Below are 55,701 nucleotides of genomic sequence, written 5' to 3'. Positions count from 1 at the left end.
TGATCTGATGCTGGGCGAATCAGGCCTGTCGAAGCTTGAACGCGAGATGATCGCGGTCGCCGTCTCCTCGATCAACCATTGCTACTACTGCCTGACCGCGCATGGCGCGGCTGTGCGCCAGCTGTCCGGCGATCCGGCCCTCGGCGAGATGATGGTGATGAATTTCCGTGCAGCCGATCTGTCCCCGAAGCAGGCCGCAATGCTCGAATTCGCCGTCAAGCTGACCGAGGCACCGGCAAAGATCGTTGATGCCGACCGGGCCGCGCTGCGAAAGGCAGGCTTTACCGACCGCGACATCTGGGACATAGCCTCGACCGCCGCTTTCTTCAACATGTCGAACCGGGTAGCCGCGGCGATCGACATGCGTCCGAACGACGAATACCACGCCATGGCGCGATAGCGGATCGCAGCTGCTGCTCACCGCGCCATATATTAGCAATCGCGCATTCCCGTTGCTTCTCCGCCAGTTTGGTCCGATGATCGGCGCGCGGCATGACCGCATGCCGGTTCGATGCCGCTCACCAAGGGAGGAGAACATGGCGAAGTTTCTCTATGTCTATCACGGCTCCGGCAAGATGCCGACGAGCGAAGCCGAGCAAAAGGCGATGACCGACGCCTGGACAGGCTGGTTTGGAAAGCTCGGTTCGGCCGTTGTCGACCCAGGCAATCCGGTCGGCATGTCGAAGACCGTCCTGCCCGGCGGCAAGATAGAAAACAACGGCGGCAGCAACCCGACCGGCGGCTATTCGATCATCGAGGCCAGGGATATCAACGATGCCGCCGAGAAGGCCAAGGGCTGCCCGATGCTGGCCATGCCAAACTGCAATGTCGAGATCGCACCGATCATCAATATGATGGGCTGACGCTTCGCCTCAGGACCGCGCCGCGATGGCCGCCGCGGCACCGGCCATCGTCGTGGCGCTGATCCGGTTGGCGATCTTCATGGCGCGCTTGCTTTTCAAAAGCTTGCGCGCCTGCGAGGCGGCGAGCACCCAGGCGAGATCGATGGCGATCAAAACCACCGCCATGGTCGCCGTCAGCTCGACCCAGCCGACGACGCTGACCGAGGCGAGATCGATGATGGTCGGCAGCAGCGCCAGGTAAAACATCATGATCTTGGGGTTGCCGAGCGTCACTGCCATGCCGGCAAAAAACAGCTTGATCGCCGAATCCTCGCGCGGCATCTCGCCTTCCTTCGCCTCGACAGGCGCCGTCCACATCTTCCAGGCGAGGTATGCGAGATAGGCGACACCCACCCATTTCACGACAACAAAGGCGAAGTGAAAAGTCTGCGCCACCACAGCCAGCCCGAACACCGCCAGCGACAGCCAGATGCCCTCGCCGATCCACATGGCAAGCAGGAACGGGAACACGTCGCGAAAGCCTTTCGAGATGACGCGGGCGACGAGCGCGGCGATCGACGGGCCGGGCGAACCGGCGGCGACGAAGAGCGCGGCGGCGAAGATGAGAAGCGAGGTAAGGTGCATAGGCACTGCCTTCCAGCGGTTGAGCGGCGGACGATATCCGATCGACATCACGGCTTGCAATGTCGGTGTCGGCAGATTCCGAACCGGCTCAGCTTGCGGTAGTACCCTTGACTGCCATGCCTCACTTGCAGTCAGCTCGATCTTGGCGAGCAAGCGGGAGGGGAGTTTTCGTGGTTGAGCAAGGTTGGCGTGCGCTCGTTCGACGGTTCTCCATGCTGGCTGTCCTGACAGCCGGCATTGCGCTTGGTGAAGCGCCCCTGGCCGTCGCATCGTCGAGGAAGCCACCGAAGTATGATCACGTCGTTGTCGTGATCATGGAGAACCACACCTTTGAGCAGATTTCTCTGGCGGGACGAGCTGCTCCCTATTTGAACAAGTTGGCAAAAGGCGGCGCCCTGTTCGATCGATCCTATGGGGTCGCTCACCCCAGCCAACCCAATTACTTCGCGCTGTTCAGCGGCTTGACACAAGGCGTCCATGACGATGGCATGCACGGCTTTGCTGCGCCGAACCTGGCCGCTCGTCTTCGGGCTCACGGCAAGACATTTACGGGCTACGTCGAAGCCGGATCGCCGCGAAAACATAATCCCTGGGAATCGTTTGCCGACGCGAAGGGATTTGAGAAGTCTCTTGCCCACCTCCCTCGCGACTACGCGAGGCTACCATCCGTCAGTTTCGTGATTCCCAATCTCGAAAATGACATGCATGATGGCACGATACAGACGGCTGACACTTGGTTGAAAACTCATCTTGGAGGCTACGCCGCCTGGTCGAAGAAAAACAACAGCCTTTTGATAGTAACTTTCGATGAAGACGACTACCATACGGAGAACCATATATTTACTGTATTCTACGGATCTGGAATCGAATCAGGACGTTACTCCGAAAGGATCGATCACTATTCGGTCCTGCGAACCATTGAAGACATAGAGAGCATACCCCCCTTGGGCACCAGCGTCGTCAGAAGGGTGATCGCAAGTGGCTGGAGCCGACGGTAATTTCGCGCTGGACATGTCACATGCACCGATAGCCGGCGTCGTCACCGGTCGCCCCCGCCCGTCGCCTCGACAATTGGTCTCTCCAGACACGTTGGAAGCCGTCATTCGTTTGAAGCCACCGGCACCCTTGCAGTCCTCATTGGCTACGGCTAGAAGACCCGCCGCGAAACAATTTCGAGCTTCACTTTGCCTCAGTAACCGCCGGTCTCGTCAACTCCCCCGACACACTTGCATGGCGCCGCATTCGTGGTGCCTGTTTCATGTTTACGTGTTCTTCTGGGCGGCGGTTCGAGACCGGTTTGGCACTGCTGAACCGCTGTCGCGCGCCTTCCGCCAGCGACACCTGACTTCACAATCTCCGCAGCCTACCGCCACGCCGCCCGCATGGGCATCTCGATATTGCCGACCTGATGAACTTCCCGACGGGAAGGGCTTATCGGCATGTCTTCTACTCTGCGTATCCACTGGGCAATCACGCCTGCAATCGCACCTCAACCCCTGATCAACTGCAATCGCTGCGGCGGCGTGAAGGCCTATCGCTGCAGCGGCAAATTCCGCGTCAACGCCAACGGCAAGCGCATCGACGTCTGGCTGATCTATCGCTGCGTCGACTGCGACAACTCCTGGAATTTCGGCATTCTCGAACGCTGCAACCGCCGCGACATCGAGCCGGCGCTGCTGCAGGCGCTCGAACGCAACGATGTGGGATTGGCGCGGCGCCATGCCTTCGACATCGTCGCCTTGCGTAGCAAGGTGGGGCGTGTCGAGGAGTTTGCCGATGTTGCGGTATGCAAGGCAGTGCTCGGCGGCACCAGGGAAAGCGCGGCGGTTCTGGAACTCCAGCTTGGGCTGGAAATGCCGACATCGCTCCGGCTCGACCGCTTGCTAGCCAGTGAACTCGGCATCTCGCGCTCGCGGCTTCAGGTGCTGGAGGAACGGCGCCTGCTAGTGGTCGATCCGGACGGCGCCAAGGCATTGCGCAAGCCGGCCCGCGCGGGAATGACGGTCCGCGTCGATCTGGCCGGCGAGCCGGACCACGAAGCCATCATCCGCGCGGCCGGCTGGTAAACGAGAGAGGGCGGAGCATCAGGTGCTCCGCCCCTCTCAAACACAATCAGAAGTCAGAAAATTTAAGCCGCGCCGACCACCTTGGCCGACTTCTCGAAACGCTTGCGCTCGTTCGGGTCGAGATAGAGCTTGCGCAGGCGGATGGTCTTCGGCGTCACCTCAACGAGCTCGTCGTCTTGGATCCAGGCCAGCGCGCGCTCCAGCGTCATGCGGATCGGCGGGGTGAGCTTGACCGCCTCGTCCTTGCCGGCGGCGCGGATGTTGGTGAGCTTCTTGCCCTTGAGCACGTTCACTTCGAGGTCGTTGTCGCGGGAATGGATGCCGATGATCATGCCCTGATAGACCTTGACGCCCGGGTCGATGACCATCGGGCCGCGGTCTTCCAGGTTCCACATGGCGTAGGCCACAGCCTCGCCCTGTTCGTTGGAGATCAGCACGCCATTGGTGCGGCCCGGCAGTTCGCCCTTGTAGGGCTCATAGGCATGGAACAGGCGGTTCATCACGGCAGTGCCGCGCGTGTCGGTCAGCAGTTCCGACTGGTAGCCGATCAGGCCGCGTGTCGGCGCGTGGAAGACGATGCGCTGGCGGTTGCCGCCGGAGGGGCGCAACTCGACCATCTCGGCCTTACGCTCCGACATCTTCTGCACGACGATGCCGGCATGCTCCTCGTCGACGTCGATGACGACTTCCTCGACCGGCTCCAGCAATTCGCCGTTCTCGCCCTTCTGCATGACGACGCGCGGACGCGACACGGCGATTTCAAAACCTTCGCGGCGCATCGTCTCGATCAGCACGGCCAGCTGCAATTCGCCGCGGCCGGAGACGAAGAACGAATCCTTGTCGGGCGATTCCTCGATCTTCAGCGCGACATTGCCCTCGGCTTCGCGCAACAGGCGGTCGCGGATGACGCGGCTGGTCACCTTGTCACCTTCGGTGCCGGCGAGCGGACTGTCGTTGACGAGGAAGGACATGGTCACGGTCGGCGGATCGATCGGCTGCGCATGCAGCGCCTCGGTCACCGCCATGTCGCAGAACGTATCGGCGACGGTGCCCTTGGACAGGCCGGCAATGGCGACGATGTCGCCCGCCTGCGCTTCCTCGATCGGCTGGCGCTCGAGGCCACGGAAGGCAAGGATCTTGGAAATGCGGCCGGTTTCGATCTGGGTGCCGTCATGGTGCAGCACCTTGACCGCCTGGTTCGACTTCAGCGTGCCGCTCTCGATGCGGCCGGTGATGATGCGGCCGAGGAAGGGGTTGGCTTCCAGGATGGTGCCGATCATGCGGAACGGACCCGGATGAACGGTGGGCTCCGGCACATGCTTGATGACGAGGTCGAACAGCGGCGCCAGGCCCTGATCCTTCGGGCCTTCCGGGTTCTCGGAGACCCAGCCATCGCGGCCCGAACCGTAGAGAATCGGGAAATCGAGCTGGTCGTCGGTAGCGTCGAGCGCTGCGAACAGGTCGAACACCTCGTTGACCACCTCGACATGGCGCGCGTCCGGGCGGTCTATCTTGTTGATGACGACGATCGGCTTCAGGCCGACCTTGAGCGCCTTGCCGACGACGAACTTGGTCTGCGGCATCGGACCCTCGGCGGCGTCGACCAGCACGATGGCCGAATCCACCATCGACAGGATGCGCTCGACCTCGCCGCCGAAATCGGCGTGGCCGGGCGTGTCGACGATGTTGATGCGCGTGTCCTTCCAGTCGACCGAGGTCGCCTTGGCCAGGATGGTGATGCCGCGTTCCTTTTCGAGGTCGTTGGAATCCATGGCACGTTCGGCGACGCGCTGGTTGTCGCGGAAGGAGCCGGATTGCCGCAGCAATTGGTCGACGAGGGTGGTTTTTCCATGGTCGACGTGCGCGATGATCGCGATATTACGAATTTTCATGTTCTGGTCTCGGAAGCGTTGCAGGCAGCAGGCCAAAGGCGCTGCCTCTTTCGGTTGCGCGGCTCATACAGGGTTTTTCGCAGTTGCGAAAGAGGACGCGCGACACCAAATACTCATCAAATCTTAAGCATCTGCGTGTGAGATGATTTTGTTAACCAAGGCGGGAACCTTTCGGGGTCAGGGCAGTTCGACCATCATGACCGACAAACTCAACCGATTTTGGCCACTCATCGCTTCGGTGGCCTTTGCCTTGCTGCTGGCGGCCAACGCCGCGCAGTCGGCTGCCGCGACGCAGAAGGGTGCGCGCGCCGTTGCCCAGTCCGACACCCAGACCGCCGAACAGGCCTTTGCCGATGCGCCCGATGGCGTTGACCCGATGGTGACGGGACCGGTCAGCACCGCCTTCAAGCAGAGACAAGCCACTGCCAACTGCGACAGCGCCGTGTGGCCAAACATTCCGATGGTCTGCTACCCGGACTAAGGACAAGCGCGCTCCCGTTGAGCGCGCAATAGCCACTACTCCAACCAAGATGCGCGCTTACGCCGACCGCACCGGGTCGAGCGTGACCTTGTAGAGTTCGTTGTCATCGCGGTCCATCAGCCTCACCGTCAGCTGCTCGGTTGCGCCGCTGATATCGACAAGGCCGAAGAACTGGAGCCCGGCGGACGGCGGCAGGTTCTGGCCTTGCTCGGCGGTCGGCGCCTTGATGAATTTCAGCTCAGGCCCAAAAGTCATGTCGAGATCGTTGGGACCGAAGGTGCCGGCATGGATCGGACCGGAGACGAATTCCCAGAACGGATTGAAATCCTGGAACTGCGCCTTGTCGGGGTTGTAGTAATGAGCCGCCGTGTAGTGCACATCTGCGGTCAGCCACACCGTGTTGGTGATGCCGGCGTTCTTGATGTAGCGCAGCACATCGGCGAATTCGAGTTCGCGGCCCTTCGGCGCGCCATTGTCGTTGTTGCTGACAGCCTCGAAGCCGACCTTCTTCGCAGCGTCATCCCAGACGACGAGGCTGAGCGGCATATCGGCGGCGATGATCTTCCAGGTCGCCTTCGAGTTGGCCAGTTCCCGCTTCAGCCACTTGGTCTGCTGTTCACCGATCATACGCGACTTCGGCGTCAGCGTTTCCTCCAGATCCGGGCCATTCGGGCCGCGATAGGAGCGCACATCGAGGAAGAACACGTCGAGCAGCGGACCGTAGCCTATCTTGCGATAGACGCGGCCGGGCTCGGACGGTTCGTAGCGGATCGTCGTCATTTCATGGAAGGCGCGCGCCGCACGGGCCGCCAGCACATGGATGGACTTTTCCGTATAGCGGTTGTCGGCGCTCAGATCCTTCGAGTCAGACCAGTTGTTCAGCACCTCATGGTCGTCCCACTGGTAGAAGGTGGGGCACATGGCGCTCAAGCCGAGCACGTTCTTGTCCATCATGTTGTATTTCCACTGGTCGCGATATTCATCCAGCGTTTCGGCGACCTTGCGCTTGCCGTCGATCAGCACGACGTTCTTCCATTTGCCGCCGCCGGGCAGGTCGACCTCATCCTTCATGGCACCATCGGCATAGATGGTGTCGCCCGAGTGCAGGAAGAAGTCGGGCGTGTGCTTGGCGATGGTCGAGTAGGTCTTCATGCCGGTCTCGTCGATACCCCAGCCCTGACCAGCGGTATCGCCCGACCAGGCGAACTTGACGTCGCGTTTCGAGGCCGGCGCCGTGCGGAAGCGGCCGACGATCGGCTCGGAGACTGCGTTGACGTCGGCGAGATCCGCCGCAATCATCCGGTAAAAAATATCCTGGTCGGAAGCCAGGTCGGTGAGCAGCCGCTTCACCGTGTAATCGCTGGCCGGCGACGTATCGAGAGGCGCCAGGCGGGTCGCATTGGCGAAATTTTCTGTCGACGATACTTCGAACATGACACGTGACGGGCGGTCCGTGCGCGTCCACACCATGCCGCTGGTGGCGTCGACATCGCCGGACTGGACGCCATGGGTGAAGGCCGGACGCTGGCTGGCGCGGGAGTAGTAGGGCAGCGCGAGACCCGAGGCGCCGAGGAGGCCGGCAGCGCTCGCGGAGGTGACAAAGGCGCGGCGGGTCAACGAGAGCTTGTTCATGGCTGTCTCCTGGATGGCTTTGAACGCAGCCATCAAAGTCCAGCCTCAATGTTTCAGGGACATCTCGAAACCATGAAGTTTTGATAACAGCCAACGCCTTCCTTCTCCCCTTGTTTGTGGGAGAAGGAAGGCCGTCGCCCTAAGCCGCCTGTGGCTCCGGATCGAAAGCCGGCCGGCTGGTGTTGATCAGCAATGAGATACAGGCCGCGGCGATGGCTGTCATGCCGGCAATCAGGAACGCCAGTTCGTAATTGCCTTGCAGCTCGCGCATGGTTCCGCCGAAGGCAGCCGCCGTGGCCGCCCCCACCTGATGGCCGGCAACGATCCAACCGAACACGATCGGGCCGCTGCGGTCGCCGAACGCCTCGTTGGCGAGCCGCAGCGTCGGCGGCACGGTGGCGATCCAGTCGAGGCCGTAGAGCACCGCGAAGATAATCAGGCTGGTCGCCGAGAAGCCGGAATACGGCAGGTAGATCAGCGACAGGCCGCGGATGGCGTAATAGACGCCGAGCAGCTTGCGCGGGTCGAAACGGTCGGTGAGCCAGCCCGACAGCGTCGTGCCGATCAGGTCGAAAATGCCCATCATCGACAACAGGCCGGCCGCCTGCACCTCGCCGATGCCCATGTCGCCACAGAAGGCGATCAGATGCGTACCGACCAGCCCGTTGGTGGTGAAGCCGCAGACGAAGAAGGTGGCGAAAAGATACCAGAACACCCGTGTGCCGGCAGCGCGGCGCAGCGTGTTCAGCGTATGCGCGAGGAAATTGCCTTGCGATGCCGGCGATGTCGGCGGCACGTCATCGGCCTCCGCGCCATAACGCACCATGCCGATCGAGGCCGGCCGCTCCGGCACCAGCAGCCAGACCAGCGGTACCATGGCCGCCGTGGCGATCGCGACCGCAACGGCAACCGGCTGCCAGCCGCCCGACTGCGCCAACGCGGCGATCAGCGGCAGGAACACCAGCATGCCCGACGCGCTGGAGGCCGACATCAATCCCATCACCAGGCCACGATTGGTCTTGAACCAGCGATTGACGATGGTGGCGCCAAGCACGCTGGCGACGGCGCCGGAGCCGATGCCGGAGAAGACGCCCCAGGTGATGAAGAGATGCCAGGGCTTGGTCATCAAAAGGCTGAGCGCCGTCGAGCCCGACATGATTACCAGCGAGGCAAGCAGCGTGCGGCGCAGCCCGATCCTTTCCATCAGCGCGGCGGCGAACGGACCGGTCAGACCATAGAGCAGGATGCCGACGCCGGCGGCCAGCGAGATGACGTCGCGCCGCCAGCCGAAGCTGTTTTCGAGCGGCAGCATCATGACCGAGGGTGCCGAGCGAAGCCCGGCCGCGACCAGCAGGCAAAGGAAGATGACACCGACCACGACGAAAGCGTAGCGCTGGCCAAAGGGACGGGATTGAGCTATCATGTTACTGACCGGTACGTTGCAAGATGGAAGCATGTATACGTACCGATCGGTACACGTCAATCGAGTCACATGATGCCAACCGACAAAAATATTGAACTGACCATCAACGATGGTCATGCATCGGCGCCGCCTAAGGCTGCCAAGAAGATCCTCGATGTCGCCTATGACCTGTTCTACCGGCGGGGTATCAGGGCGATCGGCGTCGACGAGGTCGTCAAGCGCGCCGGCGTCACCAAGCCCAGCCTCTACCGCAGCTTTCCCTCCAAGGACGAATTGGCCGCTTCCTATCTCCGGCAATACGACCTTGAATACTGGGAGCGTTTCGACGAGGCAGTGGCCGCCCATCCCGGCGACCCGCGCGCGCAGATCAAGGCTTTCCTGACCCGCATCGGCAAGCGTACGCAAGTGGCCGACTATCGCGGTTGCGGCATGACCAACGCCGCGGTCGAGTATCCCGAACACAGCCATCCGGCACGCGTGGTCAGCGAAGCGAACAAGCAGGAACTGCGCCGCCGGCTGCGCGCCATGGCCGCAGCGATGGGAGCGGAAGACGCCGACACGCTGGGTGACGGGCTGCTGCTGTTGATCGAAGGCGCTTATATCAGCGGCCAGTTGTTCGGCCTCGGCGGTCCGGCGCAGTCGGTCGCCCGCAACGCCGATCTGCTGATCGAAGCGAGCTTGAAGAAATAGCGATTGGCGGTACGCTGCTTCGGCCTGAACCGGAGATGTCCGTCATGCGTGCCATTCTGATCCCGCTTGCCCTCGCCGGTCTCTGCCAGGCGGCACACGCCGGCGACATATCCAGCGTCTACACCGATCTCGACTCGAAAAAGGATTGCGTGACCTACGCGCAGGCCGAAGAAGGCGAGGGCGACTGGGCCGAACTCGCCTGTTCGGGCTATCGCGGCTATCCGGTGCTGATCGCCTATGACGACGCACGTGAATCGCTGTTCTACGGGTTTCCGCCCGGTGGCGACATGACGTCGGCGTGGGAGAGTTTTTCAGGCTTCAATTCGTCCGGAACCAAGGTCGAATGGCGCATTGAAACCACAGGCGACAAGACCGTGCCCTTCGCGGTCATCCACCGCCGCTCGATCAGCAATGGCGAGGACGCTAACAAATCGACCGACGTGCTGCTTGTTGCCAAGGTCGGCCAGATGGATGCGCGAGAAAGCTGCACCGTCGGCCTTGTCTTGGCCACCGGCAACCCGCAGGCCAATGACCAGGCGCGAAAACTCGCCGACGAGAAGGCGCGAACCTTCGCCTGCGGCAAGGACAGGCACACCGTCATCGGCAACGTGCCGGCCTTTGGCCGGGTGGATAACTGACTACTTGCTCGCCTTCGCCCGCGCGATCGCGTCGACGATCATCTTCTTGGCATATTTGGAATCGTGCCAGCCTTCGATCTTGACCCATTTGCCGGGCTCAAGATCCTTGTAGTGCTCGAAGAAGTGCTGCACCTGCTGACGCGTGATTTCAGGCAAATGCGTGTATTCGGTGACGTTCTCGTAGCGCAGCGTCAGCTTGGGCGACGGCACCGCGATGACCTTTTCGTCCTGGCCGGCATTGTCTTCCATCACCAGCACGCCGATCGGCCTGACATTGATGACGCAGCCCGGCACCAATGCGCGCGTGTTGCAGACCAAAACGTCGATCGGATCGCCGTCACCTGACAGCGTGTGCGGCACGAAGCCGTAATTGCCGGGGTAACGCATCGAGGTGTGCAGGAAGCGGTCGACGAACAGCGTGCCGGCCTCCTTGTCCATCTCGTACTTGATCGGCTCGCCGCCGATCGGCACTTCGATGATGACGTTGATGTCCTCAGGCGGATTCTTTCCGATGGCTATGGCTTCGATGCGCATGGTTTTGTCCCTCTCTCGGTTGGGGAGGAGATAGCGGGCGGCGCGGAACGGCGCAATGCGGCGAATCGTATTCACGGACGTCAGGCGAGACGCCATGCCGTCCGACGCGTTCAATCATCGGCACAAGATGTTTCAGCGTCGTGATTTCACTGGGATACGCGCGGCGTATCGGCTTTGGCCCCCGCGATCATCCCCAAGGCTGTCATTCCCAGACGAAGGCGACCTTCTTCAGCGCTTTCTGCTCGAAGATCTCGACACCCTCGGCGACATCGCGGCCGCCGGCGCCGGCATAGAAGGCCAACGCATTCTGATTGTCTTCCAGCGCCCAGACCACCATGCCCTTCAGGCCATGGTCGGCGAGGCGCGCCCTAGCCGCCGAAAACAGCCGCCGGCCGAGACCGATGCCCTGATATTCCGGGCGCAGGTACAGTTCGTAGATCTCGCCTTGCTGTTTGAGCTCCCGGGCGCGGTTCTTGCCGATCGTCGCATAGCCGGCGATGGTGCCGCCGATTTCGACGACCAGCACGGTGGCGGCGCGGCGAATCGCGTTCGCCCACCAGTCGGCGCCGCGGCGGTTGATCATCGATGTCAGCGTGCGATGCGGAATGATGCCGGAATAGGCGCCGCGCCAGGCTTCCAGGTGCACCTCGGCGATGGCGCCAGCATCGCGCGGGTCGGCTTTCCGGATGTCGATCGTCAGCGTATTCATGATTTGTTAACCATAAACCCGCATCGCCCGATTGCAAGAGTCCTGGCGGCTCGCCGACCGCTTTCTCACAGCCGATCCTGACATTGCTGATATCGCGCGAAAGCCTGCCTGAAAAAGCGCTCAGCCGAGGCGGATGGCGTGGCTTTCGAGAACCGAAGCGCAGTGGATTTTTGGGTCCGTGAGCTCGGTTCTACTGCGACGCAGTAGAACGGGGGAAGCGCAGAAAGCTGCGTCAGGCGCCCGGCTGAGTAGCGTTTGCAGGCGGGCTTTTCAGATTTCGACGAGGTGGTCGTCAAGCTCATTGGTATCGCCTGAGGTGACCGGGAAATGCTCGGCCAGAACCGCCCCCACCTGTTCGACCGCCTTGACGAACCCGTCGGCAAGCCGGTCGTCGCCGGCATGCGCCGTGAGGTCACGCACCACACCGTCCCAGACATGCTGGCCGACCTTGGCGTCGATGCCCGCATCGGCGACCACCTCGGCGTAGCGTTCGGCGATCGATACGAAGATCAGCACGCCGGTGCGCGCCGCGGTGCGGTGGACGTTGCGGGCGAGGAACTGCTTGATCGCATTGGCATGCGCCGCCTGATAGCGCAGCCGCCGTGGCACCATATGGATGCGCAGGCCGGGCAACGCCCACAACAGGGCCAGCACGCAGGCCAGCGCCAGCAATTGGGCGATGACGAAATGCGGCAGACGGATGGTGAGCCACCAGGCCTCCAGCCCATAGGCGACGGCGAGACTGACGACCAGCATGCCAAGCGTTGCCATCAAGGCGGCGGGCGCGAAATAGCCGTCGCTGGCATGCGCGACGACGCAGTAGATCTCGCCATCGGTTTTGGCCTCGGCGGCACGGATCGCGTCGGCGATGCGCTCATGATCTTGCGGGCTGATCGGTCGTGTTGCCATTGTCTCACCAGCTTCCTGAAGAACCGCCACCACCGGACGAGCCGCCGCCGCCCGAAAACCCGCCGCCGCTGCTGCTCGACCCGGACGACCAGCCACTGCTGGAGCTTCCCGAAGACCAGCCGCCGCCCGACGAACCTGACGTCCAGCCGCTGGAGCCTGAGGACGATCCGCTTGGCCCGCGGCCGTAACGAAACGTCATGCCCAGCCATCTATACACGCCCGGCGACAGCTTGGTGCCGAACATCGGCGGCAGGAACGCCATCGCGATGCCGCCGAAGAACATCGTCGCCCACAGGATCAGGAACACCGCGACGATCGGGTCGATGGGCGTGCCGCTGGCGGCGGGATTGCGCTTGCCGCGCGCTTCGAGCTCTTCGGGATTGCCCTCAAGCACCATGACCATGTCGTCGACGGCCTTGCTGATGCCGCCCGAGAAATCGCCGGCGCGGAACGCCGGCACCATGTCGTTTTCGATGATCAGCTTGGTGTGCAGGTCGGTCAGTGTGCCTTCCAGCCCATAGCCGACCTCGATGCGCATCTTGTGATCGTTCTTGGCCACCAGCAGCAGAACGCCATTGTTTTCACCCGCCTGGCCGAGTTTCCAGAAACGGAACAGCCGGTTGGCGTAGGGTTCGATCTCCTCGCCATCTAGGCTGGGAATGGTCGCGACGACGATCTGGTCGGAGCCCTTCTTCTCGAAATCGGCGAGTTTCTGCGTCAGTGCCGCTCTGGTCCCGGCATCGATGATGCCGGCATTGTCGACGACGCGGCCGGTCAGGACAGGCAGTTCGGCGGCGAAAACAGCGAAGCAGGACAAAAGCAGCGCCAGCGCGGCCAGGAGAGCATGGATCGCCGGGTTGAAATGGCCGAGCCTCAACAGGGGGATGCTGCGTATCATCATGCCGTCACCAGCTTCCCGAGGAGCCGCCACCGCCGGACGAACCGCCGCCGCCGGAAAAGCCACCGCCGCCACCGCCCGAAGACCAACCCCCGCCGGAACTGCCCGAGGACCAGCCGCCACTTGAGGAGCGTCGTCCGGGCTCAAAGGTCATGCCGAGCCAGCGATAACGGCCAGGTCCGAGCTTCTGGCCGAAGATCGGCGGCAGGATGGAGGCTGCCATGCTGCCGAAGAAGATGATCGCCCAGATGCCGATGAACACCGCGAAGAACAGATTGTCGGTATTGAACGGTGCTTTCTGGTTGCGCTCGCCGCGCGCTACCAATTCCTCAGGATTGCCTTCCAGCACCATGACCATGTCATCGACGGCCTTGGAGATACCGCCGGAGAAATCGCCGGCGCGGAAGGCCGGCACCATGTCGTTTTCGATGATCAGCTTGGTGTGCAGGTCGGTCAGAGTGCCTTCCAGCCCGTAACCAACCTCGATGCGCATCTTGTGGTCGTTCGGCACGACCAGCAACAATACGCCGTTGTTCTCCTTGGCCTGGCCGAGCTTCCAGAAGCGGAACAGCCGGTTGGCATAGGGTTCGATCTCCTCGCCATCAAGGCTGGGGATGGTTGCGACGACGATCTGGTCGGAACCCTTTGTTTCGAAGTCGGCAAGCTTTTGCGTCAGCGCCGCTCTGGTCCCGGCATCGATGATGCCGGCATTGTCGACGACGCGGCCCGTGAGCGCCGGCAGGTCGGCGGCGAAGGCGGCGAGCGGAAGCGCCAGGACAAAGAGCACAACGGCGACAAGGCGAACCAGGCGTCGTCCCTCATCGGTCCGCAGGAACACCACGCCCGGCTCCGGCTATCACCCGCCCTGCTTCGTGCCGAAATCGACCTTCGGCGGCTGCATCTTGTCTTCGTCGACGGTGAAATTGGCGTAGGGCTCGTTGCTGCGGAACCAGAAGGTCGCCCACAGCACCGACGGGAACGTCTTCAGCGTCAGATTATAATCCCTGACCGCCTGGATGTAGTCGCGCCGTGCCACCGCAATGCGGTTCTCGGTGCCCTCTAGCTGCGCCTGCAGCGCGAGAAAGTTCTGGTTGGCCTTGAGGTCGGGGTAGGCCTCCGACACCGCGATCAGCCGCGACAGCGCGCTGGTCAGCCCGGCCTGGGCATCCTGGAACTTCTTGAGCGCTTCCGGATCCTTCAGCGTTTCCGGCGTCACCGTGATCTGCGTTGCCTTGGCGCGCGCCTCGACGACAGCGTCGAGCGTGTCCTTTTCATGCGAGGCATAGCCTTTGACCGTCTCGACCAGATTAGGAATGAGGTCGGCGCGGCGCTGGTACTGGTTCAGCACCTCGCTCCAGGCCGCCTTGGCGTTTTCCTCCGCCGTCGGGATCGTGTTGTAGCCGCAGCCGGCAAGCAGCGGCAGCACGATTGCCATCATCAGGAAGGCGGGCAGCGTGCGGAATGTCGATGGTCTGGCAAGGCGCTGGGCAAGCATGATGGGGTTCCTCGGTAGAAGTTGCATGCGAAGCATTACCACAATCAGCGCGCAAGAAAACGGCCTCTGCCTCTGGGGTAGGCCCCGCATCCATTGCGCTGTCGCAAGGCCCTGTGATTGGCCGCGCGAACGCGATAAGGTCCGGTCAAAACGGGACATCATCATGGCGGAACGCCACGACAGCGAGAGGGAATCGCGCCGCATCCTCGAGCGCGTTGCGCGCGAGACGGATCCGTCCGGCACCTCGTTTGTGGCGCGGACCACGAAAGGCGTGCGCGACCACGTCTCCGCGGTCGATGCCGACCGCGACGATGCGATAGAAGTCTGGGGCACCCGCATTGGCCGAACAATCGGCCTGCTTCTGACGCTGGGCCTGATGGTCTGGCTCGTGTTTTACATCATCCGGGGCAGTTAGGAATCAAAGAACAATGAGCGCCGAGCAAACCGACGCGCCGCGTGCGGTCATCGTCATTTCCAGCCATGTCGTGCGCGGTTCGGTCGGCAACCGTGCCGCCGTGTTTGCGCTGGAAACGCTGGGCTTCCCGGTCTGGGCCGTGCCCACGGTGACGCTGCCCTGGCATCCCGGCCACGGGCGGTCGACGCGCATCCTGCCGCCACTTGACCAGTTCAAGGCGCTGATGGCCGATCTCGAGCGTGCGCCATGGCTGGGCGAGGTCGGCGCCGTGCTGTCGGGCTATCTCGGCGAAGCCGGCCAGGCCGAGGCCGTCGCCTCGCTGGTCGCCGCCGTGAAGGCCAGGACGCCTGACGCCGTTTACATCTGCGACCCGGTGACGGGTGATTCGGGCGGCCTCTACGTGCCCGAGCCCACCGCCGCCGCCATGCGCGACCGGCTGATGCCGATCGCCGACATCGCCACGCCCAACCGCTACGAGCTGGAATGGATGGCTGGCGTTCCCTTGCCAGACCTCAAATCGGTGATCTCGGCCGCACTTCATGCCGGACCGTCGACCATGCTGGTCACCTCAGCACAGTCGATGATGATTGGCGGCACAGGCAATCTGCTGCTCGACGGCACCCAGGCGCTGCTCGCCGAGCACCGCCTGATTGACAAGCCGCCGAACGGCCTGGGCGACCTGACGGCGGCCGTCTACCTCGCCCGCATCCTCTCCGGCCAGCCGCCGATCAAGGCGCTGCAATCGACCACGGCGGCGGTCTACGAAATCCTGGCGCGCACCGCAAAACGCGGCGGCGACGAACTGCAGCTGGAAACCGATGCGCAGAGCCTGTCGCACCCGATGGCCATGGTGCAGCTGCGCCATCTCACGCATCCGGGGCGGGACCGCCGGGCGTGACCTCGACTGGGGTCGTGCTGGTCGGCGCCGACGGCTGCAGGGCCGGCTGGCTCGCCGTACGGTGCGCGCCCGGCATGGCGCCTTCGGTCGAGGTCTTCGCCAGTTTTGCGGCTCTGCTTGCTGCAAATCCCGACGATGCGGTTGTCGCCGTCGACATGCCGATCGGCCTGCCGGAGTTTTCCGGCAAGGGCGGGCGCGGACCGGAAGCACTGGTGCGCCCACTGCTTGGCGCACGCCAGTCCAGCGTCTTCTCGATCCCGTCCCGCGCGGCACTTTATGCTGACACCAGCGACTTCACCACAATCGAGGCCTGGTACGCCGCGCATCGCAGGGTAAGCGCGGTGGCCAGGACCACATCCGATCCGCCGCGCGGCGTTTCGATCCAGGCCTTCGGCATCTTTTCGAAAATCCGCGAGATCGACACATTGCTGATCGAGCGGCCCGATCTGCGCGGCCCTGTCTTCGAATCGCATCCGGAAGTCGCCTTCTGCCGCCTGAATGGAGACCAGGCCATGCAGCTGCCGAAGACGATCAAGGGCAGCGTCAATCCAGTCGGCATGGCGGAGCGCAAGGCGCTGCTGTGCCGGCACGGCTATGCCATGGACTTCCTCGACCAGCCGCCGCCGCGTGGCGCGGCCGCCGACGATTTCCTCGATGCCGCCGTCATGATGCTGATCGCCGGCCGCATCGCCGGCGGCAAGGCCAGGCCGTTTCCGGACCCGCCACGCGCTGACGGTTTCGGCATACCGGTCGCCATCTGGGCATAAATGAGGTGGAACGTGGCCGTTGACGTGCGTTGCCGGACCCGGGAGGGTTACCAAAGTTCTGAGGTAATCTTCCCCTTGATCGACATAAAAGGTCTTATTCCTCGCGACAAACATGACCTCGATGCCGTCACCGCCATTCGAGAAGCTGGTTACCCTGCTATCGCGCCCATCCTCGACGGGTTGATGAAATGGACGGCAGACGGCAACTGGCCCGTCGCTCGCTCTCTGGCACCTTTTCTCGCGACGCTCGGAAGGCCAATCATAGATCCGGTTCTCCGGGTTCTCCGAGGGAACGATCCCACGTTCAAATATTTCTGCCTCGTGACGATCGTCAGCACCTTACCAATCGACACGCTGAAGGCCTTGGAGATCGATTTGGAGGGACTTGCGGTCAATCCGAGCCGATTGGACAAGGCGGAAGGTGTGCACGAGGAAGCCGAGGCGGCATTGCTACGGTTACGATCCTGACATTGAATCCGATTTGGCTGAATCTCGACCGAGCCATGCACCTTGGATGGCCATTTATGGCAAGCCCTCACAATTCTGCATTGCTCGCGACCGGCTTTTACCGTTAGAGCCTTCTCGACCGCAAAGAGCTGCCGCCTCCAACCTGGAAAGCCGCCCATGCCTCATCTTCCCGACCACCTTCTCGCCGGCTATCGCAATTTCATGAATGGCCGCTACCTCACCGAGAGCGGCCGCTATCGCGAGCTTGCCCGCGAGGGGCAGGCACCGGAAACCATGATCGTTGCCTGTTGCGATTCGCGTGCGGCCCCCGAAGCGATCTTCGACGCCGGGCCAGGCGAGCTGTTCGTGCTGCGCAATGTCGGCAATCTGGTGCCGCCCTATGAGCCTGATGGTGAGTTCCATTCGACCTCGGCCGCACTCGAGTTCGCTGTGCAGAGCCTCAAGGTCAAGAACATCGTCGTCATGGGCCACGGCCGCTGCGGCGGCATCCGCGCCGCGCTGGACCCCAATTCCGCGCCGCTGTCCCCCGGCGACTTCATCGGCAAATGGATGAGCCTGATCGCGCCGGCCGCCGAAACCGTCTCGTCCAGCACCTTCATGACGGCGGCGGAGCGCCAGACGGCACTCGAGCGCATCTCGATCCGCTATTCCATTGCCAACCTCAGGACCTTCCCTTGCGTCTCGATCCTCGAAGGCAAGGGGCGGCTGTCGCTGCACGGAGCCTGGTTCGATATTTCGACCGGCGAACTCTGGGTGATGAACAAGGAGACCGGCGATTTCGAGCGGCCAGCGCTGGAATGAACGGGACAGTGCGCCAGGTGATGAACGTCCGCTTGGCCGTTTTCACGGCGGCCGCACTGCTGATAGCAATCATTGCCGCCCGCGCCGATGACGGCGCCATCATCAGCCGCTGGTATTCGGCGCTGCTGGTCGCCGACCGCACCGAACTCGCCGACCTGCTTGCCGACGATGTCCGCATCAAGCTCGATGACCTCGGCGTCGTTCAAAGCAAGCAGGAATTCATCGCCTCGCTCGACGAATGGAAAGGTGCGGTTGCCGGTGCCGCGATCCACCACCGCATCGAGAAGAGCGAGGGCGGCGTCACCACGGTGATCGCTTGCTACGATTTCCCCGACAATGACATGCTGATGCAGGAAACCTTCGCGGTGGCCGACAACCGCATAACCGCCAGCTCGCAAGCGGCAATCGCCGAAAACTGCGAGGGCTACTGACGAAAACCTGACCGCCGGCGCTGTTGCGCGCGGCAAACCAGCGCCCTACATCGGTGGTGACCACCCTTCCCCCGCCGTCATATCCGAAAGACAGCTCATGACTTCCAAAAAAGCCATCGATCTCGCCGCCCATCCGCTGACCACGTGGCAAGGGCCGCTCGGCCTGCCCGACTTTGCCCATATCGGCGACGACGATTTCTCCCCGGTCTTCGACGCAGCGCTGAAGGCGCATGAGGCCGAGATCGAGGCGATCGCCGGCAACAAGGATGCAGCGACCATCGAGAACACGCTTGAAGCGCTGGAACTCGGCGGCGAGGCGCTCGATCATGTCTCGTCGATCTTCTGGTGCCGCGCCGGCGCCCATACCAACGACACCATCCAGGCGCTGGAGCGCGACATTTCGCCAAAAATGTCCAGGCACTTCTCGGCGATCTCGATGAACGAGAGACTGTTTGCCCGCATCGACGACCTCTACCAGCGCCGCGCGAGCCTGGGCCTCGACGCCGAGACCTTGCGGGTGCTGGAGAAGACCTGGAAAGGTTTCGTCCGTTCCGGCGCCAAGCTCGATGCCGACGGCAAGAAGCGGCTGGCGAAGATCAGCGAGGACCTGTCGTCGCTCGGCACGACGTTCGGCCAGAACGTGCTCGCCGACGAGCGCGACTGGGCGCTGTTCCTCGACGAAGCCGACCTTGCCGGCCTGCCCGACTTCGTGAAGAGTTCGATGGCCGAGGCGGCCGAAATGCGCGGCCACAAAGGCCGCTACGCCGTCACCTTGTCGCGCTCGATCTATGAGCCGTTTTCGACCTTCTCGGAACGCCGCGACCTGCGCGAGATCGCCTTCCGCGCCTTCACCATGCGCGGCCAGAATGGCGGCGCCACCGACAACACCAACGTTGTGCGCGACATGCTCAAGCTGCGCGCCGAAAAGGCGAAGCTGCTCGGCTACGCCTCCTTTGCCGCGCTGAAACTCGACGACACCATGGCCAAGACACCGAAAGCCGTGCATGCGCTGCTCGATCCGGTCTGGGAAAAGGCGCTGGAGAAAGCGGCCGCCGACCAGAAGGAGTTGGAACGGCTGGCGGCGGAAGCCGGCAGCAATGAAAAATTCGCCGCCTGGGACTGGCGCTTCTACCAGGAGAAGCTGCGTGCGGAGAAATTCGCTTTCGATGAGGCGGAACTGAAGCCCTATCTGCAGCTCGACCGCGTCATCGACGCCTGCTTCGACGTGGCGACCAAACTCTTCGGCATTACCTTCGAGGAGAAAGAAGGCATTGCCGCCTGGCACCCCGACGCGCGCGTCTTCGTGGTGAAAAATGCCGACGGTAGCGAGCGCGGCCTGTTCCTCGCCGACTATTTCGCGCGGCCCTCCAAGCGTTCCGGCGCCTGGATGAGCGCGCTGAAGTCCGGCTACAAACTGGGTGGCGGCTCGAAGCCGGTGATCTACAACATCATGAACTTCGCCAAGCCGCCGGCAGGCGAGCCGGCACTGCTGTCGGTCGACGAGGCGAAAACGCTGTTTCATGAGTTCGGCCACGCGCTGCACGGCATGCTGACCGACGTCACCTGGCCATCGGTTGCGGGCACTTCGGTCAGCCGCGATTTCGTCGAACTGCCCTCGCAGCTCTACGAGCACTGGCTGACGGTGCCGGCGGTGCTGGAAAAGCACGCTTTGCACGTCAAGACCGGCAATCCGATGCCCAAGGCGCTGCTCGACAAGATGCTGGCCGCGCGGACTTTTGGTGCTGGCTTTGCCACAGTGGAATTCACCTCCTCCGCCTTGATTGACATGGCCTATCACGCACGGCCGGACGCGCCGCTGGAACCGCTTCGTTTCGAAGCCGAAACGTTGGCAAAACTCGACATGCCCGGCACCATCGCCATGCGCCATCGCACCCCGCATTTCGGCCATGTCTTCTCGGGCGACGGCTACTCGGCCGGCTACTACTCCTACATGTGGTCGGAAGTGCTCGACGCCGATGCTTTCGCCGCCTTCGAGGAAACCGGCGATCCCTTCAACCCGGCGCTGGCCGAACGGCTGAGAAAGAACATCTACGCCGCCGGTGGCTCGAGGGACCCGGAAGAGCTCTACACCGCGTTCCGCGGCAAGATGCCGTCCCCGGAAGCGATGATGGTGAAGCGCGGATTGGTGTAGGGCCAGCTAATCTCCCCCCTCGAGGGGAAGATGGCCGCGAAGCGGCCAGAGGGGGTCGGTCCGACCGGACTCGACCTCCTGCGGCAGATGCAGGTTGGCGCTCTACGCGAGACGACCCCCTCTGTCGCCTTCGGCGACATCTCCCCCTCGAGGGGGGAGATTAGCACTTCCAGGGATCCGCCACCCTCGGCCACACCGGCCGGGTCAGCTTCTTGTAATCCGTCACCGCCGGATTGCTGGGATATGAACTCGGCGCCGTGACATAGATGATCTCGGCCGCAATCGGCTCGAAGCCGGCGTAGAAATGATTGGTCGACTTGATCAGCAGGATATCCTTGCTCATCGGATCGACGCCGACGTTGGAAAAAATATCCGGCTCGAAGGTCTGGGTGCGGTTGGTGTTGAGGATGATGTCGACCTCGGTGCCCTCGATACGAACCAGCGCGGTCGGTCCGAGCGTCACCCGGCTCGGCCCGAAACTCTGCCAGCCCTCGGCAACGGCCTTCAGCACCTTGACCCGGGCGTCGATCGGCTCGCCCGCCAATGGCCCAGCCTTGCCGCCGAAGCGCAGATCGATGACGGCCCCCTCGCCCGCCGCCTGACAGAAGGTCACGGCGATCGGATCCCAGATCGTCGCCACGCCGACATTGTTCAGGCCACGTTCCAGCATGGCGCGCAGCACGACCGTGCCGTCACCGGCAACGCCGCCACCGGGATTGTCCCAGATGTCGGCGATGACCACCGGCTTGCCGGGATTCTCTGCGCGTACCGCGAGCGCCCGATCGATGCCGTCGGCTGTGTTCAGCATCGTCATCGCCGTCTTTTCGCGCAGTGCGTAAAGCTCGCGTCCTAGCCGCTCCGCCAGCGCATCGCCCTTGGCCTTGTCATTGTCGGTGATCACCAGGATGCGCGTGCCCATTTCGGGCACATCGGCCGCCATGAAACCGTGGATGACCGAGACCGACAGCACGCCGTCCTTGCCGTGCAGCGCCTTGATACGGTCGACGAAGGAGCGCATCGGCTCGCGGCTGGTCGGCAGCACCTGGATCATGCGGCAGTCGAAGGTCGAGATAACCGGCTTGATCTCGCCGCGCGCCGCCGCCAGTCCAAGCTCGACGACATGTTCGCCGCGCTCGTAGAAGTCGGTGTGCGGGAATTCGAGGAAGTAAGCCATGATGTCGGAGGCCGCCACGCGCTTCGGCGTCAGATGGCTGTGCGGATCGAACTCGGAGGCAATCACCACCTTGGGACCGACGATTGCCCGCACACGTTCCAGCAGATCGCCCTCGCAATCGTCATAGCCTTGCGCCACCATGGCTCCATGCAGGCCGAGGATGACGGCATCGACCGGGAGTGCTGCCTTCAACTGATCGAGGATCTCGTCGCGTAGCGCCTCGAAGGTCTGCCGCTGCACCAGGCCGCCCGGCTCCGCCCATGTGGCGGTGCCTTCGATGACGGTCAGGCCCTCTTTTGCCGCACGCCGACGCAAGGCGACGATCGGCGAGGAACACAGCGTCGGCGTCTCCGGATGCTTGCCTGGCCCGGCATAGAACGCCATCTCGAACGAGGCCCGGTCGGTCGGCACCGGCGAGAAGGTGTTGGTTTCCGTCGCCAGCGAGGCGGTGAAGATACGCATGTAAGCTCCGTAGTGAATGGCGGTTATTTGACCGCCCCGAGCGCCAGGCCTCGGACGAGGTAGCGCTGCAGCCAGATGAACAGGATCGCCACCGGCAGTGTCGCCAGCAGCGTCGCCGCCATGACGTGATGCCATTCGATCGTGTAGCGGCCGGCGACCAGCGAGAACACCTGGATCGGCAGCGTATAGCTCTCCTGGCTGCGCAGCATGGTCAGCGCCACGACGAACTCGTTCCAGGCGTTGATGAAGGTGAAGATCGCCGTCACCGCGATCGCCGGCAGGCAGAGCGGCAGGAACACCTTGCGCAGCGTCAGCCAGCGGCCGGCGCCTTCCATCCAGGCCGCCTCCTCGAGATCGCGCGGGATGGTGTCGAAATAACTCTGCAGCATCCACACCGTGAAGGCGACGTTGAAGGCCATGTAGATGAAGCCGAGCGCCGTGGTCGATTCGACCAGCCCCCAGGCCGCCATCAGCCGGAACAGGCCGAGCACCAGCACAATCGGCGAGATCATCTGCGAAATCAGCAGGAACTGCCGGAAGGCGCCGTAGCCGGCAAAGCGAAAGCGCGACATGGCATAGGCCGCCGGCACCGAGATGAGGATGGCGCCGACAGTGGCGATGATCGAGACGTAGAGCGAATTGGCCAGCGCCTGGCCGAAGCCGGTCGCCACCCACATGTCGGCAAAATTCGACCAGCGGAACTCGCTCGGCCACCAGGTCGGCGACAGCACCTCCTGCCGCGGCTTGACCGCGGTCAGGAACATCACCGCAAAGGGAAAGATCGTCACCACGATCAGCGGAGCCAGGAGCAGCCAAGCGATGACGGTGCGCTTCAGTTTGCTTGTCATGCGCGCTGCTCCCGCATGGCGAGGCGAACATAGATCATGGTGAAGACCAGCAATATGGCGAACATCACCAGCGACACCGCAGATGCCTCACCCAGTTTGCCGATGCGGAAGGCGAGCTTGTAGAGGTGGGTGACCAGGATGTCGGTCGAGTTGGCCGGCCCGCCCTGCGTCATCACCCAGATGATCGGGAACGAATTGAAAACGTAGATGGTATTGAGCACGATGGCGATGTTGATGAACGGTTTCAGCAGCGGAAAGGTGATCTCACGGAACTCCTGCAGCGCCGTCGCTCCTTCGAGCGCCGCCGCCTCGTAGAGATCGTCCGGGATCGACGACAGGCCGCCGAGGAAGATCGTTGTGGTGAACGGCACCGTCACCAATATGCCGATCAGCACCTGCATCGGAAAGGCCGTGCTGGCCTGCGCCAGCCACTGGATGTTGTGGTCGATGATACCGAGGCCAAGCAACGCCGAATTCAGCATGCCGCTTTCGCCGCTCAGCGCCCAGCGCCAGACCACCGCCGTCATGGTCAGCGACACCGCCCAGGGCAGCATGATGATGACACGGGCGATGCCGCGGCCGTAAAAATCGGTGTTGAGGATCATCGCCACCGGCACCGACAGCAGCAGCGCGCCGCCGACCACCAGCACGGTCCACAGGCCGGTGCGCCAGAGTGCCGCGATGAAATCGGGATCGGCGGCGAGTGCCGCGAAATTGGCAAGGCCGCTGAACTCGCGCAACTGGCCGAAGCGGTTGACCTCATGCGTCGAGATCTGGATCAGGTCCCAGACCGGCCAGAAGATGACGACCGCCGCCAGGAACAGGCTGGGCAAGGTCAGGAGATAGGGCAAGAAACGATTTTGCATCGGCTGGCCTGCGCCTCGGCGCGTGGATCAGAAGTTTCTATGCGAATTTCGGATCGGGAAACCAAGGGAGTGGCGCGCCCCGCCTGAGTCTGGGGCGCGCCACGGGCGCAGGGAGATACGCCCTATTTCTTGAGCATGGCCCCTATTTCTTCAGCACTGCATTGGCTTTGGCTGCCGCGTCCTTCAGGCCGGCCTCTGGGTCGCCGCCGAGATAGATCTTCTGCATGGCGTCCGAGGTGATCTGGGCGACTTCTTCCCAGCCCGGAATGACCGGCGCGAAGCGGGCGTCGGGCAGCAGCGCGGTGAAGGCGGCCAGATCGGCGTTGTTAACGTAATAATCCATCTTGGCCTCTTCCTTGTTCACCGGCAGGAAGCCTTCGCCTTGCGTGAACTTGGCGCGCTGCTCCGTGGTGAACAGGAAGTCCATCAGCTTCCAGGCCTCATCCTTGTTCTTGGAGTTCTTGAACATGATCATGGAATCGGTGACGCCATAGGTGCCGCGCGCGCCGGTCGGGCCGGCCGGAATGGCGGCGACGCCATATTTCAGGCTCGGTGCCTCATCCTTGATCTGGTTGGACAGGAACGGCGCGGTGATCATCATGCCGACCTTGCCCTGCTTGAACAGGTTCTGCACATCCTCGCGGTTGTTGGAGGTGACGCCGGGCTCGGTCAGCCCCTCGTCGATCATCGACTTGTAGAGCTTGGCGGCTTCGAGCGCGCCCGGCGTGCCGAGACCCGACGTGCCGTCCTTGTTGAGGATTTCGGTGCCCTGCGACCACATCGCATAGTAGTAATAGACGTCGGTCTCGATCTCCTTGCCCTGCAGGCCGAACCCAAAGGCGCCGGTTCCCAGCGCCTTGATCTTGCGGGCATCGTCCTGCAATTCCGTCCAGGTCGCCGGCGGCTTGGCGATGCCGGCCTTCGCGAACAGGTCCTTGTTGTAATACATGGCGCGCGCCGAGGCGGCGATCGGCAGGCCGTAGGTCTTGCCGCTCATGATCGAGGGCGACAGGAAGGTGTCGATGAAGCGGCCTTTGAATTCAGGCGTGATGTAGCCGTCGAGCGGCTCGGCGACGTCCTGCTGGACGAAGTCGATCAGCCAGCGCGTGCCGATGATCGAGAGGTCCGCATTGGTGCCGGCGGTGATGTCGGTGGTCAGCTTCTGCAAGAGCACATCCCACGGCACGACTTCGAACTTGACGGTGATGCCGGGATTCTTGGCTTCGAATTCCTTCTTCACCGCTTCGAAATACGGGCCGGTCTTGGCGCTGTATTCGGCGACGGTGACGCGCACTTCACCCGCATTTGCCTGCGCCGCGAAGGCCAGCATGCTCATTCCGGCCATCAGGCCGACAGTCCATTTGGCAAGGCTCATCTGATCTCTCCCATTTATTCCCGGTATTTGCGCTCCTTGTGCCGATGGCTGGCACAAGATTTATGTGACTTTCCTACATTATCGAGGAATTTACGGCATGCAAGCGGATTATCATGTTGCTTAATTACATTCCATTCATTAGCCTGTCGACATCTGCCTGACCCTGCCGGAGGAGCGAGCGCCGTGGTTTCGAAAGCCGAATTCGAGGGCCGCACTGTCGTTGTCACCGGCGCCGGCGGCGGCCTTGGCTCGGCGATCGTCGCATTGCTGGCCGGAAGGGGCGCGCGGGTGGTCGGCTGCGACCAGTCGCAGGAGGCGCTGGCGAGCCCGCACCTCGCATCGCGCCATGTCTTCAACCTTCTCGACCGGGCTTCGATCGAGGCGGGGATCACAGCCGTGCTCGACAAAGACGGCGTGCCCGACATCCTGATCAACAATGCCGGCTGGACACGCGCCGAGACGATTTCCGCGCTCAACGCCGACAAGATCGAGCACGAACTCGACCTCAATTTGACCGGGGTGATGATTTTCGCCGACCCTATTGTGAAGGCGATGGCGGCGCGCGGCTCCGGCAGCGTCGTCTTCATCTCCTCCGTCAATGCCATCGCGCATTTCGGCAACCCTGCCTATGCCGCGGCCAAGGCCGGCATCAACGCCTATGCCAAGTCGGTCGCCGTCGAGCTCGGCCGCAGCGGCGTGCGCGCCAATGTCGTCTGCCCCGGATCGATCCGCACCGCCGCCTGGGACCATCGCCTCGCCAAGGGCCCGGAAATCCTCGGCAAGCTCAAGCGACTCTATCCGCTCGGCCGCATCGTCAACGCCTCGGAAGTGGCGGAAGCCGTGGCTTTTCTTGCCTCGGATCGCGCATCGGGCATAACAGGCGTGGTGATGCCCGTGGACGCCGGGCTGACCGCCGGCTGCCTGCCGTTCATCGACGACATATTGGGAGCGTGACCATGACCGACGTCCTGTTTCGCAACCTGTCGAAATCCTTCGGGCAGCACAGGATTCTCGAGGATATCAGCCTCGACATCAAAAGCGGCGAGTTCGTCGTGCTGGTAGGCCCGTCCGGCTGCGGCAAGTCGACCTTGCTGCGCATGCTGGCCGGCCTGGAGACGATCAGCTCGGGCGATCTGCTGATTGGCGGCACGCGCGCCAACGATCTGCCGCCGCAGCAGCGCAACATCGCCATGGTGTTCCAGTCCTATGCGCTGTTCCCGCATCTGAAAGCCTCTGACAATATCGGCTTCGGCCCAAAGATCCGTGGCGAGAACCGCGCGGCGATCGAACAGAAGGTCAAGAAGGCGTCCGGCGTCCTCAACCTCTATTCCTATCTCGACCGTTATCCGCGCCAGCTCTCGGGCGGCCAGCGCCAGCGCGTCGCCATGGGCCGCGCCATCGTGCGCGAGCCTTCGGTGTTCCTGTTCGACGAGCCGCTCAGCAATCTCGACGCGCAGTTGCGCGTGCAGATGCGCACCGAGATCAAGGCGCTGCACCAGCGGCTGAAATCGACCATCGTCTACGTCACCCACGACCAAATCGAAGCCATGACCATGGCCGACCGCATCGTCGTGATGGACCGTGGCCGGATCCAGCAGGTCGGAGCACCGCTCGAGCTCTATGACAAACCGGCCAACAAGTTCGTCGCCGGCTTCCTCGGCTCGCCGTCGATGAGCTTTGTCTCCGGGGCCCTCAAGTCGACGTCTGACAAAACCTGGTTCGAGTCGGCCGGTGGCGGCCGGCTTGCGCTTGCCGGCAAGGCGGTACCGGCAGGCAGCGCCGTGGAGGCTGGTATTCGGCCTGAGCACTTCATCATTGGTGAGGCCGCCGACGCCATGGCCATCAAGGTGGATGTCGTCGAGCCGACCGGCTCGGAAACCCATGTCTATGGCGCCATCGGCGCTGACACGGTACGCGCCGTGTTCCGTGACCGAGTGCCGGTCAGGCCAGGTGATGTGCTGCCGGTCTCGGTCGATCCCGGCAACATCCATCTGTTCGACAAGGCGACGGGCCTGCCGCTATAACGGCTACCCTGCGAAGGCAATGGCATGAAGACGAAGCGACAAATATGAAGACGCCGGCCGACATCATCACGCGTCTGCAGCTGATGTCGCAGGACGGCACCAAGTCGGATCGCCGGCTGGCCAGCCTTGTGCTCTCCGATCTCGATTTCGCCTCCAAGGCGGCGATCTCCGAGATTGCCGCGCGCGTCGGCGTCAGCGAGCCGACGGTCACCCGCTTCTGCCGCAATCTCGGCTGCGAGGGCCTGCGCGATTTCAAATTCTACCTGGCGCAGGCGATCGCCATTGGCGGCCAGTACCTGTCGCCCGAGCCGCTGAGCCGCGACGCGCGTGAGCAGCGTATCGCCACCGCCATCACCGAAGCGGCGATCTCGGCCATCCAGCGCGCCAGCGAGAACCTCGACATGACGACGCTGGTCGCCGTCGCCGAGCGGCTCGCGACGTCGGGCAATGTGCTGTGCATCGGCTCCGGCGGCATCTCCTCGATGATGGCGACCGAAATGCAGAATCGGCTGTTTCGGCTCGGCCTGCCGGTCCTGGCGCAGATCGACGGCCAGTTGCAGCGCATGTATGCCGCCGTTGCCACGCCAGAAACCACGCTGGTCGCCTTTTCCGTCTCAGGCTATGCGCGCTCGGTCATCGAGGCGGTGCAGGTCGCCCAGCAGTATGGCGCCACCACGGTCGCCATCACCGCACCCGATTCGGCGCTGGCCAAGGCCGCCGACACGATCATCCATTTACAGCCGCTCGAGGACGGCAACATCTACAAGCCGACATCGTCGCGCTACGCGCTGCTGGCGATCGTCGACATGATCGTGACATCGGTCGCCGAGACGCGCGGCCCGAAGGTTCTGGAGAATTTGCGCCGCATCAAGCAGAGCGTGAACACGTTGAAGGTCGACGACCCAAGACTGCCGCTGGGCGATTGAACGCGAGCCGGGTGATCGCGCCCGGCAAAGCCCCCCTCACCCGGATTGCCAACCGAATTGCAAAGGGCAATTCGGGACAATCCGACCTCTCCCCGAGGGGAGAGGAGCCGTCAGCGCCGAGACGGATGAGGGGGCGCGGCCTGGCCGAACTGGGCACTATAGGTAGAGCGTCTCAACAGCCTTCGCCAAAGCCTCCGGATCGCCCGCTATGCGCAGTGTCTTGAGCCGGGCCGTGCCGCCGGCGACGACCGAGACGGACGATGCCGGCACGCCGAGCGTCTTGGCGACCAGCTTCTCCAGTGCCTGATTGGCGGCGCCGTTCTCCGGCACGGCACGGACCCGCGCCTTCAAATGGCTTCGTCCGTCCACCGATGTCTCGACGCCGTCCAACCTGTCGACGGAAGACTTTGGTGTCAGCCGCACGAACAGGTCGATGCCGTTTTCGCGGATGCGCAACGGCGCGCTCATGCGGTCGTCAAGCGCCCAGCAACAGCGGCGCTATCGTGGTGAGAATGAACTGCCTGAGGAAGAACAGGATCAGCAGCAGGATGATCGGCGAAATGTCGACGCCGCCAAGGTCCGGCATGAAGCGGCGGATCGGCCGCAGCGCCGGCTCGGTCAGCCGATAGAGCATGTTGCCGATGCTGCCCACGAACTGGTTGCGCGAGTTGACCACGTTGAAGGCGTAGAGCCAGGAAAAGATCGCCGAGGCGATGATGACCCACCAGTAGAGGTCGAGCGCCATGACGATGGTTTGAATGAGGGCGAGCATGCCGGTCTCCAATTGTTGCCGACATGTAGCCATTGCGCGCCAAACCGGCAAGGGCCGGCAGTCACCGCGCCAGACAACAAGGATTTCGGCCAAACGCCGCCTTGACAGAAATCCGCCGCGCCCGATAAATGCGCCATCCGTTGGACGGGGCTGTAGCTCAGCTGGGAGAGCGCGTCGTTCGCAATGACGAGGTCAGGAGTTCGATCCTCCTCAGCTCCACCATCGGAACAATCGATTTTCCGCTTTTCTGCCGCGCTGCCAAGGCGCAAACGGCATCGGGATGCAGCGCTTAGCGCCAATGTCATCCCAAAAAAAAGGCCATATGCGATTTCGTGCGAGTCCGATGCAAGGCAATTGTCAATTGGACTTATGGCGATGACCGCTCGCTGGATCGGCGCTATTTTTTTTGGAAGCCGTCCCATTAGACTGGCGTTCTCAAATCAGTTTTTTCTGTGTGTTGTGACTAGGCGTTTCGGGGGGCGACCGAAGGCGCTATAGGGATTCCGTCGAAACGAAGAATTCGCCTGTGAAAGCAAAGACGTGTCCATTCGCGAGAACCTCGCTGCAAATCTCAGACGGCTCTGCAAGGACCATGCCTCCGTTAGCGCGGTATGCCGTGAGTTGGGTATCAACCGCACGCAGTTCGAACGCTACCTGCAGGGGCAGACCGTCCCGAACAAGGCCACGGCCAAGCTGATCTGCGACTACTTCCGCATCGACGAGGCCGAACTGTACCGGGACCCTGGTACCCCCGAGCCCAGGGATCCCGGCCTGCCGCCGATTTCCGAAAGCCTGTTCAACCAGATGATCCGCCCACCCACCCCATCGATCGCGGGCGGCACCTATTTCACCTACTTTACGATCCCGGGCCGCCCCGACCTGTTGATGCGGTCGGTGACCTTCGTGCGGCGCGAGGCCGAACTGGTCACATTCCGCCGGGTCACCGGATGGTCGGAGCGCCGGGGCTCGACATGGGCGCGGGCGCGCGGCAACCACTATGGCGTGGCGATCTCGCGCCTTAACTGGATCTATTTCAGCGGCGTCAACCGTCGCCAGACCGGCGAACCGTCCCTGATCTCCGTGCAATGGGCTCCCATCTCCGAGCCGGTGCTGACGGGCAAGGCCATGCTTTTGACCGAGGCTGGGCCGGCATTCGTGTCCGTCATCATGCGGCAGGATATGTCCGGTATCCGGACACGGCATGCGATCCGCATGGCGCATGTCGTCAAGCTTGACGACCCGGGAATCGATCAACTCGTCGTCAGCCTCGCCCGGGACGGGCTGGGCTGAAGCTCGTCGCGTCGCAATCGACGCGGCGACGCGCTTCAGGTCTTTGTTTCCATGGATGTCGTCTCCTCAGAGCCGGGGGCACCTTTGCGCGACGTGCGCCAGCCGATCGCTTACGCTAAATAAGAATAAGAATACCCCGAAAAAGCGTATGCTAGCGATTGCCTACTCCATATTTGAGCAAAATCGATATTTTAGACTTTACCACCAAGAAAGATATTTTAGATCACATTGGCTTTACTACAATTTTAACAAACCATTAACTCTTCCGACCTTACCTTTCCTCTCGCGGATCCCACTGTCGGGATCTTTCAACAGATCCCATTGGGGGGTCGGGAAAGGGACAAAAATGGCCAAGAAAGTAACCAATGCCCCGAAGCTGACGGTCGCCGCAGGCACGCAGACCGTCTTCTTCTCGCAGGGCATGCACTACAACAAGCGCTGAAGTCGTTCGGCGCCGATCGGCTTTCGCCTGTCGGCGCCTCACACGCGAAAACGGCATTCAGCATCATGAAAATGCGCTCTTCAAAAACGCTTGTTTTCTATCCCGGGACCAACAAGGTCACGGCCTGCAACTTCCTGACCAGAAGCGTCTTCGAATGCAGCCCCGAGGTGATCGGCCTTCTTGCATCGTGGGACGAATGGGCCTCGACGGCGGAAATCGCACGCGCCCACGGATGGTCGAAGTCCGACCTCAACGCCGTCGTCCCGCAATTGCTTGATTTTTCTGCCCTGGTCACGCCCGGCTCGCCGCTGGCCGAACAGGAAACAAAATTTTCCGGACAGTGGAGGTGGGGCATCCCGACCGCGCTGATGCATTTCTGCGTCCAGGACGCCGAGTTCATGACTATTGAACAGGCCGAGACACAACAGATCGACCGCGCCGGGCACGTCGCGCAGCCCGACCTCGTGCTCAAGAATGCCATGGGCGCCATTGCGCTGCCGAACGCGCTCGACGACAACGAACTTCTGAGCCTGATGGCGCGGCGCCGCACCAACCGCACCGCGGCCGCGCCCACCATAACCGCGCAGCAGCTCTCCGACTGCCTGTTCGCGGGCATGGGTATCACCGGCGAGACCAGCAATTGCGTCAGCGCCCTGCCGCTGGGCATGACCCCTTCGGGCGGCGCCCGGAATCCCTATGAGGCCTATGTGGTTGCGCTTGGCGTCGAAGGGCTGGAGCCCGGCGTCTATCACTATTCAGCCGCCGACCACGACCTTGGCAGGATCTCGGCCAACCATCTGCCGAAGATCTCCGAACTGGTCGGCGGGCAGGAATGGGCTGATGCCATGCCTTGCCTGATCCTGCTTTGCGCCAGGCTCGAACGCACCATGTGGAAATATGAAGATGCCAACGCCTATCGCGTCGTGCTGATCGAGGCTGGCCATATCGGCCAGAACATGATGCTGGCGGCGACCAGGCATGGTCTGTCGGCCTGCCCCACGGCAGCGCTCAGCCATTCGCCGATCAAGCATCTTCTCGGCCTCGACCGTCTTACCGACGCGCCCATCTATGCGTTGACACTCTCGACCCCGGAACCAAGCCCGCATTCAGCGGGTCAGTCGATTAATTAGCCGTCTTATTATGCTTGTTGTAGCCAGTACGCGTTCCCTGAGTTCCACCATGTGACAGGAGCAGACCGTGTCAAATCAGACCCTACGTCAGTCAGAGATCGATAGCCTTCAATATATCGCATCGATGAGCAATGAGCTGGTGCAGATGGCCGAAGCAAGCCGTTTCCCCATGATCTCCTATCTCTTGGGCATGGCCTATGCCGAAGCCTTCGATGTCCTGCGCGGCGCGCGGCCGGCAAGGCATGCGCAGCTCAGCGGCAACCCGATGCAGCCCAAGCTGAATGCAAGGGAAAGCCACGCTCAGCCAAGGAGAGCGTAGCGGATGCAACCGTCAGCCTTGTGCGCGCCGGCCGGCTCGCGGCCGAACCGGTGGGAGACCGTCTGTGCGCTGCAAAGCCTGCTGCCGCTCTTGAAAAAGGCCGCCGCCGATCTTGGCCGCGCTGACATGGTCTACTGGTTCGAGCAGGCCGACGCAGAGCTTGCCAACATCATCAGGGGCCGGCCATCCGACTCCGCCGCGATACCCCCCTTGATCGCCCGCAGCCCACAAAATTCACATTGACCATAAAGACTTGAGGGGGACCCGCCAATGAACATGATCGCACCCATCAGGAGCGCTGACGCCAGCGAGAGCGTCTTCGGCCAACTCCAACATTTGATCGCCAGCCGGCCGGGTTCACCGGATGCGGCGCGCGTCCAGGCCCGGCACCTGATTTCCCTGGCGATGGCCGACACCTGGCAGGCCGACAGCCTCTGGGGCGCGGCGGACGCCTTTCACATCCATTTCGATTTCATGATGCAGACCATCGAGATCAATGGCGCCGACGACCCGAACCTCAGGACGCTGCGTACGAAATGCCGCTTCTACCTGGAGCAGGTCGAAGCGCTGTGCCAGTCGATGAGCTGAACCGCTCTAATCCCGCAAGTTGAACACGAACGGCGCCGTGCGGCTGACGCGCGAGCCGAGTTCCGGCGGCGGTGCCGGCACCGTTGCGCCCTGCAGCACGGCGAGCGCGGCGCGGTCGAGGTCAGCATCGCCTGAAGAACGCGCCACGCGCGCCAACATTACCCGTCCGGAGGAATCCACCGTGAAGGTCACGTTCACATTGCCCTGCGCGCGCCTGGATTTCGCGGCGCTGGGATAGCGCTTGTGCCGATTGATCCATGCCGTCAGGCGGGATTCCCACTTGGCCGGGCTGACACCTGAAACCCCGCTCGCCGATTTCGGCGCGGCCGCACTGGCCGCCGACTTTGTCTCCGCGCCTGCGTTGGCTACCGTCTTTGCCGGCTCGGCTTTTTCCTTCCTTGGCTTCGGCTTGGGCTTTTCGGCCGGCTTTTTCGCCTTGGCCTGGATCGGTTTCTTCTTCCTGGGCTCCTCGACCGGCTTTGGCTGCGGCAGCGGAACGACAACCTCTGGCGCCGGAGCCTCGACAACCTCGGGAATGACCTCATCCGGTGGCGGCTGATCGACCGGTCCCGCCTCGGTTGTCTGGGTCGGCTCGGTCTCGTCGGGCGGCACCGTGTCCGGTTGCTCGGCCGCCGGTTCGGTCACTTTCTCGGGCTCAGCCTCGGCGACCTTTTCGGTCTCCTCGACGGGTTCGGTCTGGTCGGGCATCGGCTCATCCAGCATCGCGGCCTGTTCCGGCACGGCCGGCGTCACCACCATCGGTGCCATTTCGATCACCGGGGCCGGCGGCGGCCCGCCATCCGTCTCGATCGGGCTAAAGCTCTGCACCGCATAGGCGACCGCGACGTGGGCGCCAAGCACCAGAACCGCCGCACCTGTCCACAGGCCAAGATCGCGCCAGCCGAAGCGCGACAGCTGTACCGTGGGCAAGGCGGCGGACTGCGTCATGGCGCGGCCGCCGCCGCTGGAACGGGTGCCGGGGCGTCGGCCGTGGCCGCCGTCTCCAGGCCGACCAGCGCGATCTTCAGATAGCCGGCGCCGCGCAGCAGGTTCATGGCCTCCATCAGGTCGCCATAGGCGACCGCCTTGTCGGCGCGCAGGAAGATGCGCGTCTGCTTGTCACCCTTGGTCTTGGCGTCCAGCGTGGCGGCAAAGTCCGGGCGCGGCACGGCGTCGTTGCCGATCGCCAGCGTGTGGTCATCCTTCAACGTCAGGAACAGCGGCGTTTCGGGCCGGGGCGCCGGTGTTGCCCTCGAGTCCGGCAGGTCGACATTGACGTCAACCGTCGCCAGCGGTGCGGCGACCATGAAGATGATCAGAAGCACCAGGATGACGTCGATGAAGGGCGTGACGTTGATCTCGTGGCTCTCCTCGAGATCGTCGTCCATGGTCTGTCGGATCCTGCTGGCCATGGCGTCGCTACTCCGCCGCCAGCGCCGTCGCCGGCGCGACCGTGCGGAAATCCAGGTCGCGGCTGACCAGGCGTTCGACGCCCGCCGAAGCATCGGCGAGGATCTGCCGGTAGCCGGCTATCGAGCGGGCGAAGACGTTGTAGATCACCACCGCCGGAATTGCCGCGACGAGGCCCATGGCGGTGGCCAGCAGCGCTTCGGCGATGCCCGGCGCTACCACGGCGAGATTGGTGGTCTGCGCCTGCGAAATGCCGATGAAGGCGTTCATGATGCCCCAGACGGTGCCGAACAGGCCGACGAAAGGCGCCGTGGAGCCGATTGTCGCCAGCACGCCGGTGCCACGCGACATGCGCCGCGACGCCGCCGCCTCGATGCGCGACAGCCGCGAGATGACTCTTTCCTTCAGCCCGTCGCCTCCGACATGGTCGAGCGCACCGGCCGAGAGTGCGGCCTCTTCCTCCGCCGCCCGCACCAGAAGCGCACCGGGGCCGCCACTACGGTCGAGCGCGCGGCTCGCCTGCTTCAGCGTCGCGGCCTCGCCGATCGCGCGCACGGCACGGCTGATGCGCAGCTTGCCGCCAAAAATCTCCAGCGATTTGGCCAGCCATATCGTCCACGTGACCAGAGAGGCAAAGGCCAGTCCGACCATCACCGCCTTCACGATGATGTCGGCGGCCATAAACATGCCCCATGGCGACAAATCGTGGGGCAGGCCCAGTTCCATCGCCCCCGTCGGCGCAGCCCCGGCCGGCGCTGCCGTGGCCGGCTGGCCGGCTGGCTGTGCTGGTGCCATCATGGCTGGTGCCGCCCGTGTAGCGGGCGTAGGTGTGGTGGATGCCGGTGCAACGGGCGCCGGTGCGAGTGCAGCAGCAGGTGCCGCCGCCGCGGGCGCCACAGGGCCCTTGGCCGCAGGAGCAACGCCGGCCGGTTGCTCCTGGGCCGTCGCAATGCCACCCACCAGGATCACCGATGCGACCAACGCCGCCGACAAACGCGTTCTAGACAACAGCTTCTTCCTTGTTCTCACAGCAGCCAGCCGCATCCGCCACCGCATGAAATCTCGTCACTGCACATAGCCGACGCGTTGGCCGGTGACCGGATGCGCGAACACGCCCATCTCCACGCCGAAAATGCCCTTGAGCACGTCACCGCGCATGATTTCGCCAGGCGTGCCGCGGGTCAGCAGCTTGCCGTCCTTGAGCGCGATCAGCTCGTCGCAGTAGCGGGCCGCCATGTTGGGGTCGTGCAGCACGACGACGACGCAGAGGTCGCGTTTGCGGCTGAGCTCCTTGACCAGCCCCAGCACCTCGACCTGATGGGCGATGTCGAGCGCCGAGATCGGCTCGTCGAGCAGCATGACGCCGGCATTCTGCGCCACCAGCATGGCAAGCCAGGGCGCTGCCGTTCGCCGCCGGACAATTCGTCCACCAGCCGCTCGGTGAAACCGTCCATGTCGGTCAGCACAAGCGCTTCCTCGACATGCCGCCTGTCTTCCCTACCGAAGCGGCCAAGCGCGCCATGCCAGGGGTAGCGGCCGAGCGTTGCCAGTTCGCGCACCGTGAGGCCGGTTGCCGCCGGCGTCGTCTGCGGCAGATAGGCGAGCGCACGGGCGAGCTCGCGGGCGCCCCATTGCGGCAGCGGCCGCCTGGCAAAGGTGATGGCGCCCGAACTTGCCGGCTGCTGGCGGGCCAGCAGCTTGATCAGCGTCGACTTTCCCGAACCGTTGTGGCCGATCAGCCCGTAGACGCGCGAGCGCTGCAATTCGAGCGGGACCGGACCGAGCAGCGTCCGCTCGCCGACGGCAAACCGCACCGCGTCGATATGAAAGGCAGTCTCGGCTCCAGCCACGGTCATCGTTTTCTCCGGTGCGGCCGCCCGCATTTCCAATTTCTGGCCTCGGCAGTCCGATGTCCGGTTCACTAAGAAACATGATCTTACTAGTCAACATTGAAGATGACTGCACCAATCAACAAATCGCCGTGACGGGCACATAGCGAGCGGGCGCGCGGCATCAGCCCGACAAGCTCCCCGGCGCTCGACGCCTTCGCGTTCAGACCGCCGCCCGCTAGACGGCCGCGGCTTCGCCGGTCAGGATGGGCCTCGCAGTCGGCGAGGAGAGAGCCACCAATGATCAAGGCAACGCCCTTCGACTATCCCTATGACGGCAAGCTGGTGGCCGAGAACACAGCACTTGTCGTCATCGACCTGCAGCAGGATTTCCTGTCGACGACGGGCTACTTCGCCAGACAGGGATATGACCCCTCGCCGCTGCGGGCGATCCTGCCGGCCGTGAGCCGGCTGATATCGGCCGCGCGCAAGGCTGGCGTCAGGATCATCCACACAAGGCAGGGCTACCGCGCTGACATGGCCGACATGACGCCCTACGAGAAATGGCGCCGCAAGCGCTCCGGTCTCGACGGCACCGACATCCTGCTGCGCTCGGGCGCCGGATTCCAGATCGTTCCGGAGATCGACGTCACGCCTGACGACATCATCGTCGACAAAACCTGCAACAGCGCCTTCACCTATACGGATTTCGAGCTCGTGCTGCGCGTGCAAGGCATCACGCATCTGATGTTTTCCGGATGTACGACCGATGTCTGCGTCCACACCACGCTGCGCGAAGCCTGCGACCGCAACTTTCAGTGCCTGACGATCCCGGATGCCTGCGCCAGCGGCGACAGACAAGCGCATGAGGCGGCGCTGCACATGGTGACGGTCGAGGATGGCGTCTTCGGTGTGCTGGCCGATTCGGCTGCCGTCATCGACGGCCTGTCGCGGCTTGGCGACAGGCGTTAGACTACAGGAGATTGACGGGCTTCAGCTCGTTGCCCGCGTCTCCAGCATGCCGCGAGGCGCATAGGCCCCCGGCTGGAAGGCATCATGTTCGCGGCGTGCCAGGGAATTGCGCAGCAAGGCAAGCGTCTCCCGACCGACCGTGGCGATCTCGCGGACCGTGTCGACGCCGACGATCATGAATTCATCGATCCCGAGCCCGGCATAGGCAAGCAGCGACAGGGCGACCTGAGCCGGCGGCCCGGACAGGTCGATTGCCTTTTGGCCTGTGGCGGCAACACCCCGGTGAATCCGCACCGGCAGCGCGAAGCGCAGCTTGCCGGCCCGGCCATGTTCGGCGGCGGCGCCGCGCACGCGCTCCATCAGTCGCCGGACCTCATCGATCGAGCCCGGCGCCAGTTCGAAGACATCGGCATGCCGGCCGGCCACTTTCAGCGCCGTTCCGGACTGTCCACCCATGCGGATGGTCAGGTCCGCGCCGTGCGGACCCTTGCGCGGCACATAGCCGCCGTTGATGCTGTAGAACGCGCCTTCATGATCGAAAGGCCGGTCGTTCGACCACAGCCGCTTGAGCAGCACCAGATATTCGTCGATACGCTGCCAGATGACCGTATGTCCGACCGGCCTTGACTCGGCGTCGTCATCATTCAATGGCTCGCTGATCATCCTGAGCGCCAGCCGTCCGCCGCTCTTCCGATCCATCGATGCCAGCTGGCGGGCCGCCACGGTCGGTTCGACGACGCCCGCCCAGTGGGTCAGCACGACCTCCAGCGAGGCAGCACAGTCCAGGACCTGGGCGGCAAGATCCATATTGGTCAGCAGCCCGGCCGAGTCGTCGACGACGATCTTCTGGAAGCCGCCGTCCTCGATCAGCCCAAGCTTGGTCGCCGTCTCGGCAAAGTCATAGAAAAACGGAATGGCGGCATCGGCGGTCTTGCCGGGGACATGCGTGAATTCGATCGGCATTGTCATCTCCTCCATCGCTGGAATCATGGATGCGGTAAACTTCGAACCACGGTCGCGCGCAAACGCACCGGGATCCGGTTCATTCAACTCCGATTACCTGAAATGGGGTAACTAGCCCCAGTCAGCCTGCAGCCTCAGGGAATGAGCCCCAGAACGACGGCCCCGGTGAACACAAACGCAAGGGCAAAGACGAGATAGGCGAAACCGCCGGCATAGGCCGGGCGAAAGGTCTGGGCATTGGCCATCCTCTGGCCGCCGCTGTCAATCTGCGCGTTCTGGATATAGGACATATCGACCTCCGTCTCGCCGGTTAATCTATAAAACTTGTAGACTTTGTCGATTGCTATTTTTGGGCGAAAAGCAGAAAAATGTTCCCAAGATTGGCAATAGATTAGCTTGAGATTGCTGAGATCGATCGCCAATCCGATGGATCGACAGGGTCGTTCGCATTTGCCGGAAAGCACCCGAATGGACCTATGTCCTTGTTCCCGCTGTACCCAAATCGTCCATTGGACGCCCGATGCACACAAGGTAGCATCGCCCAACCAGCATACGACGATCATCAACATGGGGAGCTGAAAATGGGCACAAGACTGGCCGGCAAGGTCGCCATCATTTCGGGCGGCGCGACGGGAATGGGCGGAGCCGCCTCGGAACTGTTCGCCGCGGAAGGCGCCAAGGTCGCGATCATTGACCGCAATGGCGAGGCGGCCGCCGCCACGGCCGCAGCGATCAGGGCGCGCGGTCAGGTCGCCGAGCATTTTGTCGCCGACGTGTCCGACGAGGCGCAGGTCGAGGCGGCGGTGAAAGGCGCGACGGCAAAACTCGGGCCGGTCACCGTGCTGTTCAACCATGCCGGCACCATCGTGATAAAGCCGTTCCTGGAAACGACGGTGCAGGAATGGGACTGGCTGCATGCCGTCAATGTGCGTTCGATGTTCTTGATGACGCGCGCCGTGCTGCCCGGCATGATCGCGGCCGGCGGTGGCTCGATCGTCTGCACCTCGTCGATCTCGGCTGTGGCGGCGACTCCCAACGAGGTGCTCTACGACACCACCAAGGGCGCCTGCCACATGTTCGCCCGCGCCATCGCCGTCGAATTCCGCGACCGCAACATACGCTGCAACGCCGTCTGCCCCGGTTTCATCCGTACGCCGCATGGCCTGCGCGAGGTCGCCGATCTGGGCAAGCTCGGCGTCGATGTGTCTGATGCCGCGCTGGCAGCGCAGCAGGGCCGGATCGGCGAGCCGGAAGAAGTGGCTAAAGCAGCACTATATCTCGCCAGCGACGAGGCCAGCTTCGTCAACGGCGCGCATCTGTTCGTGGATAATGGCTTTACGGCGATGTGAGGCTTTCCAGGGACAGCTTGGCGCCTTTCCTCTACCCCGTCGATCGGGGGAGAGGAAAGGTCACCGGGTCCTACCGTTCTTCCCTGCGAAACGGCTTCAACAACGCCGATGGCGCCACCGCGTTGCGCGACATAACCGCCATGGCAACAATGGTGAAGATAAAGGGCAGCATCAGGAATGCCTCGTAGGGGATATGCCCAAGCCCGCTCGCCTGCATACGCAACTGCAGAGCATCGACAAAGGCGAACAAAAGGGCCGCACCCGCCGAGCGCCACGGATCCCAGCGCCCGAACACCACCAGCGCGATCGCCACCCAGCCCCGCCCTGACACCACGCCGAAGGTGAAGGCGTTGAACTGTGCCATCGACAGGAAGGCGCCGGCCAGCCCCATCAGCGCCCCGCCGAGAATGACGGCCTGGAAGCGCGTGGCAATGACGCTGACGCCAGCCGAGTCCGCAGCGCGCGGGTTCTCGCCGACCATGCGCACCGACAGGCCCCACGGCGTGCGGTAGAGCACGAAGGCGGCGAGCGGGATGGCGATGATCGCCATGTAGACCAGTACAAACTGATTGAACACCGCCGGCCCCAGAACCGGAATGTCGGAGAGGACAGGTATCGGCAGCGTTTGAAAACCCTTGATGCTGGGCGGCACCGATTGCTGGCCGAAGATGAGCCGGTAGAGGAAATAGGCGAGGCCCGACGAGAACAAAGTCACGCCGATGCCGCAGACATGCTGGCTGAGGCCGAGCGCCACGGTGAACAGCGCATGCAGCGCGCCCATCAGCATGCCGGTCAGCACCGCAACCAGCACGCCAAGCCACAGGCTGCCGCTGAGGCTGGTGGCGGTGAAGCCGGTCATGGCGCAGAGCAGCATGATGCCTTCAATGCCGAGATTGAGCACGCCGGCCCGCTCGGAGAACATTTCGCCGAGGGTGGCAAAGGCCAAGGGCGTTGCAATGCGGAGGATGGCGGCCAAAAAGCCGACCTGAAAAATCTGTTCGAACACCGCGCTCATCGGGCAGCCCCGACGCGGCGGACGCGATAGGCGGTGAACAGCAGCGCCACCAGCATGGCAAGCAGCGCGGTGCCCTGGATGACGTCGCTGAGGAAGGCCGGAACGCCGGTCGCGCGAGACATCGCCTCGGCACCGGTCATCACGGCGGCCAGGAAGATCGCCGCCGGCACGACGCCCAACGGATTGAGCCGTGCCAGCATTGCGACGACGATGCCGGAATAGCCATAGCCCGGCGAAATGTCGCTCATCACCTGGAAATGGACGCCGCCGACTTCGCCGACGCCGGCGAGCCCCGCCAGCGCGCCGGACAACAGCGCGGTGGAGAGCAGCACGCGTTCGACGTTGATGCCGCCATATCTGGCAGCTTCCGGATTCTCGCCGGTGACCCTGATCTTGAAGCCGAGCGTCGTGCGCGCGATAAGGAACCAGATCAAGGGGGCGGTGATCAGCGCCACGATGACACCAAGATGCAGCCGCGTGCCTTCGATCAGCACCGGGAAGTTGGCCGAATCCTCGATCGGCGGCGAGATCGGGTAGCCGCTGAAGGAGTCTTTCCACGGCCCTTCAATCAGCGCCATCAGCGCGTAGTAGATGACCGAGTTGAGCAGCAGCGAGCTGACGACATCATCAACCTTGAATTTGACCCTGAGAGTCGCCGGCACCAGCGCAACAGCGGCCCCGGCCGCAGCGCCCGCCACGGCCATCAGCAGCATGGCGAGCGGTCCCGGCATCGGAATGGCGCCGACAAAGCAGCTCGCCACCGCACCAGCGAGCAACTGTCCCTCGGCGCCGATGTTCCAGAACTTTGCGCGGAAGGCGACGGCCACGGCCAGCCCGGTGAAGATCATCGGTGCCGCGCGCACCAGCGTTTCGGTGATCGCGTAGCTGTCGCCGAGCGAGGCCGTGAACATGACGCTATAGGATTCGAGCACACCGGCGCCGGCCAGCGCGATCAGGCCGCTGCACAGCACAAGTGTCGCCGCGATCGCCAGCAGGGGCAGAGCGAGGTTGAACCAGGCGGGCGTTGACGTGCGGACTTCCAGGCGAAACATCAGCCGTGGCCCTCCGCCCCGGTCATCAGCAGGCCGAGCCGTGCGATCGTCGCATCGGCGCTGTCGAGCGTACCGACGATGCGGCCCTCATACATCACCGCGATGCGGTCGCAGAGCACCAGCAATTCTTCCAAATCCTCGCCGATGACGATGATGCCGCAGCCCTTGCCGCGCATGTCGAGGAATTTTTCATGGATGAAACGAGCGGCACCGATATCGAGGCCGCGTGTCGGCTGTGACACGATCAGCACCTTCGGATCGAAGGCAAGCTCGCGCGCCAACAGTGCCTTTTGCAGATTGCCGCCCGACAGCGCGCCGGCACGGGTCATCGGCCCCGGGCACCTGATGTCATAGGCCTTGATCTGTTCTTCGGCAAAGGCGCGGATCGCATCCGGCTTGAGCAGGCCCTTGCTGCTGAACGCGGCAGTGCCGATGCGCGGCAGCACCATGGAATCGGCAAGCGGCAGATTGGTGACCAGCCCGGTGGTCATGCGGTCTTCCGGGATGCGGCCAAGGCCGAGCGCCTGCACCTCGCGCGGCGAAAACCGGGTGACCTTCTGGCCGGCAATCGTCATCTGGCCGGTATCGGGCGCACGCACGCCGGAGATCACCTCCGCCAGCGCCCGCTGGCCATTGCCCGACACGCCGGCGATGCCGAGGATTTCGCCGGCACGAACGGCAAGCGACACGTCGCGCAGCACCGTGCCCGAATGTTTTGAAGTGGAAATGCCGTCGAGGGTCAGCACATCAGCACCCGGCGTCGACGGCCCCCTTGCGGGTGGTACGATCTCATGGCCGCACATCAGTTGTGCCATTTCAGCCGATGTCGTGTTGGCGGGATCATCGACGCGGCCGGCGACACGGCCAAGCCGCAGCACCGTGCAGCGATGCGTCAGCGCCCGCACCTCATTGAGCTTGTGCGAGATGAAGATGATGCCGAGGCCTTGCGCCGCCATCGAGCGCAACGCCGAAAACAGCCCATCGACCTCGCTCGGTGCCAACACGGCGGTCGGCTCATCGAGGATCAAAAGCTTGGCGCCGCGAAACAGCGCCTTGACGATCTCGAGCCGCTGCTGCTCGCCGACCGAAAGCGCCGAGACCGGCATGTCGGGATTAAGCGTCAGCCCATGCTGGCGGCTGATTTCGGCCAGCCGCGCTAGCCCGCCGGAGCGGTCTAGCCGCCCCGCTTTGCCCGGTATGCCGATGAGCAGGTTTTCCAGCACCGTCAGCCGTGGCGCGAGATGAAAATGCTGGTGCACCATGCCGATGCCGGCAGCCAGCGCATCGGCCGAGCTGGTGATCCGCACCGGCCGACCCTGGATCAGGATTTCCCCGGCATCCGGCGCATAGGCGCCGAACAGCACATTCATCAGCGTCGTCTTGCCGGCGCCGTTCTCGCCCAGCAAGCCGAGGATTTCACCCGGTGCCACGCTGAGATCGACAGCCTCGTTCGCCTTGACGGCGCCAAAGCTCTTGGTGATGCCGCGCATTTCGATGAGTGGGGCGGGCAAAGGGACTCCTACAGGGATACCCCTCCCCCTCGAGGGGTGAGGAGCGGTGGCTGAAGGCCACGAAAAGCCAATTGCTTGGCTTTTCGAGCTTCGAACGCCCTGAGCCTGCGAAGGGCCGGGGCTTATATTCGGCGAGCCCTGCCGGGTCCCCGCTGCTTCGCAGCGTCCCAGCGTTCGCCGCCTTTCATCGTGCCACTGGCACGATGAATTCGCCTTCGGCGAACCGACTGCTCAACCCCGCAAGGGGGAGGGATATCCGCTCTAATCCGAAACCGGCGTGTTCTCGTCCACATCCACCCGGAAATTGCCTTCCAAGATCTCGGCCTTCTTCTTCTCGACCAGATCCTTGACGTCGGCAGGCAGCGTCTTGTCGAACTTGTGGTAGGGGGCGAGATACGAGCCGCCCTTGGCCATGCGCGAGAAATCGCCATAGTCCTGCGCCGTGTAGACGCCGGCCTTGACCAGCTTGATCGCCTGCTCGACCGTCGGATACATGTCCCAGACCGGGCCGGTGATGACCGTATCGGGACCGAGGCTCGACTGGTCGGACATGTTGGAGATGGCATAGATCTTCTTCTCGACCGCCGCCTCGATGACGCCGAAGCGCTCGGCATAGATGACGTCGACGCCGGCATCGATCTGCGCCACCGCCGCTTCCTTGGCCTTTGGCGGATCGAAGAAGGAGCCGATGAAGGCGACCTTCTTCTTGATGTTCGGATTGACCTCCTTGGCGCCAGCGAAGAAGGCGTTAACCAGCCGGTTCACCTCCGGAATGCCCATCGCCGCGACGGCGCCGACCGTACCCGATTTCGACATCTTGCCGGCGATCATGCCGGAGAGATAAGCGGGCTCGTGGATCCAGTTGTCGAAGACGCCGAAATTGGGTTCTGCGGGGCCGGCACCCGAGCCGAACAGCCAGGCGGTTTTCGGGAACTGCTTGGCGGTGCGGCGCGATTCACGCTCGGCGGCGAAGGCGTCGCCCAGCACCAGCTGGTAGCCGCCTTGCGCATATTCACGCATGACGCGGCTGAAGTCGGCGGTCTGCACCTTCTCAGACCATTTGTAGTCGATGCCGAGTTCCTTCTGCGCCTTCTGCAGGGCGACATGGATCTGGTTGTCCCATGGCTCCTCGATCGGCGTGGCGAAGATCGCCGCGACCTTCAGCTTCTTGTCCTTGGCAAAAGCGGCACCCGGCAGCATCGCCGCGGCCAGGCCAAGCGCACCAAGCTCCAGCACGTTGCGCCGCGAAATCCCTTCGCGTTTTATCTGGAATTTGTTCGTGCGGTTTTCCATTGCATTCCCCTCTGTTCGACAGCCGTGTCGAGCCGGCTGTTCCTAGAAATGTCAGACGGGGAACTATGGAACGGGTGCAGACTTTTGTCCACATGGTCAAATTTGGTGCGCCTGGTCAGATCTCCGATCTGGCCAACCAAGAAAGGGTCTTCGGTCAGACCCGTTCTAGCGCGATGGCGATGCCCTGGCCGACGCCGATGCACATTGTGGCCAGCGCATAGCGGCCGCCGCGTTCGCGCAGCTCCAGCGCCGCCGTGCCGGAGATGCGGGCGCCCGACATGCCCAGGGGATGGCCGAGCGCGATGGCACCGCCATTTGGGTTGACGTGCGGCGCGTCCTCGGCAATGCCGAGCTGGCGCAGCACCGCGATGCCTTGCGAGGCAAAGGCTTCGTTGAGCTCGATGACATCGAACTGTTGTGGCGTCAGTCCAAGCCGCGCGCACAGCCTCTGCGTCGCCGGCGCCGGCCCGATGCCCATGATGCGCGGCGCGACGCCGGCGGCGGCCCCGCCGAGGATGCGGGCGATCGGCGTCAGGCCGTATTTCTTCATGGCTGCCTCGGAAGCGACGATCAGCGCGGCGGCGCCGTCATTGACGCCGGAGGCGTTGCCGGCCGTCACCGTGCCGCCCTGGCGGAACGGCGTCGGCAGTTTGGCCAGCGCCTCTACCGTGGTGCCGGCGCGGGGGTGCTCGTCCTTCACGACGACAACCGCATCGCCCTTGCGCTGCGGGATCGTCACCGGGGTGATCTCCTTGGCCAGCCGGCCGTTGGACTGTGCGGCGACCGCCTTGTCCTGGCTGCGCACGGCAAAAGCGTCCTGATCCGCGCGCGACACGGAAAAATCCTCGGCGACATTCTCGCCGGTTACCGGCATCGAATCGACGCCATACTGCTTCTTCATCAACGGATTGACGAAGCGCCAGCCGATGGTGGTGTCGTAAATCTCGGCATTGCGCGAAAACGCCGTGTCGGCCTTGGGCATGACGAAGGGAGCGCGGCTCATGGACTCGACGCCGCCGGCAATCATCAACTCGGCTTCACCGGCCTTGATGGCGCGCGCGGCGATGGTCAGCGCGTCCATCCCGGACCCGCACAGGCGATTGACGGTCGAGCATGGGATTTCCTTCGGCAGGCCGGCCAGCAGCAGGGCCATGCGCGCCACGTTGCGGTTGTCCTCGCCGGCCTGGTTGGCGCAGCCATAGACAACGTCGTCGACCGCCTGCCAGTCGATGCCGGTATTGCGCTCGGCCAGTGCCTTCAGCGGGATGGCACCGAGATCATCGGCACGTACCGAGGACAGCGAACCGCCAAAACGGCCCATCGGCGTGCGGATATAGTCGCAAATATAGGCCTCGGCCATGTCATGCAGCCTTTGCTTTTCCGGTTCCCTCATGCGCCGCCTTGGTGCGGGCCTGCAGGTCTCGCAATGTCTTCAGTTCGAGTTCGCTTGGCGCCGGTGTTTCGTCAAGCGCCTCTGCGAACTTAACCACCCAGCCACAGCTGTCCTGCACCTGCTGGCGGGTGACGCCGGGGTGCAGCGACACGACGGTGAATTCCTTGCTCACAGGGTCCGGCTTCCAGATGGCAAGATCGGTAATCAGCAGCGTCGGGCCAGCGGTGTCGATGCCGAGGCGCTGGCGATGGTCGCCGCCCTCGCCATGGCCGAAGGAGGTGAAGAAATCGATCTTCTCGACCATGCCGCGCTTGGTCTGCGCCATGGTGATGTAGACCTCCTTCGACGAGGTCGCGATCTCCGGCGCGCCGCCGCCGCCGGGCAGCCTGGTCTTCGGGTGGAAATAGTCGCCGATGACGGTGGTGTTGATGTTGCCGAACTTGTCGAGCTGGGCCGCACCGAGGAAACCGATCGAGATGCGGCCGCCCTGCAGCCAGTAGCGGAACATTTCCGGCACCGCGACGGTGGTAACCGCGGTCTCGCACAATTCGCCGTCGCCAATCGACAGCGGCAGCACGTCAGGCGCGGTGCCGATCGTGCCGCTCTCATAGATCAATGTGATATCAGGCGCATGCGTCAGCCTCGCCACATTGCAGGCGGCGGACGGCGCGCCGATGCCGACGAAGCAGACATCGTCATTCCGCAGCGCACGGCTGGCGGCGATGGTCATCATCTCGTTCGGAGTGAAGCCCAGCTGATTGTCGCTCATGCCGCTTTCCTCAGATGCTCGATGCGGGCCGCGAAATCGTCGGCGCTCTTCTCGATGACATTCGCCTGCATCCACGCCTGGAATCTCTCGCGGTCGGCCGCGATGTCGTCCCATTCAAGGTAGGCGGCATTGTCACGCGCGTAATAGCCGTGTGCGTAAGATGGGTGCGATCCACCGGGCACGACGGAGATCGCCGCGATGGTCCAGCGCGGCAGCACGGTCAGATTGGGATGCAGATCGTCGAAATTGTCGACCACTTCCTCGACCGTCACCACAGCGCGCCTGGCCGCCAGAACCGCTTCCTTCTGGATACCGATGATGCCCTCGACCAGCACATTGCCTTTTTTGTCGGCCTTCTGCGCATGGATGAAGGTGACGTCGGGTCGGATCGAGGGAACCGCGGCCAGCACCTCGCCGGTGAACGGACAGGTGACCGACTTGATGTTCGGATTGACCGCCGCAAGGCCGGCACCGCGATAGCCGCGAAACACAGCACAAGGCAGACCGGCCGCGCCCGCCTCATAGGCGTTGGCCATGCCGGCATGGCTGTGTTCCTCGACCTCGAGCGACCGGGGAAATCCGTTCTCGATCGCGTCGCGGGCGCGCCGCAGCAGGCCGACACCCGGATTGCCGACATAGGAGAAGATGATTTTCTTCGCCATACCCATGCCAATCATCTGGTCGTAGATCAGGTCCGGCGTCATCCTGATCAGGGTCAGGTCGCGAAATCCCTGGCGGATCGCCTCATGTGCCGCGGCCGTCGGGATCAGATGGGTGAAGCCCTCGAAGGCGACGGTATCGCCATTGTTCAAATTCTCGGCCACGGCCTGTTTGAGCGGCAGGAACTTGACCATCGATCGGGCTCCAGATTCAAAAAAGTTCGTATTCCGAACAATTGTTTTACATAGGATACTTTCTAGGCTATCATATGGCCCGGAGTCAATCCTAGGACGATGTCGTTTGGCGGAGGTGAGATGGACGAAGAAGCCGCTTCCCGTGACCATGTCGGCTCGCTCGAGCGCGGCCTTGCCGTGATGGAGATTCTCGCCCGGCATCCCACGGGCATGACTCTGACCGAGATGGCCGAGGAAGCGGGCCTGACCCGCGCCGGCGCCCGCCGCTTTCTGCTGACGCTGGTTGCGACCGGCTACGCAACACAAGACGGCCGCGTGTTCTCGCTGTCGCCGCGCCTGCTGACCGTTGCCCGCACATGGCTCGGCGGCGGCTCGCTGTGGAGCTTCGCCGCACCCATCATGCGTGCTGTTGCAACGCAGTTGAACGAGGCCTGCTCGGCGGCGATCCTGTCGAGCCATGATGTCGTCTATGTCGCCCGCATTCCCGGCCGCCGCATCCTCAGCGTGTCACTCGATGTCGGCACCAGGCTGCCCGCCTATTGCACGTCGATGGGCCGCATCCTGCTTGCCGGCCTGACATCAGGGGAACTGGACGCATTTCTCAGCCAGGCGACGATCGAGAGGCGAACGCCGAAGACGATCACCGACATTGGGCTGCTTGCCGACGCCATCGGCAAGGCCAAGGCCGTCGGCTTTGCCATTGTCGACGAGGAGCTGGAACTTGGCCTGCGTTCCATCGCCGTGCCGATCCGCGACCGAGCAGAACGCACGGTCGCGGCAATCAACGTCTCGACCCAGTCGGCGCGGTTTTCGGTCGCGGAGATGGAGCGGGAAATCCTGCCGGCGCTGCTGGAGGCCAGGCAGCGCATCGAGGATTTCTTTGTGGTCTAGGCCGACCTCAATGCTTGATCCGATCCCGCATCGCGTACCACAGCATGCCCAGCACATAGAGCGGGCCACGCAGCGCCGTGCCGCCCGGGAACGGCAGCGGCGTCAGCGTCGAGAACAAATCGAGCCGTGAAGCATCGCCTGTGATCGCTTCCGCCAGCAGCTTGCCCGACAGCGTCGACAGGATGACGCCCTTGCCGGAATAGCCATGCGCGAAATAGACCTCGCCATAGTGCCCGACATGCGGCAGCCGCGACGTCGTCACCGACACCAGCCCGCCCCAGGCATGGTCGATGCGGCAGCCCTTGAGCTGCGGAAACGTCGCTTCCATGTGCGGCCGCACGAAGCCGGCAATATCGGCCGGCGGCGATGGCGTGTAGCGCTCGCCGCCGCCGAACAGCAGGCGTCCATCCGCCGACATGCGGTAATAGTTGACGACGAAGCGTGTGTCCGACACCGCGACATTGGCCGGGATGACGTTGCGTTTGCCTTCCAGCGGCTCGGTGGCGACGATGTAGTTGCCGACCGGCATGATGCGGCTGTTGACGCGCGGCTCAAGCCCATGCAGCAACGCATCGCCCGCCAGCACGACATGTTTGGCCCGGACCGAGCCCTTTGACGTCGAGACCCGGATCGAAGGCTCGCGCTCGAGCTTCACCGCCACCGAGTTCTCATGGATGCTGACGCCGGCGGCCACTGCCGCCCGGGCAAGGCCGAGCGTGTAGTTCAGCGGATGCATGTGGCCGCCCAGCGGCTCATACATCGCGCCATGATAGGGCGTGTCGACCTTGGCGCTGGCGTCCGCTGCCGACAGGATCTCGACATCGCGGAATTTCATCACGCTTTCGAGGCACTTTGCTTCGTCCTCGAGGTCTTTGAGGTCGGAGCCGTTGACCGCGCCGACCAGATGGCCGGTCAGTCTCAGATCGCAGTCGATGGCGTGACGCTCGATGATGTCGAGCACCAGCCCGCGTGCTTCGAAGGCAAGGTCGAACAGCACCTTCGCCCGCTCGGGACCGTAAAGCTTGACCAATCCCTTGGCGCCCTTGCGCAGGCCGGGAATCATCTGGCCGCCATTGCGCCCCGATGCGCCCCAGCCGATCTTGCCACCTTCGAGCAGTACCACCTTCAAGCCACGCTCCGCGGCATGAAGGGCGGCAGACAGGCCGGTGCAGCCGCCGCCGACGACGACGAGGTCGGCATCGACATCGCCGACCAGCGCCGGATGGTCCGGAGCCGGATTGGCGGTCGCGACATAATAGGATTTGCCGATATCGAGACCGGAATTGAAACCCGTTGAAGATGTCATGATCACACCTTCAGCAGCAAATGGTCGCGTTCCCAGCTCGTTACCACGCTCTGGAACAGGTCGAGCTCAACGCTCTTGACGCGCAGATAGGTCTGGAAGAAATCCTCGCCGAGCAATGCCCGCACCGGTTCGCAAGCGGTGAAGCGGTCGAGCGCCTCCTCCATGGTCTTCGGCAGCGTGCTCTTGATCTTGTAGGCATTGCCCGAAGCCTCGGCCGAGCGAGCCAGCTTCTGCTCGACGCCGAGATAGCCGGCGAGCAGCGAACCGGCGATTGCCAGATAGGGATTGCAATCGGCGCCCGGCAGGCGGTTCTCCACCCGCCTTGCGGCGCGGCCACCGGCCGGCACGCGCAGGCCGCAGGAGCGGTTGTCGTGCGACCATTCGATGTTGGCCGGCGCGCTGTGGTTCGGCCTTATGCGGCGGAAAGAATTCACGTTGGGCGCGAACAGCGGCATGATCTCGGGCACATATTTCTGCAGGCCGCCGATGAAATGGCCGAACATTTCGGTGTCGGCATCATCAGCGCCGGCAAACAGCGCATTGCCCGCCTCATCGACGACAGACATGTGCAGATGCATCGAGCTGCCGGCCTGCGCCGCGATCGGCTTGGCCATGAAGGTCGCGTGCATGCCGCATTGCTGCGCGGCCTGGCGCGTCAGCCGCTTGAACAGCAGCACCTGGTCGGCAAGCGGCAGCGCGTCGCCATGCAGGAGATTGATCTCCAGCTGCCCCGTACCCGATTCATGGATCAGCGTGTCGAGCGGCAGGCCGGCGGCCGCGGCATAGTCATAGACGCGGCGGATCACCGGCTCGAATTCTTCGAGCGCCGCCATGTCATAGGGATGCTGCACGCCCTCCGCGCGGCCATTGGCGCCGACCGGCGCGGTCAACGGTCTGTCTGGATCGGGGTTGGGCGCGGTGAGATAGAATTCAAGCTCCGGTGCCACCACCGCGCGCCAGCCGCGCTGCCGGTAGAGATCGAGCACGGCGCGCAGCACATGGCGCGGCGAGGCCATCCATGGCCTGCCATCCATGTGGAAGGCGTCGGCGAAGACATAGGCCTTGCCAGCGCCCGCACCCGGCGCCAGGCACAGCGTCGAGACGTCCGGCACCATGCGCATGTCCGGATCCGAATAGGCAAAACCCTCGTCGATCGAGCCGGAATAGCGGCCATCGATGCTGACCAGGAAGGCGCTGCTCGGCAGATAAAGCGCGCGGTCTTCCAGCGCCTTGAGGAATTTGGCCGTCGGCAGCGCCTTGCCGCGCAGCACACCGTTCATGTCGGGCACCAGGCACTCGACCTCGTTGATGCCGTGCTGGGCCAGCCAGGCCTTGGGGTCGTTGGAGATTGCAGCTTTATTCGTGTTTTTGTCTGGCATTTCGTTCAAGTCCGTATCAGAGAGAGTATGGCTTGCGCGGCCATTTCCGTTCCGGGTTTCAGCGCCATCTCAGCTGCATTTCCCTTCAGGCGGGCGCGCATGGCATCGTCGGCCAGCAGGCCGAGAATGGCTCTCTCCAATACTCCTTCGGTCCAGCCGTCACGGCCGATATGGTCGCCAGTGCCGGTCTCTTCGGCGCGGCGCGCATTGTCGTGTCCGTCCCAGCAATAAGGCATGATCAGCGACGGCACGCCGAAACGCAGCGCCTCGCAAAAGCTGTTGTTGCCGCCGTGGTGGATGAACAGGTCGGACTTCGCCACCACGGAGGGCTGCGGAAACCAGGCGTCGAGATAGACATTGTCGGGAACCGCGCGATAGGCATCGCGCAGGCCGCCGACATTGACGATGAAGCGCGCCGGCAATCTGTCGAACACGGCAAGCATACGCTCGATCAGCCCGACGTCCATGGCGCCGAGACTGCCGAAGGCGACATAGACCAGCGGCCCGCCATTGCGCGGAAACACCGGCACCTCGAACGGCCCTTCCGAGCGCACGCAACCTTCGAGATAGACGAAGCGCTGCGGATCGAGCGGCTCGGCCCGTTCGCGCCGCACGATCGCCGGCGTCAGCAGCAAATTGAGGTCGGGCGAGCTTTCCAGGAACATGCCCTTGGGCAATGGTGCCAGGCCGGCATCGACGCGAAAACGGTTGAAGCGGTCATGCGCCGGCGCCGAGGCCGAGAGATAGCGCGCCTCGAACGCCGCGCGTTGCGGGTCATCCGCACTCATTCCTGAAAGGTAGGGCGGCACTTCGGCGTCAGGCAGTTCCGTCTCGGCGCAGGAGACGACACGCACCCACGGGCAGCCGGCGGTTGCGATCGCCGGGAACATGATGACATTGTCGAGCACTACCGCGTCCGGCTTCAGCCGCGCCAGCAATTGGCGCAAAGGCGCCTCGGCATTGACTGATGTGTCGACGATCGCTTGCCACGTCGGCGCGACATAGGTTTCGAGCTGGTCGATCGGGCTCAGCCGGAAATGCGGCAGATGGCGGCGCACGAAGGCCTGCCAGTAGCTCTGGCGCTCGCTGTCGCTCAGCGGCTCATCGGTCGGCAGCTGGTATTCCTGGAAACCATAGTCGGCAAAGACACCGGAGAAACCGGCATGGCAGATGAAGACGGGCCGGGCGCCCTTGGCGCGCAAGGCCTGCGCGATGCCGACGCAATTCAACGCGGCGCCGAAGCTTGCTTCGGGAAACAGCGCGATGGTCGGGCTGGCTTTACGCGTCAATTAATCCTCGTCATTCCGGCCGGCCGATCATGCCGAACAGCGCGGGGGCGCCGCGGCTGGCCGCTTGCGGTCGCTGGTTGCGGGAGAGCCGCAAGTGGATGCGAAGCAGATCGGCAGCCACCTCATACTGCCGGCTTTCGAGATGGTCGAGTATGTTCAGATGTTCGAGCAAGGATTGCCGCAGCCGGAAGACGTTGACGCCGGCATAGATACCGGGCAGCCGGCGCAGCCTCAGATGATCGGCCAGCGCGTCGGCGACGAAGCGGTTGGCGGACCCCTCGGCGATCATGCCGTGAAAATCCATGTCCAGCCGCTGGAATTCGCGCGTGTCGAACGCGGCATCCGGCAGCGCCGACAGCGCATCCATGCCTTGCCGCAACGACGCCGCCCGCGCGCCGTCCAGCCGAAAGCCAGGCGTCAGGATCGCCGCGGGCTCCAGCAACAAGCGGAACTCATAGCTTTCGCCTTGCGCTTCCGGATCGTCCGGCGTGCGACGAAAAAGCCAGGACTGGCCGGGTGCACGGTCCAGCAGATTCTCTTCCGTCAGTTTATTAAGCGCTTTTAGTACCGTCTTTCTCCCGGCACTGTACCGCCGCATCAACCCGGCGGCGGTCACTGTCTGGTCCAATCGCCGCGCCGACCGGTCGCGCAGGATTGCTTCGGCCAGCTCGTCTTCCTCCGCGGCGGGCAATTCGGCCGATATTGCCGACTGCACGGTAAGGTCGACCGCCAGATGATAGCCGGTATCGGCCTCCCAGCGCACGACACCCCGTTCCGCCAGCAGGCTGAGTGCCGCCCGCACCGGCGTGCGCGAGACATTGCACAGCGAGGCGATCTGCTGCTCGGGCAGGCGCGTGCCGGGTCCGAAACCGCGCTGCCGCGCCACATCCAGGATGCGCTGCGCCAGATCGAGATGGTTAGTGCGAGGTCGTCGGGCTGCGGCTTGCATGGACTGGTCTCGGCGGATGGATGGAGCCTTATTGGTTTGGCCGATCGCCGGCACAAGCGCAATCGGCCAGATTCCTCGGTCAGTTGACAAATTATGGATTGACGTACTTTTTTCTGCAATAGTACTGTCAGAGCAATCGGCAACAAAAAAGACCGAGGGAACGGATCGGAGCAGCGGCATGGTCGCGCCGGGTCCAAAGACAGAATTCGACGATCAACCGGAATGGGAGTCTGCCATGACCGCTACCAGCCCGCGGCGCCGTGCGCTCAAGCTATCTTCAATCGCTCTCGGCCTTGCCGTGGCGCTGTCGGCGCCGGCTGACGCCGCCGACCTCGTCATCTCCAACTGGGACGGCTACATGGCGCCCGACGCCATGGCCGCGTTCAAGACCGCGACCGGCGTTTCCGGCGAAGTGGTGGTGCACGCCACCAATGAGGAGATCATGGGCAAGCTGATTGCCGCAGGCGGCAAGGGTTATGACGTGGTCTTCGTCTCCTCGCCCTTCGCCGAAGTGCTGAACAAGCTCGGCCTGACCGAGTCGATCGACCACGCCAAGGTGCCCAACCTCGCCAACCTCTACCCTGAAGCGACCAAGCTGCCGCACGATGTCGGCAATACTTTCTCCGTGCCCTACACCTGGGGCACGACCGGCCTCTGCTACCGCTCGGACCTGGTGAAGGTGGCACCCACGAGCTGGAGCGACCTGCTCGCGCCTTCCGACGCGCTGAAGGGCAAGACCACCATGCTGGCGACCGATCGCTGGCTGCTGGCCGCCGGCCAGCTCGACAAGGGCCTTTCCGTCAACGAGACCGACCCGGCCAAGATGGCCGAGGTCAAGGACCTGCTGATCTCGGCCAAGAAGACGTTGCTCGCATATGACGACACCACCTTCTATTCAAAGTTGGTTTCCGGCGAGGCGCTGATGGTGCAGGCCTGGGACGGCTGGTGCAATTACGGCATCGCCGAAAAACCCGAGATCAAATACATCATCCCCAAGGAAGGTTCGGACCTCTGGGTCGACACGATGGTGGTGATGAAGGCATCCGAGCACAAGGACGACGCCTTCAAGTTCATCAACTTCATGCTCGACGCCAAGAACCACGCCTGGGCAGCACAGAACATCGACTACAAGGTGCCGAACAAGCCGGCCATGGAAAGCCTGCCGGCCGATTTCCTGGCAAAATTCCCCAACATGGCGATGCCGGTGGCCGACCTCGTCAAGTTCGAGCAGCTGCGTGACGTCGGCGAAGCCCAGCGCGACTATTCGAAGATCGTCAGCGAGATCAAGGCCGCGCAGTAAAGCGGCGCAGTCATCACGGCCGGCGGTGCTTCTGCCGCCGGCCCTGAGCGGTACCCGAGAAATTGTCCCAGACCCGACTTCGTTCCTCCCTGCTTATGGCCCCGGCGCTGGTCTGGTTGACCGCGTTGATGGTGGTGCCGTGCGCGCTGGTGCTGGCGCTCGCCTTCTTCCGGCGCGGCATCTATGGCGGCATCGACTACACCTTCACGCTGGAGAATTTCGGGCTGGTCTTCGACCCGCTCTACGCCGGCATCTTCCTCAAATCGGCGCGCATCGCCGGCACCGCGACGCTGATCGCCGTGGTGATCGGCTATGCCGCCGCCTATGCCATTGCGGCGGCACCGCGCCGGTGGCAGCCGGTGTTCCTGTTCTTTGCCGTGCTGCCGTTTTGGTCGAATTATTTGATCCGCACCTATGCCTGGATCGTGCTGCTCAACCGCGAGGGCCTCATCACGCAATTGTTGCGCTGGTTCGGCTATACCGGCGAGCCGCCGTCGATGCTCTACACCGAAGGCGCGGTCATAGCCGGCCTGGTCTACAACTATCTGCCGTTCGTCATCCTCGCCTGCTACGCACCGCTGTCGCGTCTTAACCCGGAGCTGGCCGAAGCCTCGCGCGATCTCGGCGCTTCCGCCGCCACCACATTCCGCCGTGTCATCCTGCCGCTGACCGTGCCCGGCATCGCTGCGGGCGCCGTCTTCGTCTTCGTGCTGTCGATCGGCAATTTCGTCACCCCGGCACTGCTCGGCGGCGGCCGCTTCCAGATGATCGGAAATCTCGTCTACGACCAATTCCTGACCGCCAATGACTGGCCGTTCGGAGCAGCCCTGGCCATGGCGCTGATCTCCATCATGCTGCTGGTGCTGATGGCGCAAGCGCTCGCCGCAGATCGCGCTTCGGGGCGTGCTGCTGAGGCCAGAGGTGACGCCGATGGCTGAGCGCTCCCCGGCGACGCGGAGCACGCTTTGGCTCGTGCTCGGTCTCGTCTTCGCCTTCCTCTACATCCCGATCGCCGTGCTGGTCGCACTGTCTTTCAATGAAGGCGGGTTGCCGACGGCATGGTCGGGCTTTTCGCTGAAATGGTATGTCTCGCTGGCCCACAATTCCGCGATCCTCTCCGCCGCGCTCAACACGCTGATCGTGGCGCTGATCTCGACGGCAATCGCCACACTGCT

60 protein-coding genes, 1 tRNA gene and 1 pseudogene (2 of these 62 only partly in view) are annotated in these 55,701 nt (G+C 63.4%); 29 read left to right on the top strand and 33 right to left on the bottom strand.

All coding sequences use genetic code 11. The annotated features are described in order from the left end of the window. Both HGP13_RS05485 and HGP13_RS05480 read left to right on the top strand, forming a co-directional pair. Positions 1-400: the 3' portion of a peroxidase-related enzyme gene (locus HGP13_RS05485; protein WP_172222484.1), read on the top strand. The gene continues 164 nt to the left of window position 1, outside the view; the window shows 400 of its 564 coding nt (coding positions 165-564); its start codon lies beyond the left edge, outside the window; the stop codon is at positions 398-400. Positions 401-536: 136 nt separating this feature from the next. Next, positions 537-863, top strand: a complete 327-nt coding sequence (locus tag HGP13_RS05480) for a hypothetical protein (protein ID WP_095204347.1) — start codon at positions 537-539, stop codon at positions 861-863. Between the two features lie 9 nt (positions 864-872). Here the strand turns inward: HGP13_RS05480 and HGP13_RS05475 are convergent, their stop codons facing one another. Further along, positions 873-1,487: a LysE family translocator gene (locus tag HGP13_RS05475; RefSeq protein WP_172234618.1), complete on the bottom strand. Its 615-nt coding sequence runs from the start codon at positions 1,485-1,487 to the stop codon at positions 873-875. 170 nt (positions 1,488-1,657) lie between these two features. On the opposite strand from HGP13_RS05475, the gene HGP13_RS05470 reads away from it, so the two are divergent. Both HGP13_RS05470 and HGP13_RS05465 read left to right on the top strand, forming a co-directional pair. Next, positions 1,658-2,485 (top strand): alkaline phosphatase family protein, encoded by an 828-nt coding sequence (locus HGP13_RS05470; protein WP_246707292.1) that lies wholly within the window; start codon positions 1,658-1,660, stop codon positions 2,483-2,485. 441 nt (positions 2,486-2,926) lie between these two features. After that, positions 2,927-3,553, top strand: a complete 627-nt coding sequence (locus tag HGP13_RS05465) for a DUF1062 domain-containing protein (protein WP_172222481.1) — start codon at positions 2,927-2,929, stop codon at positions 3,551-3,553. Between the two features lie 62 nt (positions 3,554-3,615). Here the strand turns inward: HGP13_RS05465 and typA are convergent, their stop codons facing one another. Next, positions 3,616-5,445 carry a translational GTPase TypA gene (typA, locus tag HGP13_RS05460; RefSeq protein ID WP_172222479.1) on the bottom strand — a complete coding sequence of 610 codons (1,830 nt, stop codon included), beginning with the start codon at positions 5,443-5,445 and terminating at the stop codon, positions 3,616-3,618. Between the two features lie 196 nt (positions 5,446-5,641). Between typA and HGP13_RS05455 the strand changes: the two genes are divergently transcribed. Then, positions 5,642-5,926, top strand: coding sequence for a hypothetical protein (locus HGP13_RS05455; RefSeq protein WP_246707291.1), 285 nt, complete (start codon positions 5,642-5,644; stop codon positions 5,924-5,926). 57 nt (positions 5,927-5,983) lie between these two features. Here the strand turns inward: HGP13_RS05455 and HGP13_RS05450 are convergent, their stop codons facing one another. Continuing rightward, a complete protein-coding gene (locus HGP13_RS05450; protein WP_172222475.1) occupies positions 5,984-7,558 on the bottom strand; it encodes an alkaline phosphatase in 1,575 nt (524 codons plus the stop codon). A gap of 139 nt (positions 7,559-7,697) precedes the next feature. Next, complete coding sequence (locus tag HGP13_RS05445; RefSeq protein ID WP_172222473.1) at positions 7,698-8,981, bottom strand: MFS transporter; 1,284 nt, start codon at positions 8,979-8,981, stop codon at positions 7,698-7,700. Positions 8,982-9,053: 72 nt separating this feature from the next. On the opposite strand from HGP13_RS05445, the gene HGP13_RS05440 reads away from it, so the two are divergent. Together HGP13_RS05440 and HGP13_RS05435 are read left to right on the top strand one after the other, a co-directional pair. Continuing rightward, positions 9,054-9,671 carry a TetR/AcrR family transcriptional regulator gene (locus tag HGP13_RS05440; protein WP_172222471.1) on the top strand — a complete coding sequence of 206 codons (618 nt, stop codon included), beginning with the start codon at positions 9,054-9,056 and terminating at the stop codon, positions 9,669-9,671. Between the two features lie 44 nt (positions 9,672-9,715). Next, complete coding sequence (locus tag HGP13_RS05435) at positions 9,716-10,309, top strand: hypothetical protein (protein ID WP_172222469.1); 594 nt, start codon at positions 9,716-9,718, stop codon at positions 10,307-10,309. Here the strand turns inward: HGP13_RS05435 and ppa are convergent, their stop codons facing one another. The 6 genes from ppa to HGP13_RS05405 all read right to left on the bottom strand — a co-directional run bounded on the left by ppa (position 10,310) and on the right by HGP13_RS05405 (position 14,854). Next, positions 10,310-10,843, bottom strand: coding sequence for an inorganic diphosphatase (ppa, locus tag HGP13_RS05430; RefSeq protein WP_172222467.1), 534 nt, complete (start codon positions 10,841-10,843; stop codon positions 10,310-10,312). Positions 10,844-11,045: 202 nt separating this feature from the next. Further along, complete coding sequence (locus HGP13_RS05425) at positions 11,046-11,552, bottom strand: GNAT family N-acetyltransferase (protein ID WP_010912199.1); 507 nt, start codon at positions 11,550-11,552, stop codon at positions 11,046-11,048. 270 nt (positions 11,553-11,822) lie between these two features. After that, positions 11,823-12,461 carry a TPM domain-containing protein gene (locus tag HGP13_RS05420; RefSeq protein ID WP_172222464.1) on the bottom strand — a complete coding sequence of 213 codons (639 nt, stop codon included), beginning with the start codon at positions 12,459-12,461 and terminating at the stop codon, positions 11,823-11,825. A gap of 4 nt (positions 12,462-12,465) precedes the next feature. After that, complete coding sequence (locus HGP13_RS05415; protein WP_172222461.1) at positions 12,466-13,362, bottom strand: YgcG family protein; 897 nt, start codon at positions 13,360-13,362, stop codon at positions 12,466-12,468. 4 nt (positions 13,363-13,366) lie between these two features. Beyond that, complete coding sequence (locus tag HGP13_RS05410; RefSeq protein ID WP_172234616.1) at positions 13,367-14,167, bottom strand: YgcG family protein; 801 nt, start codon at positions 14,165-14,167, stop codon at positions 13,367-13,369. A gap of 48 nt (positions 14,168-14,215) precedes the next feature. Further along, the gene (locus tag HGP13_RS05405) at positions 14,216-14,854 is read right to left on the bottom strand and encodes a LemA family protein (RefSeq protein ID WP_172222459.1); all 639 of its coding nucleotides are present in this window, start codon (positions 14,852-14,854) and stop codon (positions 14,216-14,218) included. A 163-nt stretch (positions 14,855-15,017) separates the two neighbouring features. Here HGP13_RS05405 and HGP13_RS05400 point away from each other — a divergent pair, with 163 nt between their 5' ends. The 7 genes from HGP13_RS05400 to HGP13_RS05370 all read left to right on the top strand — a co-directional run bounded on the left by HGP13_RS05400 (position 15,018) and on the right by HGP13_RS05370 (position 20,786). Continuing rightward, positions 15,018-15,269, top strand: coding sequence for a hypothetical protein (locus tag HGP13_RS05400; RefSeq protein WP_172222456.1), 252 nt, complete (start codon positions 15,018-15,020; stop codon positions 15,267-15,269). 13 nt (positions 15,270-15,282) lie between these two features. Beyond that, positions 15,283-16,167 (top strand): pyridoxal kinase PdxY, encoded by an 885-nt coding sequence (gene pdxY / locus HGP13_RS05395; RefSeq protein WP_172222454.1) that lies wholly within the window; start codon positions 15,283-15,285, stop codon positions 16,165-16,167. Beyond that, positions 16,164-16,934: a DUF429 domain-containing protein gene (locus HGP13_RS05390; RefSeq protein ID WP_172222452.1), complete on the top strand. Its 771-nt coding sequence runs from the start codon at positions 16,164-16,166 to the stop codon at positions 16,932-16,934. The genes pdxY and HGP13_RS05390 overlap by 4 nt, the downstream gene beginning before the upstream one ends. A 75-nt stretch (positions 16,935-17,009) precedes the next feature. Then, entirely contained in the window at positions 17,010-17,402 is a 393-nt protein-coding gene (locus HGP13_RS05385) for a DUF5071 domain-containing protein (protein ID WP_246707290.1), read from the top strand. A 156-nt stretch (positions 17,403-17,558) separates the two neighbouring features. Beyond that, entirely contained in the window at positions 17,559-18,203 is a 645-nt protein-coding gene (locus tag HGP13_RS05380) for a carbonic anhydrase (RefSeq protein WP_172222448.1), read from the top strand. Beyond that, the gene (locus HGP13_RS05375; RefSeq protein ID WP_172222446.1) at positions 18,200-18,634 is read left to right on the top strand and encodes a nuclear transport factor 2 family protein; all 435 of its coding nucleotides are present in this window, start codon (positions 18,200-18,202) and stop codon (positions 18,632-18,634) included. The genes HGP13_RS05380 and HGP13_RS05375 overlap by 4 nt, the downstream gene beginning before the upstream one ends. Before the next feature lie 97 nt (positions 18,635-18,731). Beyond that, positions 18,732-20,786, top strand: coding sequence for a M3 family metallopeptidase (locus HGP13_RS05370; RefSeq protein WP_172222444.1), 2,055 nt, complete (start codon positions 18,732-18,734; stop codon positions 20,784-20,786). Between the two features lie 160 nt (positions 20,787-20,946). Here the strand turns inward: HGP13_RS05370 and HGP13_RS05365 are convergent, their stop codons facing one another. From HGP13_RS05365 to HGP13_RS05350, 4 genes are all read right to left on the bottom strand, one after another. After that, entirely contained in the window at positions 20,947-22,422 is a 1,476-nt protein-coding gene (locus tag HGP13_RS05365; protein ID WP_172222442.1) for a M81 family metallopeptidase, read from the bottom strand. A 23-nt stretch (positions 22,423-22,445) separates the two neighbouring features. Then, positions 22,446-23,270 carry a carbohydrate ABC transporter permease gene (locus HGP13_RS05360; RefSeq protein ID WP_172222440.1) on the bottom strand — a complete coding sequence of 275 codons (825 nt, stop codon included), beginning with the start codon at positions 23,268-23,270 and terminating at the stop codon, positions 22,446-22,448. After that, on the bottom strand, positions 23,267-24,136 hold the full coding sequence (locus HGP13_RS05355; protein ID WP_172222437.1) for a sugar ABC transporter permease: 870 nt from the start codon (positions 24,134-24,136) through the stop codon (positions 23,267-23,269). Before HGP13_RS05355 ends, HGP13_RS05360 begins: the two co-directional genes overlap by 4 nt. A gap of 142 nt (positions 24,137-24,278) precedes the next feature. Beyond that, the gene (locus tag HGP13_RS05350) at positions 24,279-25,511 is read right to left on the bottom strand and encodes a sugar ABC transporter substrate-binding protein (RefSeq protein ID WP_172222434.1); all 1,233 of its coding nucleotides are present in this window, start codon (positions 25,509-25,511) and stop codon (positions 24,279-24,281) included. Positions 25,512-25,694: 183 nt separating this feature from the next. Between HGP13_RS05350 and HGP13_RS05345 the strand changes: the two genes are divergently transcribed. The 3 genes from HGP13_RS05345 to HGP13_RS05335 are packed head-to-tail and all read left to right on the top strand — an operon-like array spanning position 25,695 to position 28,461. Beyond that, positions 25,695-26,465 (top strand): SDR family oxidoreductase, encoded by a 771-nt coding sequence (locus tag HGP13_RS05345; RefSeq protein ID WP_172222432.1) that lies wholly within the window; start codon positions 25,695-25,697, stop codon positions 26,463-26,465. A gap of 2 nt (positions 26,466-26,467) precedes the next feature. After that, positions 26,468-27,535, top strand: a complete 1,068-nt coding sequence (gene ugpC / locus HGP13_RS05340; RefSeq protein WP_172222429.1) for a sn-glycerol-3-phosphate ABC transporter ATP-binding protein UgpC — start codon at positions 26,468-26,470, stop codon at positions 27,533-27,535. A gap of 44 nt (positions 27,536-27,579) precedes the next feature. Then, a complete protein-coding gene (locus HGP13_RS05335; RefSeq protein WP_172222427.1) occupies positions 27,580-28,461 on the top strand; it encodes a MurR/RpiR family transcriptional regulator in 882 nt (293 codons plus the stop codon). Between the two features lie 156 nt (positions 28,462-28,617). Here the strand turns inward: HGP13_RS05335 and HGP13_RS05330 are convergent, their stop codons facing one another. Both HGP13_RS05330 and HGP13_RS05325 read right to left on the bottom strand, forming a co-directional pair. Next, a complete protein-coding gene (locus HGP13_RS05330) occupies positions 28,618-28,929 on the bottom strand; it encodes a DUF167 domain-containing protein (protein WP_172222424.1) in 312 nt (103 codons plus the stop codon). 7 nt (positions 28,930-28,936) lie between these two features. Then, positions 28,937-29,233: a YggT family protein gene (locus tag HGP13_RS05325; protein ID WP_172222422.1), complete on the bottom strand. Its 297-nt coding sequence runs from the start codon at positions 29,231-29,233 to the stop codon at positions 28,937-28,939. Positions 29,234-29,379: 146 nt separating this feature from the next. Between HGP13_RS05325 and HGP13_RS05320 the strand changes: the two genes are divergently transcribed. The 6 genes from HGP13_RS05320 to HGP13_RS05295 all read left to right on the top strand — a co-directional run bounded on the left by HGP13_RS05320 (position 29,380) and on the right by HGP13_RS05295 (position 33,002). Beyond that, positions 29,380-29,455, top strand: a tRNA-Ala gene (locus HGP13_RS05320). A 318-nt stretch (positions 29,456-29,773) separates the two neighbouring features. Then, positions 29,774-30,523, top strand: coding sequence for a helix-turn-helix transcriptional regulator (locus tag HGP13_RS05315; protein ID WP_172222419.1), 750 nt, complete (start codon positions 29,774-29,776; stop codon positions 30,521-30,523). 513 nt (positions 30,524-31,036) lie between these two features. Beyond that, on the top strand, positions 31,037-32,095 hold the full coding sequence (locus HGP13_RS05310) for a SagB/ThcOx family dehydrogenase (RefSeq protein ID WP_246707289.1): 1,059 nt from the start codon (positions 31,037-31,039) through the stop codon (positions 32,093-32,095). Between the two features lie 67 nt (positions 32,096-32,162). Then, positions 32,163-32,414: a hypothetical protein gene (locus tag HGP13_RS05305; RefSeq protein WP_172222415.1), complete on the top strand. Its 252-nt coding sequence runs from the start codon at positions 32,163-32,165 to the stop codon at positions 32,412-32,414. A 3-nt stretch (positions 32,415-32,417) separates the two neighbouring features. Then, entirely contained in the window at positions 32,418-32,657 is a 240-nt protein-coding gene (locus tag HGP13_RS05300; protein WP_172222413.1) for a hypothetical protein, read from the top strand. A gap of 27 nt (positions 32,658-32,684) precedes the next feature. Next, positions 32,685-33,002, top strand: coding sequence for a hypothetical protein (locus tag HGP13_RS05295; RefSeq protein ID WP_172222411.1), 318 nt, complete (start codon positions 32,685-32,687; stop codon positions 33,000-33,002). 6 nt (positions 33,003-33,008) lie between these two features. Here HGP13_RS05295 and HGP13_RS05290 read toward each other — a convergent pair whose 3' ends face one another. The 4 genes and pseudogenes from HGP13_RS05290 to HGP13_RS05275 form a co-directional block, all read right to left on the bottom strand. Further along, a complete protein-coding gene (locus tag HGP13_RS05290; RefSeq protein ID WP_172222410.1) occupies positions 33,009-33,950 on the bottom strand; it encodes an energy transducer TonB in 942 nt (313 codons plus the stop codon). Then, entirely contained in the window at positions 33,947-34,414 is a 468-nt protein-coding gene (exbD, locus tag HGP13_RS05285) for a TonB system transport protein ExbD (RefSeq protein WP_172222408.1), read from the bottom strand. Before exbD ends, HGP13_RS05290 begins: the two co-directional genes overlap by 4 nt. Before the next feature lie 7 nt (positions 34,415-34,421). Continuing rightward, positions 34,422-35,420, bottom strand: coding sequence for a tonB-system energizer ExbB (gene exbB / locus HGP13_RS05280; RefSeq protein ID WP_172222407.1), 999 nt, complete (start codon positions 35,418-35,420; stop codon positions 34,422-34,424). Between the two features lie 57 nt (positions 35,421-35,477). After that, a pseudogene (locus HGP13_RS05275) lies at positions 35,478-36,268 on the bottom strand (ATP-binding cassette domain-containing protein). Between the two features lie 273 nt (positions 36,269-36,541). Here HGP13_RS05275 and HGP13_RS05270 point away from each other — a divergent pair. Further along, positions 36,542-37,213, top strand: coding sequence for an isochorismatase family cysteine hydrolase (locus HGP13_RS05270; RefSeq protein WP_172222405.1), 672 nt, complete (start codon positions 36,542-36,544; stop codon positions 37,211-37,213). Between the two features lie 21 nt (positions 37,214-37,234). On the opposite strand, the gene HGP13_RS05265 is transcribed toward HGP13_RS05270, so the two are convergent. Both HGP13_RS05265 and HGP13_RS05260 read right to left on the bottom strand, forming a co-directional pair. Beyond that, positions 37,235-38,176, bottom strand: a complete 942-nt coding sequence (locus tag HGP13_RS05265) for an LLM class flavin-dependent oxidoreductase (protein WP_172222404.1) — start codon at positions 38,174-38,176, stop codon at positions 37,235-37,237. Between the two features lie 134 nt (positions 38,177-38,310). After that, complete coding sequence (locus tag HGP13_RS05260; RefSeq protein ID WP_172219724.1) at positions 38,311-38,598, bottom strand: hypothetical protein; 288 nt, start codon at positions 38,596-38,598, stop codon at positions 38,311-38,313. Positions 38,599-38,757: 159 nt separating this feature from the next. Here HGP13_RS05260 and HGP13_RS05255 point away from each other — a divergent pair, with 159 nt between their 5' ends. Next, positions 38,758-39,525 (top strand): SDR family oxidoreductase, encoded by a 768-nt coding sequence (locus tag HGP13_RS05255; protein WP_172222402.1) that lies wholly within the window; start codon positions 38,758-38,760, stop codon positions 39,523-39,525. Between the two features lie 70 nt (positions 39,526-39,595). Here the strand turns inward: HGP13_RS05255 and HGP13_RS05250 are convergent, their stop codons facing one another. From HGP13_RS05250 to HGP13_RS05220, 7 genes are all read right to left on the bottom strand, one after another. Beyond that, positions 39,596-40,540: an ABC transporter permease gene (locus HGP13_RS05250; RefSeq protein ID WP_172222399.1), complete on the bottom strand. Its 945-nt coding sequence runs from the start codon at positions 40,538-40,540 to the stop codon at positions 39,596-39,598. After that, positions 40,537-41,592 (bottom strand): ABC transporter permease, encoded by a 1,056-nt coding sequence (locus tag HGP13_RS05245; protein ID WP_172222397.1) that lies wholly within the window; start codon positions 41,590-41,592, stop codon positions 40,537-40,539. Before HGP13_RS05245 ends, HGP13_RS05250 begins: the two co-directional genes overlap by 4 nt. Next, the gene (locus HGP13_RS05240) at positions 41,592-43,103 is read right to left on the bottom strand and encodes an ABC transporter ATP-binding protein (RefSeq protein WP_172222394.1); all 1,512 of its coding nucleotides are present in this window, start codon (positions 43,101-43,103) and stop codon (positions 41,592-41,594) included. Before HGP13_RS05240 ends, HGP13_RS05245 begins: the two co-directional genes overlap by 1 nt. A 261-nt stretch (positions 43,104-43,364) precedes the next feature. After that, positions 43,365-44,396, bottom strand: a complete 1,032-nt coding sequence (locus HGP13_RS05235; RefSeq protein WP_172222392.1) for a BMP family protein — start codon at positions 44,394-44,396, stop codon at positions 43,365-43,367. Between the two features lie 154 nt (positions 44,397-44,550). Further along, positions 44,551-45,756 (bottom strand): 3-oxoadipyl-CoA thiolase, encoded by a 1,206-nt coding sequence (gene pcaF, locus HGP13_RS05230; RefSeq protein ID WP_172234615.1) that lies wholly within the window; start codon positions 45,754-45,756, stop codon positions 44,551-44,553. A gap of 1 nt (position 45,757) precedes the next feature. Then, positions 45,758-46,558, bottom strand: a complete 801-nt coding sequence (locus HGP13_RS05225) for a CoA-transferase subunit beta (RefSeq protein WP_172222389.1) — start codon at positions 46,556-46,558, stop codon at positions 45,758-45,760. Further along, positions 46,555-47,412 (bottom strand): CoA transferase subunit A, encoded by an 858-nt coding sequence (locus HGP13_RS05220; protein ID WP_172222386.1) that lies wholly within the window; start codon positions 47,410-47,412, stop codon positions 46,555-46,557. Before HGP13_RS05220 ends, HGP13_RS05225 begins: the two co-directional genes overlap by 4 nt. A 120-nt stretch (positions 47,413-47,532) precedes the next feature. Here HGP13_RS05220 and HGP13_RS05215 point away from each other — a divergent pair, with 120 nt between their 5' ends. Beyond that, positions 47,533-48,303 (top strand): IclR family transcriptional regulator C-terminal domain-containing protein, encoded by a 771-nt coding sequence (locus HGP13_RS05215; protein ID WP_172222384.1) that lies wholly within the window; start codon positions 47,533-47,535, stop codon positions 48,301-48,303. A gap of 7 nt (positions 48,304-48,310) precedes the next feature. Here HGP13_RS05215 and HGP13_RS05210 read toward each other — a convergent pair whose 3' ends face one another. From HGP13_RS05210 to HGP13_RS05195, 4 genes are read right to left on the bottom strand one after another with little or no spacing between them, the layout of a single operon-like run. After that, complete coding sequence (locus HGP13_RS05210) at positions 48,311-49,609, bottom strand: FAD-binding oxidoreductase (protein ID WP_172222381.1); 1,299 nt, start codon at positions 49,607-49,609, stop codon at positions 48,311-48,313. A gap of 2 nt (positions 49,610-49,611) precedes the next feature. Next, positions 49,612-50,988 (bottom strand): glutamine synthetase family protein, encoded by a 1,377-nt coding sequence (locus HGP13_RS05205; protein WP_172222378.1) that lies wholly within the window; start codon positions 50,986-50,988, stop codon positions 49,612-49,614. Between the two features lie 5 nt (positions 50,989-50,993). Then, entirely contained in the window at positions 50,994-52,277 is a 1,284-nt protein-coding gene (locus HGP13_RS05200) for a glycosyltransferase (protein WP_172222376.1), read from the bottom strand. Positions 52,278-52,287: 10 nt separating this feature from the next. Then, on the bottom strand, positions 52,288-53,226 hold the full coding sequence (locus tag HGP13_RS05195; RefSeq protein ID WP_172222373.1) for a GntR family transcriptional regulator: 939 nt from the start codon (positions 53,224-53,226) through the stop codon (positions 52,288-52,290). Between the two features lie 235 nt (positions 53,227-53,461). On the opposite strand from HGP13_RS05195, the gene HGP13_RS05190 reads away from it, so the two are divergent. The 3 genes from HGP13_RS05190 to HGP13_RS05180 all read left to right on the top strand — a co-directional run. Then, positions 53,462-54,526: a spermidine/putrescine ABC transporter substrate-binding protein gene (locus HGP13_RS05190; protein WP_172222370.1), complete on the top strand. Its 1,065-nt coding sequence runs from the start codon at positions 53,462-53,464 to the stop codon at positions 54,524-54,526. A gap of 95 nt (positions 54,527-54,621) precedes the next feature. Then, complete coding sequence (locus HGP13_RS05185; RefSeq protein ID WP_172234614.1) at positions 54,622-55,464, top strand: ABC transporter permease; 843 nt, start codon at positions 54,622-54,624, stop codon at positions 55,462-55,464. After that, positions 55,457-55,701 carry the 5' portion of an ABC transporter permease gene (locus HGP13_RS05180; protein WP_172222368.1) on the top strand. Its footprint extends 550 nt past the window's final position, so only the first 245 of its 795 coding nucleotides appear in the window; the start codon lies at positions 55,457-55,459; the stop codon falls past the right edge of the window. The genes HGP13_RS05185 and HGP13_RS05180 overlap by 8 nt, the downstream gene beginning before the upstream one ends.

It is taken from the genome of Mesorhizobium sp. NZP2077, from assembly GCF_013170805.1.
Taxonomy (GTDB): domain Bacteria; phylum Pseudomonadota; class Alphaproteobacteria; order Rhizobiales; family Rhizobiaceae; genus Mesorhizobium.
The sequence above is the reverse complement of the archived record's forward strand: the minus strand, read 5'-3'. Positions and strand labels throughout refer to the sequence as shown.

Bases quoted from the DNA above. Each gene is read 5' to 3' on its own strand.
- HGP13_RS05335 (WP_172222427.1), top strand. From the start codon at position 27,580: ATGAAGACGCCGGCCGACATCATCACGCGTCTGCAGCTGATGTCGCAG.
- exbD (WP_172222408.1), bottom strand. From the start codon at position 34,414: ATGGCCAGCAGGATCCGACAGACCATGGACGACGATCTCGAGGAGAGC.
- HGP13_RS05375 (WP_172222446.1), top strand. From the start codon at position 18,200: ATGAACGGGACAGTGCGCCAGGTGATGAACGTCCGCTTGGCCGTTTTC.
- HGP13_RS05415 (WP_172222461.1), bottom strand. From the start codon at position 13,362: ATGATGATACGCAGCATCCCCCTGTTGAGGCTCGGCCATTTCAACCCG.
- HGP13_RS05480 (WP_095204347.1), top strand. From the start codon at position 537: ATGGCGAAGTTTCTCTATGTCTATCACGGCTCCGGCAAGATGCCGACG.
- HGP13_RS05405 (WP_172222459.1), bottom strand. From the start codon at position 14,854: ATGCTTGCCCAGCGCCTTGCCAGACCATCGACATTCCGCACGCTGCCC.
- HGP13_RS05435 (WP_172222469.1), top strand. From the start codon at position 9,716: ATGCGTGCCATTCTGATCCCGCTTGCCCTCGCCGGTCTCTGCCAGGCG.
- HGP13_RS05220 (WP_172222386.1), bottom strand. From the start codon at position 47,412: ATGGTCAAGTTCCTGCCGCTCAAACAGGCCGTGGCCGAGAATTTGAAC.
- pdxY (WP_172222454.1), top strand. From the start codon at position 15,283: ATGAGCGCCGAGCAAACCGACGCGCCGCGTGCGGTCATCGTCATTTCC.
- pcaF (WP_172234615.1), bottom strand. From the start codon at position 45,756: ATGGCCGAGGCCTATATTTGCGACTATATCCGCACGCCGATGGGCCGT.
- HGP13_RS05365 (WP_172222442.1), bottom strand. From the start codon at position 22,422: ATGCGTATCTTCACCGCCTCGCTGGCGACGGAAACCAACACCTTCTCG.
- typA (WP_172222479.1), bottom strand. From the start codon at position 5,445: ATGAAAATTCGTAATATCGCGATCATCGCGCACGTCGACCATGGAAAA.
- HGP13_RS05355 (WP_172222437.1), bottom strand. From the start codon at position 24,136: ATGCAAAATCGTTTCTTGCCCTATCTCCTGACCTTGCCCAGCCTGTTC.
- HGP13_RS05245 (WP_172222397.1), bottom strand. From the start codon at position 41,592: ATGTTTCGCCTGGAAGTCCGCACGTCAACGCCCGCCTGGTTCAACCTC.
- HGP13_RS05265 (WP_172222404.1), bottom strand. From the start codon at position 38,176: ATGCCGATCGAATTCACGCATGTCCCCGGCAAGACCGCCGATGCCGCC.
- HGP13_RS05205 (WP_172222378.1), bottom strand. From the start codon at position 50,988: ATGCCAGACAAAAACACGAATAAAGCTGCAATCTCCAACGACCCCAAG.
- HGP13_RS05400 (WP_172222456.1), top strand. From the start codon at position 15,018: ATGGCGGAACGCCACGACAGCGAGAGGGAATCGCGCCGCATCCTCGAG.
- HGP13_RS05380 (WP_172222448.1), top strand. From the start codon at position 17,559: ATGCCTCATCTTCCCGACCACCTTCTCGCCGGCTATCGCAATTTCATG.
- HGP13_RS05445 (WP_172222473.1), bottom strand. From the start codon at position 8,981: ATGATAGCTCAATCCCGTCCCTTTGGCCAGCGCTACGCTTTCGTCGTG.
- HGP13_RS05420 (WP_172222464.1), bottom strand. From the start codon at position 12,461: ATGGCAACACGACCGATCAGCCCGCAAGATCATGAGCGCATCGCCGAC.
- HGP13_RS05250 (WP_172222399.1), bottom strand. From the start codon at position 40,540: ATGAGCGCGGTGTTCGAACAGATTTTTCAGGTCGGCTTTTTGGCCGCC.
- HGP13_RS05190 (WP_172222370.1), top strand. From the start codon at position 53,462: ATGACCGCTACCAGCCCGCGGCGCCGTGCGCTCAAGCTATCTTCAATC.
- ppa (WP_172222467.1), bottom strand. From the start codon at position 10,843: ATGCGCATCGAAGCCATAGCCATCGGAAAGAATCCGCCTGAGGACATC.
- HGP13_RS05185 (WP_172234614.1), top strand. From the start codon at position 54,622: ATGGCCCCGGCGCTGGTCTGGTTGACCGCGTTGATGGTGGTGCCGTGC.
- HGP13_RS05350 (WP_172222434.1), bottom strand. From the start codon at position 25,511: ATGAGCCTTGCCAAATGGACTGTCGGCCTGATGGCCGGAATGAGCATG.
- HGP13_RS05370 (WP_172222444.1), top strand. From the start codon at position 18,732: ATGACTTCCAAAAAAGCCATCGATCTCGCCGCCCATCCGCTGACCACG.
- HGP13_RS05255 (WP_172222402.1), top strand. From the start codon at position 38,758: ATGGGCACAAGACTGGCCGGCAAGGTCGCCATCATTTCGGGCGGCGCG.
- ugpC (WP_172222429.1), top strand. From the start codon at position 26,468: ATGACCGACGTCCTGTTTCGCAACCTGTCGAAATCCTTCGGGCAGCAC.
- HGP13_RS05440 (WP_172222471.1), top strand. From the start codon at position 9,054: ATGCCAACCGACAAAAATATTGAACTGACCATCAACGATGGTCATGCA.
- HGP13_RS05210 (WP_172222381.1), bottom strand. From the start codon at position 49,609: ATGACATCTTCAACGGGTTTCAATTCCGGTCTCGATATCGGCAAATCC.
- HGP13_RS05465 (WP_172222481.1), top strand. From the start codon at position 2,927: ATGTCTTCTACTCTGCGTATCCACTGGGCAATCACGCCTGCAATCGCA.
- HGP13_RS05425 (WP_010912199.1), bottom strand. From the start codon at position 11,552: ATGAATACGCTGACGATCGACATCCGGAAAGCCGACCCGCGCGATGCT.
- HGP13_RS05195 (WP_172222373.1), bottom strand. From the start codon at position 53,226: ATGCAAGCCGCAGCCCGACGACCTCGCACTAACCATCTCGATCTGGCG.
- HGP13_RS05295 (WP_172222411.1), top strand. From the start codon at position 32,685: ATGAACATGATCGCACCCATCAGGAGCGCTGACGCCAGCGAGAGCGTC.
- HGP13_RS05330 (WP_172222424.1), bottom strand. From the start codon at position 28,929: ATGAGCGCGCCGTTGCGCATCCGCGAAAACGGCATCGACCTGTTCGTG.
- HGP13_RS05225 (WP_172222389.1), bottom strand. From the start codon at position 46,558: ATGAGCGACAATCAGCTGGGCTTCACTCCGAACGAGATGATGACCATC.
- HGP13_RS05300 (WP_172222413.1), top strand. From the start codon at position 32,418: ATGCAACCGTCAGCCTTGTGCGCGCCGGCCGGCTCGCGGCCGAACCGG.
- HGP13_RS05455 (WP_246707291.1), top strand. From the start codon at position 5,642: ATGACCGACAAACTCAACCGATTTTGGCCACTCATCGCTTCGGTGGCC.
- HGP13_RS05290 (WP_172222410.1), bottom strand. From the start codon at position 33,950: ATGACGCAGTCCGCCGCCTTGCCCACGGTACAGCTGTCGCGCTTCGGC.
- HGP13_RS05325 (WP_172222422.1), bottom strand. From the start codon at position 29,233: ATGCTCGCCCTCATTCAAACCATCGTCATGGCGCTCGACCTCTACTGG.
- HGP13_RS05235 (WP_172222392.1), bottom strand. From the start codon at position 44,396: ATGGAAAACCGCACGAACAAATTCCAGATAAAACGCGAAGGGATTTCG.
- HGP13_RS05475 (WP_172234618.1), bottom strand. From the start codon at position 1,487: ATGCACCTTACCTCGCTTCTCATCTTCGCCGCCGCGCTCTTCGTCGCC.
- HGP13_RS05215 (WP_172222384.1), top strand. From the start codon at position 47,533: ATGGACGAAGAAGCCGCTTCCCGTGACCATGTCGGCTCGCTCGAGCGC.
- HGP13_RS05310 (WP_246707289.1), top strand. From the start codon at position 31,037: ATGCGCTCTTCAAAAACGCTTGTTTTCTATCCCGGGACCAACAAGGTC.
- HGP13_RS05360 (WP_172222440.1), bottom strand. From the start codon at position 23,270: ATGACAAGCAAACTGAAGCGCACCGTCATCGCTTGGCTGCTCCTGGCT.
- HGP13_RS05270 (WP_172222405.1), top strand. From the start codon at position 36,542: ATGATCAAGGCAACGCCCTTCGACTATCCCTATGACGGCAAGCTGGTG.
- HGP13_RS05450 (WP_172222475.1), bottom strand. From the start codon at position 7,558: ATGAACAAGCTCTCGTTGACCCGCCGCGCCTTTGTCACCTCCGCGAGC.